The 56,058-nt window shown below is 51.5% G+C and carries 62 protein-coding genes, 4 tRNA genes, 1 rRNA gene and 1 other annotated feature (1 of these 68 only partly in view); of the genes, 37 read left to right on the top strand and 30 right to left on the bottom strand.

Annotated features, from left to right (window positions below; genetic code table 11):
• The 10 genes from cysC to rpoS form a co-directional block, all read left to right on the top strand.
• Window positions 1-159 carry the final stretch of an adenylyl-sulfate kinase gene (cysC, locus tag AACU55_RS24960; RefSeq protein WP_013574010.1) on the top strand. The gene continues 465 nt to the left of window position 1, outside the view, so the window shows 159 of its 624 coding nt (coding positions 466-624); its start codon lies off the left edge, out of view; the stop codon is at window positions 157-159.
• Window positions 160-218: 59 nt separating this feature from the next.
• Window positions 219-599: a DUF3561 family protein gene (locus AACU55_RS24955; RefSeq protein ID WP_013574011.1), complete on the top strand. Its 381-nt coding sequence runs from the start codon at window positions 219-221 to the stop codon at window positions 597-599.
• A 167-nt stretch (window positions 600-766) separates the two neighbouring features.
• Window positions 767-1,087, top strand: coding sequence for a cell division protein FtsB (gene ftsB / locus AACU55_RS24950; protein ID WP_013574012.1), 321 nt, complete (start codon window positions 767-769; stop codon window positions 1,085-1,087).
• Window positions 1,088-1,089: 2 nt separating this feature from the next.
• Window positions 1,090-1,809, top strand: a complete 720-nt coding sequence (gene ispD / locus AACU55_RS24945; RefSeq protein WP_134706345.1) for a 2-C-methyl-D-erythritol 4-phosphate cytidylyltransferase — start codon at window positions 1,090-1,092, stop codon at window positions 1,807-1,809.
• Window positions 1,809-2,282 (top strand): 2-C-methyl-D-erythritol 2,4-cyclodiphosphate synthase, encoded by a 474-nt coding sequence (gene ispF, locus AACU55_RS24940; protein WP_013574014.1) that lies wholly within the window; start codon window positions 1,809-1,811, stop codon window positions 2,280-2,282. Before ispD ends, ispF begins: the two co-directional genes overlap by 1 nt.
• A 22-nt stretch (window positions 2,283-2,304) precedes the next feature.
• Window positions 2,305-3,351 carry a tRNA pseudouridine(13) synthase TruD gene (truD, locus tag AACU55_RS24935; protein ID WP_167686159.1) on the top strand — a complete coding sequence of 349 codons (1,047 nt, stop codon included), beginning with the start codon at window positions 2,305-2,307 and terminating at the stop codon, window positions 3,349-3,351.
• Complete coding sequence (gene surE, locus AACU55_RS24930) at window positions 3,332-4,096, top strand: 5'/3'-nucleotidase SurE (RefSeq protein WP_167686157.1); 765 nt, start codon at window positions 3,332-3,334, stop codon at window positions 4,094-4,096. Before truD ends, surE begins: the two co-directional genes overlap by 20 nt.
• A complete protein-coding gene (locus tag AACU55_RS24925; protein ID WP_037034145.1) occupies window positions 4,086-4,712 on the top strand; it encodes a protein-L-isoaspartate(D-aspartate) O-methyltransferase in 627 nt (208 codons plus the stop codon). Before surE ends, AACU55_RS24925 begins: the two co-directional genes overlap by 11 nt.
• A gap of 242 nt (window positions 4,713-4,954) precedes the next feature.
• On the top strand, window positions 4,955-5,977 hold the full coding sequence (gene nlpD / locus AACU55_RS24920) for a murein hydrolase activator NlpD (RefSeq protein WP_013574018.1): 1,023 nt from the start codon (window positions 4,955-4,957) through the stop codon (window positions 5,975-5,977).
• A 51-nt stretch (window positions 5,978-6,028) separates the two neighbouring features.
• Window positions 6,029-7,015: an RNA polymerase sigma factor RpoS gene (rpoS, locus tag AACU55_RS24915; protein ID WP_013574019.1), complete on the top strand. Its 987-nt coding sequence runs from the start codon at window positions 6,029-6,031 to the stop codon at window positions 7,013-7,015.
• Window positions 7,016-7,113: 98 nt separating this feature from the next.
• Here rpoS and mutS read toward each other — a convergent pair whose 3' ends face one another.
• Window positions 7,114-9,669, bottom strand: coding sequence for a DNA mismatch repair protein MutS (gene mutS / locus AACU55_RS24910; protein ID WP_134706343.1), 2,556 nt, complete (start codon window positions 9,667-9,669; stop codon window positions 7,114-7,116).
• A 422-nt stretch (window positions 9,670-10,091) separates the two neighbouring features.
• Here mutS and AACU55_RS24905 point away from each other — a divergent pair, with 422 nt between their 5' ends.
• The 15 genes from AACU55_RS24905 to luxS all read left to right on the top strand — a co-directional run bounded on the left by AACU55_RS24905 (window position 10,092) and on the right by luxS (window position 24,461).
• On the top strand, window positions 10,092-12,752 hold the full coding sequence (locus AACU55_RS24905) for a hypothetical protein (RefSeq protein ID WP_013574021.1): 2,661 nt from the start codon (window positions 10,092-10,094) through the stop codon (window positions 12,750-12,752).
• A gap of 153 nt (window positions 12,753-12,905) precedes the next feature.
• Complete coding sequence (gene mltB, locus AACU55_RS24900) at window positions 12,906-14,009, top strand: lytic murein transglycosylase B (protein WP_134706342.1); 1,104 nt, start codon at window positions 12,906-12,908, stop codon at window positions 14,007-14,009.
• Between the two features lie 161 nt (window positions 14,010-14,170).
• Window positions 14,171-14,665: a nicotinamide-nucleotide amidase gene (gene pncC, locus AACU55_RS24895; protein WP_013574023.1), complete on the top strand. Its 495-nt coding sequence runs from the start codon at window positions 14,171-14,173 to the stop codon at window positions 14,663-14,665.
• Between the two features lie 107 nt (window positions 14,666-14,772).
• The gene (gene recA, locus AACU55_RS24890; RefSeq protein WP_013574024.1) at window positions 14,773-15,837 is read left to right on the top strand and encodes a recombinase RecA; all 1,065 of its coding nucleotides are present in this window, start codon (window positions 14,773-14,775) and stop codon (window positions 15,835-15,837) included.
• Window positions 15,838-16,089: 252 nt separating this feature from the next.
• A complete protein-coding gene (gene recX, locus AACU55_RS24885) occupies window positions 16,090-16,632 on the top strand; it encodes a recombination regulator RecX (protein WP_371687425.1) in 543 nt (180 codons plus the stop codon).
• Between the two features lie 138 nt (window positions 16,633-16,770).
• A complete protein-coding gene (gene alaS / locus AACU55_RS24880) occupies window positions 16,771-19,398 on the top strand; it encodes an alanine--tRNA ligase (RefSeq protein ID WP_134706339.1) in 2,628 nt (875 codons plus the stop codon).
• A gap of 256 nt (window positions 19,399-19,654) precedes the next feature.
• Window positions 19,655-19,840, top strand: a complete 186-nt coding sequence (csrA, locus tag AACU55_RS24875) for a carbon storage regulator CsrA (RefSeq protein WP_013574027.1) — start codon at window positions 19,655-19,657, stop codon at window positions 19,838-19,840.
• 325 nt (window positions 19,841-20,165) lie between these two features.
• A tRNA-Ser gene (locus AACU55_RS24870) sits at window positions 20,166-20,258 on the top strand.
• An 8-nt stretch (window positions 20,259-20,266) separates the two neighbouring features.
• Window positions 20,267-20,343, top strand: a tRNA-Arg gene (locus tag AACU55_RS24865).
• A gap of 110 nt (window positions 20,344-20,453) precedes the next feature.
• A tRNA-Arg gene (locus AACU55_RS24860) sits at window positions 20,454-20,530 on the top strand.
• A gap of 177 nt (window positions 20,531-20,707) precedes the next feature.
• Window positions 20,708-20,784 (top strand) — tRNA-Arg (locus tag AACU55_RS24855).
• A 355-nt stretch (window positions 20,785-21,139) separates the two neighbouring features.
• On the top strand, window positions 21,140-21,706 hold the full coding sequence (yqaB, locus tag AACU55_RS24850; RefSeq protein WP_037034143.1) for a fructose-1-phosphate/6-phosphogluconate phosphatase: 567 nt from the start codon (window positions 21,140-21,142) through the stop codon (window positions 21,704-21,706).
• Window positions 21,703-22,131, top strand: coding sequence for a YqaA family protein (locus AACU55_RS24845; RefSeq protein ID WP_037034142.1), 429 nt, complete (start codon window positions 21,703-21,705; stop codon window positions 22,129-22,131). The genes yqaB and AACU55_RS24845 overlap by 4 nt, the downstream gene beginning before the upstream one ends.
• A gap of 85 nt (window positions 22,132-22,216) precedes the next feature.
• Window positions 22,217-23,788 carry a glutamate--cysteine ligase gene (gene gshA, locus AACU55_RS24840; RefSeq protein ID WP_037034319.1) on the top strand — a complete coding sequence of 524 codons (1,572 nt, stop codon included), beginning with the start codon at window positions 22,217-22,219 and terminating at the stop codon, window positions 23,786-23,788.
• A 157-nt stretch (window positions 23,789-23,945) separates the two neighbouring features.
• Window positions 23,946-24,461: an S-ribosylhomocysteine lyase gene (gene luxS / locus AACU55_RS24835; protein WP_037034141.1), complete on the top strand. Its 516-nt coding sequence runs from the start codon at window positions 23,946-23,948 to the stop codon at window positions 24,459-24,461.
• Window positions 24,462-24,530: 69 nt separating this feature from the next.
• On the opposite strand, the gene AACU55_RS24830 is transcribed toward luxS, so the two are convergent.
• The gene (locus tag AACU55_RS24830; protein WP_013574032.1) at window positions 24,531-25,820 is read right to left on the bottom strand and encodes an HlyC/CorC family transporter; all 1,290 of its coding nucleotides are present in this window, start codon (window positions 25,818-25,820) and stop codon (window positions 24,531-24,533) included.
• A 16-nt stretch (window positions 25,821-25,836) separates the two neighbouring features.
• Window positions 25,837-26,628 (bottom strand): cytochrome C assembly family protein, encoded by a 792-nt coding sequence (locus AACU55_RS24825; protein WP_013574033.1) that lies wholly within the window; start codon window positions 26,626-26,628, stop codon window positions 25,837-25,839.
• Between the two features lie 164 nt (window positions 26,629-26,792).
• Between AACU55_RS24825 and ffh the strand changes: the two genes are divergently transcribed.
• The 5 genes from ffh (at window position 26,793) to rplS (ending at window position 30,385) form a co-directional block, all read left to right on the top strand.
• Complete coding sequence (gene ffh, locus AACU55_RS24820) at window positions 26,793-28,154, top strand: signal recognition particle protein (RefSeq protein ID WP_134706337.1); 1,362 nt, start codon at window positions 26,793-26,795, stop codon at window positions 28,152-28,154.
• A 178-nt stretch (window positions 28,155-28,332) separates the two neighbouring features.
• Window positions 28,333-28,581, top strand: a complete 249-nt coding sequence (rpsP, locus tag AACU55_RS24815) for a 30S ribosomal protein S16 (RefSeq protein ID WP_015689395.1) — start codon at window positions 28,333-28,335, stop codon at window positions 28,579-28,581.
• An 18-nt stretch (window positions 28,582-28,599) separates the two neighbouring features.
• Window positions 28,600-29,148 carry a ribosome maturation factor RimM gene (rimM, locus tag AACU55_RS24810; RefSeq protein WP_013574036.1) on the top strand — a complete coding sequence of 183 codons (549 nt, stop codon included), beginning with the start codon at window positions 28,600-28,602 and terminating at the stop codon, window positions 29,146-29,148.
• A 67-nt stretch (window positions 29,149-29,215) separates the two neighbouring features.
• Entirely contained in the window at window positions 29,216-29,989 is a 774-nt protein-coding gene (gene trmD, locus AACU55_RS24805) for a tRNA (guanosine(37)-N1)-methyltransferase TrmD (protein WP_015689396.1), read from the top strand.
• A 48-nt stretch (window positions 29,990-30,037) separates the two neighbouring features.
• Window positions 30,038-30,385, top strand: a complete 348-nt coding sequence (gene rplS, locus AACU55_RS24800) for a 50S ribosomal protein L19 (protein WP_013574038.1) — start codon at window positions 30,038-30,040, stop codon at window positions 30,383-30,385.
• Between the two features lie 92 nt (window positions 30,386-30,477).
• Here the strand turns inward: rplS and AACU55_RS24795 are convergent, their stop codons facing one another.
• The 23 genes from AACU55_RS24795 to AACU55_RS24685 all read right to left on the bottom strand — a co-directional run bounded on the left by AACU55_RS24795 (window position 30,478) and on the right by AACU55_RS24685 (window position 44,819).
• A complete protein-coding gene (locus AACU55_RS24795; protein WP_072012267.1) occupies window positions 30,478-30,657 on the bottom strand; it encodes an ogr/Delta-like zinc finger family protein in 180 nt (59 codons plus the stop codon).
• A 64-nt stretch (window positions 30,658-30,721) separates the two neighbouring features.
• Window positions 30,722-31,822 (bottom strand): contractile injection system protein, VgrG/Pvc8 family, encoded by a 1,101-nt coding sequence (locus AACU55_RS24790; protein ID WP_134706336.1) that lies wholly within the window; start codon window positions 31,820-31,822, stop codon window positions 30,722-30,724.
• Window positions 31,823-31,824: 2 nt separating this feature from the next.
• The gene (locus AACU55_RS24785) at window positions 31,825-32,295 is read right to left on the bottom strand and encodes a phage tail protein (RefSeq protein ID WP_015689398.1); all 471 of its coding nucleotides are present in this window, start codon (window positions 32,293-32,295) and stop codon (window positions 31,825-31,827) included.
• Window positions 32,292-33,923: a phage tail tape measure protein gene (locus AACU55_RS24780; protein WP_134706334.1), complete on the bottom strand. Its 1,632-nt coding sequence runs from the start codon at window positions 33,921-33,923 to the stop codon at window positions 32,292-32,294. Before AACU55_RS24780 ends, AACU55_RS24785 begins: the two co-directional genes overlap by 4 nt.
• The gene (locus AACU55_RS24775; protein WP_013574043.1) at window positions 33,916-34,050 is read right to left on the bottom strand and encodes a GpE family phage tail protein; all 135 of its coding nucleotides are present in this window, start codon (window positions 34,048-34,050) and stop codon (window positions 33,916-33,918) included. The genes AACU55_RS24780 and AACU55_RS24775 overlap by 8 nt, the downstream gene beginning before the upstream one ends.
• Window positions 34,051-34,070: 20 nt before the next feature.
• Complete coding sequence (locus AACU55_RS24770) at window positions 34,071-34,358, bottom strand: phage tail assembly protein (protein WP_013574044.1); 288 nt, start codon at window positions 34,356-34,358, stop codon at window positions 34,071-34,073.
• Window positions 34,359-34,417: 59 nt separating this feature from the next.
• Window positions 34,418-34,927 carry a phage major tail tube protein gene (locus AACU55_RS24765; RefSeq protein WP_013574045.1) on the bottom strand — a complete coding sequence of 170 codons (510 nt, stop codon included), beginning with the start codon at window positions 34,925-34,927 and terminating at the stop codon, window positions 34,418-34,420.
• A gap of 14 nt (window positions 34,928-34,941) precedes the next feature.
• Complete coding sequence (locus AACU55_RS24760; protein ID WP_013574046.1) at window positions 34,942-36,111, bottom strand: phage tail sheath protein; 1,170 nt, start codon at window positions 36,109-36,111, stop codon at window positions 34,942-34,944.
• A 170-nt stretch (window positions 36,112-36,281) separates the two neighbouring features.
• Window positions 36,282-37,313, bottom strand: coding sequence for a phage tail-collar fiber domain-containing protein (locus AACU55_RS24755; protein ID WP_134706332.1), 1,032 nt, complete (start codon window positions 37,311-37,313; stop codon window positions 36,282-36,284).
• Window positions 37,303-37,917, bottom strand: a complete 615-nt coding sequence (locus AACU55_RS24750; RefSeq protein WP_129639210.1) for a phage tail protein I — start codon at window positions 37,915-37,917, stop codon at window positions 37,303-37,305. The genes AACU55_RS24755 and AACU55_RS24750 overlap by 11 nt, the downstream gene beginning before the upstream one ends.
• Window positions 37,910-38,818 (bottom strand): baseplate assembly protein, encoded by a 909-nt coding sequence (locus tag AACU55_RS24745; protein WP_134706330.1) that lies wholly within the window; start codon window positions 38,816-38,818, stop codon window positions 37,910-37,912. Before AACU55_RS24745 ends, AACU55_RS24750 begins: the two co-directional genes overlap by 8 nt.
• A 5-nt stretch (window positions 38,819-38,823) precedes the next feature.
• A complete protein-coding gene (locus tag AACU55_RS24740; protein WP_013574050.1) occupies window positions 38,824-39,174 on the bottom strand; it encodes a GPW/gp25 family protein in 351 nt (116 codons plus the stop codon).
• Complete coding sequence (locus AACU55_RS24735) at window positions 39,171-39,812, bottom strand: phage baseplate assembly protein V (protein ID WP_013574051.1); 642 nt, start codon at window positions 39,810-39,812, stop codon at window positions 39,171-39,173. Before AACU55_RS24735 ends, AACU55_RS24740 begins: the two co-directional genes overlap by 4 nt.
• Window positions 39,813-39,893: 81 nt before the next feature.
• Window positions 39,894-40,355, bottom strand: a complete 462-nt coding sequence (locus AACU55_RS24730; RefSeq protein WP_121020125.1) for a phage tail protein — start codon at window positions 40,353-40,355, stop codon at window positions 39,894-39,896.
• Entirely contained in the window at window positions 40,318-40,560 is a 243-nt protein-coding gene (gene lysC, locus AACU55_RS24725; RefSeq protein ID WP_232829710.1) for an Rz1-like lysis system protein LysC, read from the bottom strand. The genes AACU55_RS24730 and lysC overlap by 38 nt, the downstream gene beginning before the upstream one ends.
• A complete protein-coding gene (gene lysB, locus AACU55_RS24720; RefSeq protein WP_037034126.1) occupies window positions 40,448-40,876 on the bottom strand; it encodes an Rz-like lysis system protein LysB in 429 nt (142 codons plus the stop codon). The genes lysC and lysB overlap by 113 nt, the downstream gene beginning before the upstream one ends.
• Entirely contained in the window at window positions 40,877-41,386 is a 510-nt protein-coding gene (locus tag AACU55_RS24715) for a lysozyme (protein WP_013574054.1), read from the bottom strand.
• Window positions 41,367-41,588 carry an HP1 family phage holin gene (locus tag AACU55_RS24710; RefSeq protein WP_013574055.1) on the bottom strand — a complete coding sequence of 74 codons (222 nt, stop codon included), beginning with the start codon at window positions 41,586-41,588 and terminating at the stop codon, window positions 41,367-41,369. The genes AACU55_RS24715 and AACU55_RS24710 overlap by 20 nt, the downstream gene beginning before the upstream one ends.
• Entirely contained in the window at window positions 41,579-41,782 is a 204-nt protein-coding gene (locus AACU55_RS24705; RefSeq protein ID WP_013574056.1) for a tail protein X, read from the bottom strand. Before AACU55_RS24705 ends, AACU55_RS24710 begins: the two co-directional genes overlap by 10 nt.
• Window positions 41,783-41,993: 211 nt before the next feature.
• Window positions 41,994-42,188, bottom strand: coding sequence for a hypothetical protein (locus AACU55_RS24700; protein ID WP_013574057.1), 195 nt, complete (start codon window positions 42,186-42,188; stop codon window positions 41,994-41,996).
• A gap of 148 nt (window positions 42,189-42,336) precedes the next feature.
• Complete coding sequence (locus AACU55_RS24695; protein ID WP_134706328.1) at window positions 42,337-44,229, bottom strand: replication endonuclease; 1,893 nt, start codon at window positions 44,227-44,229, stop codon at window positions 42,337-42,339.
• 93 nt (window positions 44,230-44,322) lie between these two features.
• The gene (locus AACU55_RS24690; RefSeq protein WP_013574059.1) at window positions 44,323-44,544 is read right to left on the bottom strand and encodes a TraR/DksA C4-type zinc finger protein; all 222 of its coding nucleotides are present in this window, start codon (window positions 44,542-44,544) and stop codon (window positions 44,323-44,325) included.
• The gene (locus AACU55_RS24685) at window positions 44,544-44,819 is read right to left on the bottom strand and encodes a DUF5347 family protein (protein WP_013574060.1); all 276 of its coding nucleotides are present in this window, start codon (window positions 44,817-44,819) and stop codon (window positions 44,544-44,546) included. Before AACU55_RS24685 ends, AACU55_RS24690 begins: the two co-directional genes overlap by 1 nt.
• 132 nt (window positions 44,820-44,951) lie before the next feature.
• Here AACU55_RS24685 and AACU55_RS24680 point away from each other — a divergent pair, with 132 nt between their 5' ends.
• The 3 genes from AACU55_RS24680 (at window position 44,952) to tyrA (ending at window position 48,035) form a co-directional block, all read left to right on the top strand.
• Window positions 44,952-45,542, top strand: a complete 591-nt coding sequence (locus AACU55_RS24680) for a helix-turn-helix domain-containing protein (protein ID WP_134706326.1) — start codon at window positions 44,952-44,954, stop codon at window positions 45,540-45,542.
• A gap of 288 nt (window positions 45,543-45,830) precedes the next feature.
• A complete protein-coding gene (locus AACU55_RS24675; RefSeq protein WP_037034120.1) occupies window positions 45,831-46,907 on the top strand; it encodes a 3-deoxy-7-phosphoheptulonate synthase in 1,077 nt (358 codons plus the stop codon).
• 6 nt (window positions 46,908-46,913) lie between these two features.
• On the top strand, window positions 46,914-48,035 hold the full coding sequence (gene tyrA / locus AACU55_RS24670) for a bifunctional chorismate mutase/prephenate dehydrogenase (RefSeq protein ID WP_013574063.1): 1,122 nt from the start codon (window positions 46,914-46,916) through the stop codon (window positions 48,033-48,035).
• Between the two features lie 77 nt (window positions 48,036-48,112).
• On the opposite strand, the gene pheA is transcribed toward tyrA, so the two are convergent.
• From pheA to bamD, 4 genes are all read right to left on the bottom strand, one after another.
• On the bottom strand, window positions 48,113-49,267 hold the full coding sequence (gene pheA / locus AACU55_RS24665) for a bifunctional chorismate mutase/prephenate dehydratase (protein ID WP_013574064.1): 1,155 nt from the start codon (window positions 49,265-49,267) through the stop codon (window positions 48,113-48,115).
• Window positions 49,268-49,320: 53 nt separating this feature from the next.
• Window positions 49,321-49,445: a sequence feature (Phe leader region), on the bottom strand.
• On the bottom strand, window positions 49,397-49,444 hold the full coding sequence (locus AACU55_RS25800) for a hypothetical protein (RefSeq protein ID WP_369794779.1): 48 nt from the start codon (window positions 49,442-49,444) through the stop codon (window positions 49,397-49,399). (Overlaps the previous feature by 48 nt.)
• Window positions 49,446-49,578: 133 nt before the next feature.
• Window positions 49,579-49,923 (bottom strand): ribosome-associated translation inhibitor RaiA, encoded by a 345-nt coding sequence (raiA, locus tag AACU55_RS24660; protein ID WP_013574065.1) that lies wholly within the window; start codon window positions 49,921-49,923, stop codon window positions 49,579-49,581.
• Between the two features lie 281 nt (window positions 49,924-50,204).
• The gene (gene bamD / locus AACU55_RS24655; RefSeq protein WP_013574066.1) at window positions 50,205-50,939 is read right to left on the bottom strand and encodes an outer membrane protein assembly factor BamD; all 735 of its coding nucleotides are present in this window, start codon (window positions 50,937-50,939) and stop codon (window positions 50,205-50,207) included.
• 130 nt (window positions 50,940-51,069) lie between these two features.
• Between bamD and rluD the strand changes: the two genes are divergently transcribed.
• The 4 genes from rluD to AACU55_RS24635 form a co-directional block, all read left to right on the top strand.
• Complete coding sequence (gene rluD, locus AACU55_RS24650) at window positions 51,070-52,047, top strand: 23S rRNA pseudouridine(1911/1915/1917) synthase RluD (protein WP_037034119.1); 978 nt, start codon at window positions 51,070-51,072, stop codon at window positions 52,045-52,047.
• The gene (gene yfiH / locus AACU55_RS24645; protein WP_134706325.1) at window positions 52,047-52,784 is read left to right on the top strand and encodes a purine nucleoside phosphorylase YfiH; all 738 of its coding nucleotides are present in this window, start codon (window positions 52,047-52,049) and stop codon (window positions 52,782-52,784) included. The genes rluD and yfiH overlap by 1 nt, the downstream gene beginning before the upstream one ends.
• Window positions 52,785-52,914: 130 nt before the next feature.
• Entirely contained in the window at window positions 52,915-55,488 is a 2,574-nt protein-coding gene (gene clpB / locus AACU55_RS24640) for an ATP-dependent chaperone ClpB (RefSeq protein ID WP_037034117.1), read from the top strand.
• Between the two features lie 486 nt (window positions 55,489-55,974).
• A 16S ribosomal RNA gene (locus AACU55_RS24635) occupies window positions 55,975-56,058 on the top strand; the annotation flags it as partial.

Here is a 56,058-nt window from a genome sequence, read left to right as displayed (position 1 = left end):
AAAGCCCGTGCGGGTGAACTGAAAAACTTCACCGGTATTGACTCAGAATATCAGCCGCCGGAAACCCCGGATGTGCATCTTGATGGTGAACAATTGGTAACACAATTGGTGCCTCAATTATTAGAAGTGATGCGCCAGCGCGCTATTATCAATCCCTGAATGTTGCCGGCCAAACGTCACAGAGCGTGCCGGTTTACACTGAAATACAGGGATCATCTATGCAGGCGTTATTTAGCAGACTTGTCAGTCGGAACCGCGTGGATCGCACCGGGGAAATTACCCCCCGGACACGCGTGCCGATACCGGAAACCGACAGTGCAGACACCGAAGATCCTTCCTACTCCATGCAGGGCGGATTCATCGGGTTTGTCTTCTACTGGCTGGCGTTCGCGATCCCTTTTCTGGTTTATGGTTCCAACACCCTGTTTTTCCTGCTCTACACCTGGCCGTTCTTCCTGGCGCTGATGCCCGTTTCCGTCCTGATAGGCATTGCGTTCAGCACGTTCTTTGGCGGTGGCTGGTTTAAAACCTCTCTGGCCAGCGCGGTCTGCGTTATCGGCATGTTCTGGACTGTCTTCTCTTTCCTGTCTGGCTGGTGACTTTTCCTGGCAGTTTTCGCTGCAAATTCCCTTCACGATGTAACCCATTGTGTCATTCTCACCCTTAATTGCGTGCGTAAGTCTGATTCTCACCGGCTTTACCACTGCCACAGTGGAGTCAGAGGGAAAGTTGTGGGATGATTGTCCAGCTTTTTTAGGGGGCGGGGATGGGCAAACTAACACTGCTATTACTGATTTTACTTGGCTGGCTACAGTATTCGCTGTGGCTGGGTAAGAATGGTATTCACGATTATGTACGTGTAAACGATGACGTTCAGGTGCAACAAGTTAATAACGGCAAACTGAAATCACGTAATGATCAACTTTTCGCAGAAATCGACGATTTAAACGGCGGTCAGGAAGCGATCGAAGAACGCGCACGCAATGAACTGGGCATGATTAAACCCGGCGAGACTTTTTATCGTCTGGTGCCTGACAACAAACGTGCGCCTGGTAGCACCGTTTCGCAAAACAACCTGAATCAATAGCCATGAGCCATATCGCAGTTTCCCTTCCAGAGGTTATTGCCGTGTTACCGGCTGCCGGCATTGGCAGCCGTATGCAGGCAGAATGCCCCAAGCAATATCTTTCTATTGGCGGTAAGACGCTGATAGAACACTCAATTTGCGCTTTGCTGCAAAGCGGCAAAGTCAGTCAGGTTATCGTGGCATTAAGCCCGCACGATACGCAATTCGAACAACTTCCCATTGCCCGTGATCCGCGTATTCGCGTGGTTGCAGGCGGTGCGGAACGTGCTGAGTCGGTGATGGCCGGGCTGGATGTTGCCGGAGACAGCGGCTGGGTGTTAGTACATGATGCGGCGCGTCCGTGTCTGCATCCTGACGATCTCCATAATCTGCTGGCGATTGCCACCACCAGTAAAGTGGGCGGGATCCTTGCCGCCCCCGTGCGCGACACGATGAAGCGTGGTGAACCGGGCATTACAGCGATTGCGCATACGGTCGATCGTCAGGACCTGTGGCATGCACTGACGCCGCAATTTTTCCCGCTCGAATTACTGAAAACCTGCCTGCGCCGTGCACTCAATGAAGGTGCGGTGATCACAGATGAAGCCTCGGCAATGGAATATTGCGGTTTTCATCCTATGCTGATCCCGGCTCGGGCCGATAATATTAAAGTCACGAGGCCAGAAGATCTGGCCCTGGCTGAATTCTATTTAACCCGCTTATCCCAGGAGGAGAACGCATAATGCGTATCGGTCACGGTTTTGATGTACATAAATTTGGCGGCGAAGGCCCGCTGGTGATCGGTGGTGTGCGTATCCCTTATCCGCAGGGTTTACTGGCGCATTCTGACGGTGATGTTGCCCTGCACGCGGCTACTGACGCACTGCTTGGTGCCGCTGCGCTGGGAGATATCGGTAAACTTTTCCCGGACACTGACCCGGCATTCAAAGGTGCTGACAGCCGCGAACTGCTGCGCGAAGCCTGGCGCCGTATCCGTGCAAAAGGCTACAAGCTGGGCAATCTGGATATCACGATCATCGCACAGGCACCGAAAATGGCTCCGCACATCCCGCAGATGCGCGTGTTTCTGGCAGAAGATCTGCAATGTCATATGGATGACGTCAACGTGAAAGCCACGACAACCGAACAGCTGGGCTTTACCGGCCGTGGCGAAGGTATTGCCTGCGAAGCCGTTGCTCTGCTGATTAAGGAATGATGTTGTGGAAGATTACCGCATGATAGATATGTCCCGTCTCACCTGGTTGCTGGGCGAGCCTGTTGCCACCGGCCTGCTGAAAGCCAATCCCGAAGACTTTATTGTCGAAGAGGATCTGGGTTTTGAGCCGGATGGCGAAGGTGAACATCTGTTGATGCGGATCCGCAAAAATGGCTGTAACACGCAGTTTGTCGCGGAACAACTGGCGCGATTTGCCAAAGTGCATCCGCGCGATGTCAGTTATGCCGGTCTCAAAGACCGCCATGCCGTTACCGAACAATGGTTTTGCCTGCATCTGCCGGGCAAGACTGATCCCGATTTAAGCCAGTTTGATCTCGAAGGCTGCGAAGTTGTCCGCGCCTCACGCCATCGCAAAAAGATGCGTATCGGTACGCTGAAAGGCAACGCGTTTACGCTGGTGCTGCGTCAGGTAAGCGATATGGCTGATGTCGAGGCGCGTCTGGAAAAAATCACCCAACAGGGCGTACCGAACTATTTCGGCACCCAGCGTTTTGGCCGTGGTGGCAATAATCTGGTGCAGGCGAAACGCTGGGCAACCAATGAAGCCCGTCCGAAAGAACGCGCGAAGCGCAGTTTTTATCTTTCCGCCAGCCGCAGCGCGATGTTCAATATCGTCGCCAGCCAGCGTCTTGCCGCGGGGACCGTGCGTCTGCCGATGCTGGGTGATGCCCTGCAACTGAGTGGCCGTGGCAGTTGGTTTGTGGCGAAAGCCGAAGAGTTTGAATCGCTGCTACCGCGCGTTGAAAACGGTGAATTGCTGGTAACCGCACCGTTGCCGGGAGATGGCCCGCTGGGCACACTCGAAGACGCTGAAGCCTATGAGCTGGCCTGTCTGAATGGTCAGGAGGATTTACTGTCGCTGCTTAAACGTGAGAGGGTCGAACCGGCACGTCGTGCCATCATGCTGCAACCTTTGCAGATGCAATGGCAGCGCTGGGATGATGTTACTCTGGAACTCAAATTCTGGTTACCGGCCGGCAGTTATGCCACCAGCGTGGTGCGTGAACTGATGAATCTGGATGAAAGTGATGCGGATATTACTGAGTAACGACGACGGCGTACTGGCTCCGGGCATACAGGCGCTGGCGTCAGCACTGCGTGAATTTGCTGACATAACGCTGGTGGCCCCTGATCGTAACCGTAGCGGCGCATCTAATGCGTTGACGCTGGACGGCCCGTTGCGTATTCAGTCTTACCCTAACGGTGATACCGCCGTAATTAACGGTACGCCGACCGATTGTGTGTATCTTGGCGTGAATACGCTGATGCGCCCTAAGCCAGATATAGTGGTCTCTGGCATCAATGCGGGGCCGAATCTGGGTGACGACGTCATCTATTCCGGTACGGTTGCCGCCGCGATGGAAGGCCGCCATCTGGGCTTTCCCGCGCTGGCGGTCTCACTGGACGGCCATCAGCATTATGACACGGCGGCGATCATCACCTGTCGGATCCTCAGGGCTCTGGCGCGTGAGCCTTTGCGTACTGGCAAAATTCTGAATATTAACGTCCCGGATTTGCCACTTTCGCAGATCAAAGGGATCAAGGTGACGCGTTGCGGTAGCCGTCATCCGGCCGAGCAGGTATTTTGTCAGCAGGACCCGCGTGGTCAGGACTTGTACTGGATTGGCCCGCCGGGGGATAAATTTGATGTCGCACCTGATACTGATTTTGCTGCTGTCGCGCAAGGTTATGTTTCAGTGACGCCACTTCAGGTGGATTTGACCGCCTATGCGGCTCAGGATGTCGTGGTCTCATGGTTGGAAAAGGCCGGGGTGAGCGCGAATGGTGAATAAACCGATGTACAACCTGCTGGAACAACTTCGCCAGCAGGGCATTCATGATGAAAAACTGTTGCATGCCATAGAATCTGTGCCGCGTGAGCGTTTCGTGGATGAGGCATTTCAGCATAAAGCTTACGAAAACACTGCGTTGCCTATTGGCTCCGGTCAGACCATTTCTCAGCCTTATACCGTGGCGAGAATGACCGAGCTGCTGCGCCTTGAGCCCACTTCACGCGTGCTGGAAATTGGCACCGGGTCAGGCTATCAGACTGCGATTCTGGCACATCTGGTTGAACATGTTTTCTCGGTTGAGCGCATCAAAGGGTTGCAGTGGCAGGCCAAAAGACGCCTCAAGCAACTCGATTTGCATAATGTCTCCACCCGTCATGGTGACGGCTGGCAGGGCTGGCCTTCGCGTGGCCCGTTCGATGCCATTATTGTCACTGCTGCACCTCCTGAAATACCTCAAGATCTACTGCAACAACTCGATGATGGCGGCGTATTAATTCTGCCCGTGGGCGAAGAAAATCAAACATTGCAACGGGTCACACGACGTGGTGATGAGTTTGTTGCAGAGACTATCGAAGCCGTTCGTTTTGTCCCGCTGGTGAAAGGCGAGCTCGCCTGAAACCGGTGATAAGCCGATCCCTGCAGGACTAACCTCTTAAAATTTAAATACAACTGTTATATGGTGCTGTACTGGCGATGTTGATAGCATCCACTACAGTTTTTTATGGCACAGCGGCATTTGGGCAAAGGCCTGAATGAGCATGTTGCCTGCCCGCACCGTGTCTGATGACACGAAAAGCGCCAGCTGGCGCGGTGTGCGAGGTTAAAGAGATATTCTGAGATTGCCGTAACGGGGGAAATATGAGCACGGGAAGCCCAATAAAAACACTAAGCCGCATTGTAATGTGTACTTTTATCAGTGCCTGGATGGCGGGATGTACGAACAATTCAACGACATCTGCACCCATCAGCAGCGTTAATGGCGGCGGTGGCAGTGGCAATAGTAGTCAGAATACTCTGAATTCCACTCCGCAAATGGCGCCTGCTGTCGGCCCTGGCGGACACATTGTCTACAACCGCAGCTATAACTCAATCCCTAAGGGAAGTTACAGTGGCAGCACCTATCAGGTGAAGCGTGGCGACACTCTGTTTTATATTGCATGGATCACGGGCAATGACTTCCGCGACCTGGCCGCGCGCAATAATATCCCAGAGCCATACAGCCTCGAAGTTGGCCAGACAATCCAGATAAATAACGTCTCTTCCGCAGCAAGTACCGGGGGTGCGATAGCGGTCACAGATGCCACAAATGGCGGTGTTCCGAAAGTTCCAACCGGGGGCATGCTCACAGGTTCTGTGGTTGCATCTCAACCAACTACCACGTATTCTGATTCTTCTGGTAAACAGAATGTAGGCAAGATGTTGCCTTCATCAGGTGCAGTTACTACCACCACAACACCTGTTGCTGTAGCCAGCACTCCCGTCGCCACATCTACAAATAATGGCGGTCCGGTTTCCTCCTGGAAATGGCCGACTGACGGGAAAATTATCGATAATTTCTCAGCTTCTGAAGGGGGAAATAAGGGGATCGATATTGCTGGTTCGCGTGGACAGTCTGTCGTAGCAACCGCCTCGGGGCGTGTGGTCTACGCCGGTAATGCTCTTCGCGGTTACGGTAATCTAATCATCATCAAACACAATGATGATTACCTGAGCGCCTATGCACATAACGATACAATGCTGGTCCGGGAACAACAAGAAGTGCAGGCGGGTCAAAAAATAGCGACTATGGGTAGCACCGGAACCAGTTCAGTAAGATTGCATTTTGAAATTCGTTACAAGGGGAAATCCGTAAACCCGCTGCGTTATCTTCCGCAGCGATAAATCGGGGCAGAGCATCGATTCTGCCCTCGGGACCACGGGTAGGAGCAGCTTATGAGTCAGAATACGCTGAAAGTTAACGAGTTACATGATGATGTAGATTTCGATGAGAACAGCGCTGAAGCCTTTGACGAGAAAGCAATAGTCGAAGAGACTGCCGACAACGATGCTGAAGAAGAATTGTTGTCGCAGACTGTAAGCCAACGAGTGCTGGATGCCACTCAACTGTACCTCGGTGAAATCGGTTATTCCCCTCTGCTTACCGCAGAAGAGGAAGTTTATTTCGCACGACGCGCGCTGCGGGGAGATGTTCCTTCCCGCCGCCGTATGATTGAAAGTAATCTGCGTTTGGTGGTTAAAATTGCCCGCCGCTACAGTAACCGCGGTCTGGCACTGCTGGATTTGATCGAGGAAGGTAACCTGGGTCTGATCCGTGCGGTTGAAAAATTCGACCCTGAGCGCGGCTTCCGTTTCTCTACTTATGCAACATGGTGGATCCGTCAGACAATCGAACGGGCGATTATGAATCAAACCCGTACTATTCGTCTGCCGATTCATATCGTTAAAGAACTGAACGTTTACCTGCGTACCGCACGTGAACTTGCACATAAACTGGACCATGAACCGAGCGCTGAAGAGATTGCTGAGCAACTCGACAAACCGGTACATGATGTCAGCCGTATGTTGCGCCTGAATGAACGCATCACTTCTGTAGACACCCCATTGGGTGGTGACTCAGAGAAAGCGTTGTTAGATATTCTGGCGGATGAAAAAGACAACGGCCCGGAAGACACCACACAAGACGACGATATGAAACAGAGTATCGTGAAGTGGTTATTCGAGTTGAATGCAAAACAGCGTGAAGTGCTGGCGCGTCGTTTTGGCCTGTTAGGCTATGAAGCGGCAACGCTGGAAGATGTGGGCCGCGAAATCGGTCTGACACGTGAACGTGTTCGTCAGATTCAGGTAGAAGGTTTGCGTCGCCTGCGTGAAATCCTGCAGGGGCAAGGACTGAGTATCGAAGCACTTTTCCGTGAGTAAATAACTCACAGGCAATTGCCACAATATGCAGCATCCAATAAAAACGGTGGGTTAATCCCCACCGTTTTTTTATGCATCCGGTTCAGTTCAGCGGACGTTTACACCATATCTTTCAGACGATAGATCCATTCCAGCGCCTGACGTGGCGATAACGAATCTGCATCCAGTGACTCCAGTGCCTCAACTGCCGGAGATACTTCTTCGGTCAGTAAAGCCAGTTGCGGACCGTCAACTTTGCTGGCGGCAGCGTTGTTCGACAACGTTTCCAGCTCTTTCAGTTTCTGACGGGCGCGCTTAATCACATCACGCGGCACACCAGCCAGTGCGGCAACGGCCAGACCATAACTCTTGCTGGCGGCGCCATCCTGTACGCTGTGCATAAACGCGATGGTATCGCCGTGTTCGATAGCATCCAGATGCACGTTGACGGTGCCTTCCATTTTTTCCGGCAGGGTGGTCAGCTCGAAATAATGGGTGGCGAACAACGTCATGGCTTTAATACGGCTGGCGAGGTTTTCCGCACATGCCCATGCCAGCGACAAACCATCGTACGTTGATGTCCCGCGCCCGATTTCATCCATCAGCACCAGGCTGTTTTCCGTCGCGTTGTGCAGGATATTCGCCGTCTCTGTCATTTCCACCATAAAGGTCGAACGCCCGGAAGCCAGATCGTCCGCTGCACCGACGCGGGTGAAGATGCGATCCACCGGCCCGATGACGGCAGTCTCAGCGGGAACATAGCTGCCGATATGCGCCATCAGAACAATCAGTGCTGCCTGGCGCATATAGGTACTTTTACCGCCCATGTTCGGACCGGTGATAATCAGCATCCGTCGCGCCGGGGACATGTTCAGCGGGTTAGAAATAAACGGTTCACTTAGCACCTGCTCAACCACCGGATGGCGACCGCCGGTAATATTAATGCCTGGTTTTTCACTCATGGTCGGACAGGCGTAATTCAGTGTGTACGCGCGTTCCGCCAGATTACTCAGCACATCCAGTTCGGCCAGTGCACTGGCGCTTTGCTGTAATGCAGACAGGTGCGGCATCAGCAAATCGAACAACTCTTCGTACAGCGCCTTTTCCAGAGACAAGGCTTTACCTTTGGAGGTCAGCACCTTGTCTTCGTACTCTTTCAGCTCAGGAATGATGTAGCGCTCGGCATTTTTCAGCGTCTGGCGACGGACGTAATGAATCGGCACCAGATGGCTCTGCCCACGGCTGACCTGAATGTAATAACCGTGAACGCCGTTGAAACCGACTTTCAGCGTATCCAGCCCCAGCTTTTCACGTTCGCGGATCTCCAGACGATCGAGATAATCCGTCGCGCCGTCTGCCAGCGCACGCCATTCATCCAGCTCAGCGTTGTAACCTGGTGCGATTACGCCACCGTCACGCACCAGAACCGGCGGGCTTTCGATCACAGCGCGTTCAAGCAGTTCCACCAGTTCGGTAAAGTCACCGGTTTGCTCCACCAGCGTTTTCACATGAGCGGCTTCGGTTCCCTGCAAGATCTCGCGGATTTCCGGCAGTTGCTGCATGGCATGACGCATACGGGCCAGATCACGCGGACGTGCGCTGCGCAGTGCCAGACGTGCCAGAATACGTTCAAGGTCGCCGACCTGGCGCAGTACCGGTTGTAAATCCGCCGTGAGATCCTGCAATGCACCGATCGCCTGCTGACGATGCGTCAGCAGTTTGATGTCGCGGCTCGGCATGTGGATCCAGCGCTTGAGCATGCGGCTGCCCATCGGCGTTACGGCCTGATCCAGCACTGCCGCCAGCGTGTTCTCTACACCACCCGCCAGGTTTTGCGTCAGCTCCAGATTACGGCGCGTGGCCGCATCCATAATAATCCCATCCTGCTGGCGCTCCATGGTGACGCCACGGATATGCGGCAGGGCGGTGCGCTGGGTATCTTTTACGTATTGCAGCAGACAACCGGCAGCACGCAGCGCCTGAGCAGCCTGCTCAACGCCGAAGCCGCTCAGATCGCGGGTACCGAATTGCAGATTGAGCTGCTGTTTCGCGGTTTCCAGCTCGAATTCCCACATCGGACGGCGGCGCAGGCCACGGCGGGAGGAAATCAGCGACATGGCTTCAAAGCTTTCCGGGTAGAGTAATTCCGCCGGATTGGTGCGCTGTAATTCGGCTGCCATGGTTTCCAGATCGTCAGGCTGTGCGACGCGGAAACGGCCGGAACTGATATCCAGCGTGGCATAACCAAACCCGCGCCCGTCCTGCCAGATAGCCGCCAGCAGGTTATCATGACGCTCGCTGAGCAACGCTTCGTCACTGACGGTGCCCGGCGTGACGATGCGTACGACTTTGCGTTCAACCGGCCCTTTACTTAGGGCCGGGTCGCCAATTTGTTCAGCAATCGCGACGGATTCCCCTAGCTGGACCAGTTTCGCCAGATAACCTTCTACCGCATGATAAGGCACGCCCGCCATCGGGATCGGCTCACCGGCAGAAGCGCCGCGTTTGGTCAGGGAGATATCCATCAGCTGAGATGCGCGTTTCGCATCGTCATAAAACAGTTCGTAAAAGTCACCCATGCGATAGAACAGCAGAACTTCCGGGTTCTCAGCTTTCAGACGCAGATACTGCTGCATCATCGGGGTGTGGGCATCCAGGTTTACATTATTTGTCATAGACTTAATCTTTTTAATCCATTTTTCGACGCGATGGGTTTAAGGATTTTTTCTGTTGCGTATCTTAGCCCAGCGGGCAAGAAGCTGTCACAACTAAAAATGGAAAGCATCGCGCAAACCAGACATGTAACACCCCCTTCGTTTGCAGAGCGTAAAGGTCAGGGGATTTGAACATGTTGCAACGGGCGTAATAATAGAGTTTTTATTTTTTTGAGAATAATAATAAGGGGGTGATAATAATAAAAAACGTGCCGTTATATTAATGGGTTAGTTGTTCGTAATATTATTAATAATAAGTATATAAAATGAATTAAGTGTGGATATGAATGTTTTACTCCTCTGCTAGGGTGATGGCTGTTCCCGGATGACCTTATTAATACGGGATTTTCCACGCTATTTATCCATCTTTGCGGAGAAGTATTATGCAATTGCAATTTAAATTAAACATGATCAACGATGCCTGGTATCCCACTCTCGATTTGAATGAGATTAAATCAACGTCTGGCGGCGCGGTTGATATTAAAGAAAAGTTAGTGATCGTATTTTCAGCACCCGGAAAAATAACTGCCGGTGATATTAATGTCGAAACCAATCCGTGGAAACCGCTCGGCACGAAAGTGGAATCCACGGAAGTTGGCGGCGGGATTTTTGATGTCAAAGTGACGATTGAGCCGACCGATGGACAGCCTGTGGGCGATGCCATTCAGAAAATTCATATGGGGCTGAACGTCTCCTCTGCGGATTCGCCTGCCTGGTCTGATTTCCGCGAAACCTTTGCGCTGGCCGCTGATGAAGAACCGGGTGTTACCGGTGAATTGTCGGTCAGTTGTCCGCCGTTGCCTGCCGGGCTGACAAATGCCGCACTCGAACTGCGTCTGGTGCGCGGCGATAAAACATTGCGCGTTTTGCCAGAGTTTGGTCACGTCTCTAAATTTTCCGTCAATGCGGGGAATTACAGTGTCTTTGCAGCAGAATTAAGCACGGAAGACGGTACTGTCCGCGTGCCTGTCAATCTCGGACAGACAGAAATCACCATTGATAAAGGCCGTACCACCTCGCTGGCCGTCACTTTCGGCGCTGTGGATCGCAGTACGACCATTGATGTTGCATTGAATTTCTCAGGCATTGCCGGTTTGCGCGATGAAGAGCTGACGCTGATTTGCAGCGAGAACGGCACAGATAAACTGAGCCTGCCGGTACGCTCCGGCCAGCAATATCGTCTGGAACATTTACCTGCTACCGGCCGCTTTGAAATCCGTATTGCCGATTTACGTCTGAACAATATTCATTATCTGTTTGATGATTACGACGGTCAGTTCGACGGCCAGTATCACAGCATTAACTTCACTCAGGCGCAGGTCAGCCAGCGTGGTGATTCACAGCCAAATGCTGCGAAGCTGACGGTCAGTGTGAAAGCGGAAAGCGCGGTCAGTAAATCCATTTCCCTGCGACTGACAGACAATTCCGCCACACCTCGTCAGTACCGCTTCGATGCGATTGCCGCGCAAAATGGCAGCATTGAGCAGCCAGTTCTGGTTGTGCCGGGTTCTTATACCGTGGTCTCGGGAACCTTTATTCACAACGGCATCGTACATTACGTGGATGTCAGCCCTCAGCCGTTACTGGTCAGCGCGAATGCACCGGCACAGCTGAATGTGACGATTGTGAAAGGGGCGAATCTGCACGTGAAAGGTTTCCCAGAGTTCCTCACCTTTGGTGCCTGCGCCAATATGGTGCCGACTAACGTGGATGATTTTGCCGCGGCGCGTGTGTCTTCAATTTTCAAATATTCCGGTGATGACGGCATGGGCGATGCGGGCGATTATCTGTCACCGTCTAAAGAACCGACGCTGCAAATTATTAAAATGGCACGGGACGTCTCCGCCAAACTGAATGAACCCGTGTTGCCGCTGATGGTGTCTTACACCTGTAACTTATCATTGGGTGATGTGCCGAATATTATTGCTGATCCGGTACGCCATAAATTCAGCTTCGCCAACTTTATTCAGTCGTTGCAAATGGCGCAATCCCAGCAGGATGCGGAACATCCGGTACCAGCCGGGTATATTGTGAATCCGGATTATCTCGGCGAATGCCAGAAATACGGTTTCCTGCCAACGTATGAAATTCCGGTTCGTCAGCCTCTGAGCGAAGCACTTGCCCACCACAATGTGAATGTGCAGGTTCCGGCGGGCATCACCAATACCCTGAAAGGCTATATCCGGGCGGTAAACTGGCTGACGCGCGTGGTTGCGCCAGACGTCGTACTCGGCTGGCAGGTCAACCTGTGGGGAGTGGCAGGTTCGCAGTGGATTTATAAAGATTTCGTCTACGATGATGTTTTTGATGCCGCTGACGGGCAACATAAAAAAATGACGGTTGATCCGTTCACTGCGGGCAGACTGACGGCGCAATATGCATTGCTGGTCGGCGTGTTTGATGACATCGAATATATCCGTGCAGACGGTTCTCCTGACGTGGCGAAGGGCGCTGATTTTATGGCCGCTGACCGTTACGAAGCCGATGATTTCACTATCCGTTCATATGCCAATGGTTATTGTTATTCGCCATACGAATGGGAGCGTACGTTCGATTTCTGTGCCTCCTTAAGCCGCCACCTGCGTCAACCGGTTCTGCCATGGCAGATCCCGGCCAGCCATCTGCCAACTTCCGCAGATGAGGTTAATGCTGATTTCAACACCCAGAACTGGGGCAGCGGCGGCAGCTACCTGATGGGGCATTCCGAAATTGGTGCCTCGGTGGATGCCATCCATGAACGCCTTCTGCCGCTGAAATTCGATGCCGCTTATGCCTCAATGATGGGCCACGACACCCGGGAACTGTTCTCCCGGCATTCATGGGATCTTTCCACACCTAAGTATCTGGATTTCCCGTCACGCGGTATTTTCCATGTCCACCTGGGCGGCGGAGCGACGACCGGGGTGATCAGCGGCGTGGGTGATGCCAGCAGCTGGATGCGCAACAAGCTGAAAGCTTATCGTGATAATCCGGTGAAATTTGAGGAAAGCAGTACGCTTAAATCAGGCAGCCAGTGGCGTTCCAAGACGCCGTCGGTGAAATAATTACGCAGTATTTTTAACACGTGCGGGTCCGTTACAACGGGCCCGTCACTTAGAATTTTTGTACCTTGTAAAGACGATGATTTTCAGTTTTTTCGGCTTTAATAATGCTCTACCATATCCGCACCTCTTTTATTGCATGGTTACGGATATCCGATGCGCCACCTGGCAGTCATTCTTCCCCTGGTTCTTACACTTTCTGCATGTAGCAGTAATAAGCCCGCACCTCAACCTGAAGGCCCGCGAAGTCCTTTTTCCGATGGAAGAAATGCCAGCGCGAATACGGTTCCCGCTGGTGGTTTTCTGCTGCAGGCTGAACACACCGGTGCCGTCCAGACCGGTGATTTCGCCTATGATCCGGCCATGAACCAGTTTGTTGACAAAATGGTGCGCGAGCACGGATTTGACCGTCAGCAATTGCATGATGTCCTGTCGCAAACCAAACGTCTGGGATTTGTATTACGACTGATGGATCAGCAGGCGCCATCTGGCCCGCCATCTACCGTGCCGAATGGCGCATGGAACCGCTATCGCAGCAAATTCATTACGCCGGATAACGTGCAAAACGGCGTAGTGTTCTGGAATCAGTATCAGGATGCGTTACAGCGTGCGGAGCAGGTTTACGGCGTGCCGCCGGAAATCATTGTCGGGATTATCGGTGTGGAAACCCGCTGGGGACGCGTAATGGGTAAAACCCGCATAATCGATGCGCTGGCGACCTTATCCTTTGCTTATCCGCGCCGGGCAGAATATTTCTCCGGCGAGCTGGAAACCTTCCTGCTGATGTCCCGCCGTGAAGGCGATGATCCGCTGAGTTTACGTGGTTCCTTTGCGGGCGCGATGGGCTACGGCCAGTTTATGCCATCCTCTTATAAGGACTACGCCGTAGACTTTAACGGTGATGGTCATGCCAACCTGTGGGATCCGATTGATGCCATCGGCAGTGTCGCCAATTATTTCAAGGCACACGGCTGGACGAAAGGCGCACCGATTGCGGTGCCGGCAGCAGGCCAGGCGCCTCTGCTGGAGAATGGCTTCAAAACCAAGTATCCGTTGTATACGCTCAAAGCAGCGGGGCTTAGCCCGCTGGGTTCACTGGGCAATTATCAGGAAGCCAGCTTGCTGCGCCTTGATATGGGCACTAATTACCAGTACTGGTACGGATTGCCGAATTTCTACACCATCACCCGCTACAACCACAGCGTGCATTATGCGATGGCGGTATGGCAACTGGGTGAAGCGGTGAAAGCCGCGCGCTAACGCCGGTGAGTTAATCTTTCATGAGGGCCGCAGATTGTGGCCCTTCTTTTTCTTTTTATTCCAATTCTGAATACATCGCGCAAAACGCTTCGACGGGACTCACAGACCGGAAGAGAAATGCTAACATCGGGTCAGTTTCAGATGACCCGCCAGGAGGGAGTATGAGCGAAAAACGTTTACATGAACTGAGTGTGGAAATCGGGGCGGCGCTGAAAGCGAAGGGATGGTGGGTAACCTGTGCGGAATCCTGTACCGGTGGCCTGATTGCCAAAGCGATTACCGATATTGCCGGAAGCTCCGCCTGGTTTGACCGCGGATTTGTCACTTACAGTAACGCGGCCAAGCATGAATTGCTGGGCGTTTCTGAAAGCACGCTTGAGCAATATGGCGCAGTGAGTGAGCAGGTGGTGCATGAAATGGCACTGGGCGTGTTACATGCGGCGGGTGCTGATGTGGCGGTTTCGGTCAGCGGTATCGCCGGCCCTGACGGAGGTTCTGCAGAAAAACCTGTCGGCACTGTCTGGTTTGGATTTGCCGGAAAAGACGGACGGGTTCTGACCGCGAAACAGCAGTTTTCCGGCGATCGCGAAGCAGTGCGTTTGCAAGCTGCTGTTTTTTCGTTACAAACTGCATTGCGTGAGTTTATTAAAAATTAGGCTTGATACTGTATGAGCATACAGTATAATTACTGCCAATTACCTGTACATAAATTATATTCAGTGATGCAGGCGGGATGTTCCCCTGTATCAGACGAGGAGTAAAAATGGCTATTGATGAGAACAAGCAAAAAGCGTTAGCTGCAGCACTGGGCCAGATTGAAAAGCAATTCGGTAAAGGCTCCATCATGCGTCTGGGTGAAGATCGCTCCATGGACGTCGAAACGATCTCTACCGGCTCTTTGTCTTTGGATATCGCGTTAGGTGCTGGCGGCTTGCCAATGGGCCGTATCGTTGAAATTTATGGTCCGGAATCCTCCGGTAAAACCACGCTGACTCTGCAGGTTATCGCTGCTGCACAGCGTGAAGGCAAAACCTGTGCGTTCATCGATGCAGAACACGCGCTGGACCCTATCTACGCTAAAAAACTGGGCGTCGATATCGATAACCTGCTGTGTTCTCAGCCAGATACCGGTGAACAGGCTCTGGAAATCTGTGATGCGCTGACCCGTTCAGGCGCCGTTGACGTTATCATCGTTGACTCCGTTGCCGCACTGACGCCAAAAGCTGAAATCGAAGGCGAAATTGGTGACTCTCACATGGGCCTCGCAGCTCGTATGATGAGCCAGGCGATGCGTAAGCTTGCGGGTAACCTGAAAAACGCCAATACCCTGCTGATCTTCATCAACCAGATCCGTATGAAAATCGGTGTGATGTTCGGTAACCCGGAAACCACCACCGGCGGTAACGCCCTGAAATTCTATGCCTCTGTACGTCTGGATATCCGTCGTATCGGCGCTATCAAAGAAGGTGATGTGGTTGTCGGTAGTGAAACACGTGTGAAAGTCGTGAAGAACAAAATCGCCGCACCATTTAAACAAGCTGAATTCCAGATCCTGTACGGCGAAGGTATCAACATCAACGGCGAACTGATCGACCTGGGCGTTAAGCACAAACTGATCGAGAAAGCGGGTGCATGGTACAGTTACAACGGCGAGAAGATTGGTCAGGGTAAAGCGAACTCTTGTAACTACCTCAAAGAAAACCCGAAAGTTGCTGCTGAACTGGACAAAAAACTGCGTGATATGCTGCTGAGCGGCACCGGTGAATTGAGCGTTGCGACTACTGCTGAAGACGCTGACGACAACATGGAAACCAGCGAAGAGTTTTAATTTCGCGGTTGTCTGACAAAGACATTTGAAGGGCAGGGGACTTTGTCCGCTACTTTCAACAGTCGTTAAAATGCCAGTCTGGTTTCCAGACTGGCATTTTGCATATCAGGGGGAAATCTTATGCCCGATGAAAAAATCGTCGACCTGAAAAAATTGCTGGAAGACGTTGCGCAAAACAGTGAGTCCACGCTGTTTGAGCCGCAGAAAAAAGACGGTGATGCAGCGAAAATCAACACGCTGATTAACCGCGCTATGCGCCTGCTTTCTCAGCGTGATCACGGCGAAACCGAGTTGCGCCGCAAGTTGCTTATTCCACCGATGCCTTTTGTTAAACCTCAGAATAAGAAAAACAGCTGGTCATCACGTAAAAAAGCGGAGCAAAATGCGTTTGCTGACGAAGAGGTGGCGAGAGCTAAACCTCAGCCGCGGCCAGTGCCAGAAGAAATTGCGGAAGAACATGTGCAGGCGGTAATTGACTACTGCTATCAGCATCACTGGCTCGATGATGCCAAATTTGCCAGCCGTTATATTTCCGGTCGCAGTAACAAAGGTTACGGTGCGCAGCGCATCCGTTCGGAATTACTGCAAAAAGGTGTCGATAAAGAAATCATTACAGTGGCGCTGGGAAACACTGAGGTAGACTGGTGCATTCTGGCACGGGATTTGGCCGTCAGGAAATTTGGTGAAAATTTACCGACTGACTGGAAAGAAAAATCAAAAGTTCTGCGTTATTTGCTCTACCGGGGCTTCTTTCAGGAAGAAATACAGTCTATTTATCGCGATTTTGACGATTGACCGCATACGGTATTTTACTTCCCCGCGCAGAAATTTTATCTTATCCGCACTTTTTCGTTCGTGAGCTGAACAGATTGCTGCCATATGCAGCGTTATCCGGCTCAAGAGCCGTTCTTCCAGCATGATTCCGGGACATTTATGAGCAAGAGCACCGCTGAGATCCGTCAAGCGTTTCTCGATTTCTTCCATAGTAAGGGACACAACATTGTTTCAAGCAGTTCGCTTGTCCCGACAAACGATCCGACACTGTTGTTTACCAATGCCGGGATGAACCAATTTAAAGATGTTTTCCTCGGTCTGGATAAGCGTGATTACAACCGCGCCACCACATCTCAGCGTTGCGTCCGCGCAGGCGGTAAGCACAATGACCTCGAAAACGTCGGTTATACCGCACGTCACCACACCTTCTTCGAAATGCTGGGCAACTTCAGCTTCGGTGATTACTTCAAACACGATGCCATCAATTACGCCTGGGAACTACTGACCGGCGAAAACTGGTTTAATCTGCCGAAAGAGAAGTTGTGGGTCACCGTCTATGAGACTGATGACGAAGCTTTCGAAATCTGGGAAAAAGAAGTCGGCGTTCCAAAAGAACGTATTATCCGCATTGGCGATAATAAAGGCGGCGCATTTGCTTCTGATAACTTCTGGCAGATGGGCGATACCGGCCCTTGCGGCCCTTGTACCGAGATTTTCTATGATCATGGCGATCACATCTGGGGCGGTCCTCCGGGTTCTGCTGAAGAAGATGGCGACCGTTATATCGAGATCTGGAACCTGGTGTTCATGCAGTTCAACCGTCAGGCTGACGGCACCATGCTGCCACTGCCAAAACCATCCGTAGATACCGGGATGGGGCTTGAGCGTATCACTGCGGTTATGCAACATGTGAACTCAAACTACGACATCGACTTGTTCCAGAAACTGATCGCTGCGGTGGCAGAAGTCACTGGCGCGACCGATTTGAGCAACAAATCCCTGCGCGTTATTGCTGACCATATCCGTTCATGCGCATTCCTGATTGCAGATGGCGTTATCCCGTCGAATGAAAACCGTGGCTATGTGCTGCGTCGTATCATTCGCCGTGCTATCCGTCACGGCAACATGCTGGGGGCGCAAGACACGTTCTTCTACAAACTGGTTGCTCCGCTGATTGAAGTGATGGGGCCGGCTGCGACAGAACTGAAAGAACAGCAGGCGATGGTTGAGCAACTGCTGAAAACCGAAGAAGAACAGTTTGCCCGTACTCTGGAGCGCGGACTGGCGTTGCTGGACGAAGAATTGTCCGCTCTGAAAGGCGACACTCTGGACGGCGAAATTGCTTTCCGTCTGTACGACACCTTTGGTTTCCCGCTGGATCTGACTGCTGACGTTTGCCGTGAACGTAATCTGAAAGTGGATGAAGCCGGTTTCGAAAAAGCAATGGATGTTCAACGTCGCCGTGCACGTGAGTCCAGCGGTTTCAGCGCAGACTACAACAGCATGGTGCGTGTTGACGGCGTGACTCAGTTCTCCGGCTACGAACATTTGCAGCGCCATTCCAAAGTCGTGGCGCTGTTTGTCGATGGGCAGCCAGTGAATGATATTCAGGCTGGCGTTAATGCTATCGTGGTTCTGGATGACACGCCGTTCTACGGTGAATCTGGTGGACAGGTTGGCGATAAAGGCATTCTGAAAACGACTACTGGCGTATTCTCTGTTTCTGATACCCAGAAATATGGAAAAGCGATCGGTCATCAGGGCGCACTGAGCTCAGGTAAACTGAGTATCGGCGACAGCGTCGAAGCAGAAGTTGATGTCGCCCGCCGTGACCGCATCCGTCTGAACCACTCGGCAACGCACTTGCTGCATGCCGCGCTGCGTCAGGTGCTGGGAAAGCACGTGGCTCAGAAAGGATCTCTGGTTAACGACAACTATCTGCGTTTCGACTTCTCACATTTTGAAGCAATGAAACCAGAGGAAATTCGCCAGGTAGAAGATCTGGTGAATGCCCAGATTCGTCGCAACTTGCCGATTCAGACCACCATCATGGATCTGGACGAAGCGAAAGAAAAAGGTGCAATGGCGCTGTTTGGTGAGAAATACGAAGACAGCGTTCGTGTGCTGAGCATGGGCGATTTCTCTACCGAATTGTGTGGCGGTACGCACGCCAGTCGTACCGGCGATATCGGCCTGTTCCGTATTCAGAGTGAATCCGGTACTGCAGCAGGTGTTCGTCGTATTGAAGGGATCACCGGTGAAAACGCGATTAATGCCCTGCACCAGCAAAGTGATTTGCTGCAGGATGTCGCGCATCTGGTTAAAGGGGATGTGAACAGCATCACCGATAAAATTCGTTCTTTGATTGAGCGTTCACGTACGCTGGAAAAAGAACTTCAGCAGGTGAAAGGTCAGCAAGCCGCGCAGGAAAGTGCATCACTGTCCAGCCAGGCGAAAGAAGTGAAAGGCGTTAAACTGTTGGTTCGTCAATTGGATAACGTAGAGCCTAAAATGCTGCGTACGATGGTTGATGACCTGAAAAATCAGTTAGGATCAGTGATTATTGTCCTGGCAACCATTGCCGATGACAAAGTCAGCCTGATTGCAGGTGTCACAAAGGATCTGACCGATCGTGTTAAAGCCGGTGAGCTGATTGCTTCTGTGGCACAGCAGGTCGGTGGCAAAGGTGGTGGTCGTCCTGATATGGCGCAGGCTGGCGGCAGCGATGTACAGGCATTGCCTGCCGCGCTGGCGACTGTTGAAGCCTGGGTTGAAGCTAAGCTGTAATAAGAAATAAATAGCTAACCATGAAAACGTCATAATGTATTGTGCTGTATGGCGTTTTCAGTCTTAATGGCAATGTAAGCTTCGCGATTAAAGTCGCGACAATGACGATATCGGCTAAACTTAAAGTACTCATGGCTGAAGTTGCAGGCTGCTTACATTTTATGTAGGGGTCATGGCTTACGTTTTACCCGCTTATGATCGATAATGGCCGGGAAACTGAGAGACCCGACTCTTTTAATTATTCAAGGAGCAAAGAATGCTTATTCTAACTCGCCGAGTTGGTGAAACCCTCATGATTGGCGATGAGGTTACTGTTACCGTATTAGGTGTTAAAGGTAATCAGGTGCGCATTGGTGTGAATGCGCCGAAAGAGGTCTCTGTTCACCGTGAAGAGATTTATCAGCGTATTCAGGCTGAAAAGTCACAGCAGACGAGTTACTGATTTACGAGGCGTCTCGCTAATGGCGAGGCGCTGAACCTCTTTTGTGTGTGTTATCCCTTATTCTTCCCTCGTTTTCCTGCGTTTTAGTTTTTAATTTCTTCCTGTGTCTTATCTCCTGAATTGTCTTTTTCTAAAAATGAAGGCGTTTTTTACGCGTTCGCGGCCTGTTATTGTGTTCAAACTGCTCAGGTTGCGCGTGAAATGTCCAAACGGGTGATTGTTAGGAAAAAAGGGTTTGACTTATAAGGGCCAGAAAGTAATATGTGCGCCACGCAGTGCCGATGAGCTTGAACAAAGTTAGTCAGCACACTCGCAAGAGGCGTATGGTGAGGTGGCCGAGAGGCTGAAGGCGCTCCCCTGCTAAGGGAGTATGCGGTCAAAAGCTGCATCCGGGGTTCGAATCCCCGCCTCACCGCCATTTAAAATGCACCCATAGCTCAGCTGGATAGAGTACTCGGCTACGAACCGAGCGGTCGGAAGTTCGAATCTTCCTGGGTGCACCATACTTTCCTGAACGTATGTTGATTTGCAATCAAATGAGCGTGAAGGGCAAAAGCGAAAGCTGATGCAGTACGGTAAAATGGTCAGGTAAATCTGCAGTAAGAATCAAAATGCACCCATAGCTCAGCTGGATAGAGTACTCGGCTACGAACCGAGCGGTCGGAAGTTCGAATCTTCCTGGGTGCACCATATTTTGTGTGTGTTGAAGCGATGATAAGATTTTATATTGCACTCAACATGCAGATAGCACGAAAGAAGATAACGTTGCTTCAGCAACGGCCCGCAGGGCGAGACGATAGTCGAGTAATCTTCCTGGGTGCACCATTCTTTTAGCAATTTCCGAAATAAAATCTGTAGTAACCCAATGCACCCATAGCTCAGCTGGATAGAGTACTCGGCTACGAACCGAGCGGTCGGAAGTTCGAATCTTCCTGGGTGCACCATATTCTAAACGTGTTTGAGCGACGACTTTCGTATAGGGTCCTCCGGCATGAAGGTAGCAAGAAGGAAGATAACGTTGCTTTAGCAACGGCCCGCAGGGCGAGGCCTAGCCGAGTCATCTTCCTGGGTGCACCATATTTTGTGTATGTTGAAGCGATTTTTGTCTTTCAGCATTAGAAAACCCGCTTCGGCGGGTTTTTTGTTTTCTGGATTTCACGTCTGTATCTCACTCTTCTTTTTCATTTTCCTGATCTTTCTGACGTGTTCTGATGTGCTGTGCGCGTGGACAAAATGCGACTTTCTAAAGACTTTGCGATAAAGTAGTTTTCCTGTTTTTTCGTGATCATGGAGCATCCGATGTACGATCGATACGAAGGGCTAATATTTGATATGGATGGCACCATATTGGATACCGAACCTACGCACCGTAAGGCATGGCATCAGGTCTTGACCAAATACAGCATGCGGTATGATGTCGACTCCATGGTCGCTCTGAATGGCTCTCCAACCTGGCGCATCGCCAAGTTTGTTATAGACAGTAATAATGTTGAGATGGACCCCCATCTTCTTGCTGCTGAGAAAACGGCTGCCGTGCAGGAAATGTTGCTCGATACCGTACGTCCTCTGCCGCTGATTGATGTCGTGAAGGCTTATCATGGCCGGCGTCCAATGGCGGTAGGAACAGGAAGTGAGCACTGGATGGCGGATGCACTCTTACGGCATTTAGGGTTGCGCGATTGCTTTGATGTGATTGTGGGGGCCAATGACGTGAAGAATCACAAACCTGCACCGGACACTTTTTTGCGTTGTGCGGAGCTGATTGGCGTGCCTCCTGAAAAATGTGTCGTCTTTGAAGATGCAGATTTCGGTATTGAGGCAGCAAAACGCGCCAATATGGATTTTGTGGACGTGCGTACGCTGTGAGCAGCTCCCTGGCGCTGGCTTCCTTATTCGGCAGCAGCTTTTTAAGTGCCACATTATTGCCTGGAAATTCAGAAGTCTTATTAGTGGCTTTATTGTCAGCTGGCAGCGCAATGCCAGCGGCACTGGTTTTGTCTGCATCAGTTGGCAATACCTTAGGTGGCATAACCAACGTCATCATCGGACGCTTTTTGCCGCAGCTTAAGCCTCAACGTGGACTCAATGTTGCACAGGGCTGGCTGAAGCGCTTCGGACCTGCGGCGTTATTGCTGAGCTGGTTGCCGGTGATTGGTGATGTGTTATGCGTATTAGCAGGTTGGCTGCGAATGCCGTGGGGTCCTGTCGTCTTTTTCATGTTTATCGGAAAAGCAGTGCGTTACATCCTTTTGACTTTTGTAACGCTGGAGGGGCTCTCATGGTTCGGTTAGATTGGCATCAGCTATCAATTATGGTCACATCTATGCAGATTCAGTATGCTTGCAAATTAATGGTTTCACCAAGCGGGAGGTCAATTTGATCCCGGATGTATCTCAGGCGCTTTCCTGGCTGGAAGCCCACCCTCAGGCATTAAAAGGTATTCGTCGTGGTATCGAGCGTGAAACGCTTCGGGTTAATCCTGACGGTTCATTAGCGACTACGGGCCACCCGGAATCTTTAGGTGCGGCTCTGACGCATCGCTGGATCACCACCGATTTTGCTGAAGCCTTATTAGAATTTATTACGCCCGTCGATGACAATATTGAACATCTGATGGCGTTTCTCCGTGACATTCATCGTCATGTGGCCCGTGAGCTTGGTGACGAGCGTATGTGGCCGTTCAGCATGCCCTGCTTTATCGAATCCGGACAGGATATCGAACTGGCGCAATATGGTTCGTCGAACATCGGGCGTTTAAAGACACTTTATCGCGAAGGCCTGAAAAACCGCTATGGCGCGCTGATGCAGGTAATTTCCGGCATCCATTACAATTTCTCGCTGCCGATGACGTTTTGGCAGGAGCGGTTGGGCGTGACTGATACGGAAAGCGGGAAAGAGGCGATCTCTGCAGGTTATTTCAAACTCATCCGTAACTATTACCGTTTCGGTTGGGTGATCCCGTATCTGTTTGGGGCTTCGCCTGCAATCTGTTCCTCATTCCTCAAAGGACGTGAAACGGATCTGCCTTTCGAATATACCGAAGGGGGATTGTGTTATCTGCCTTATGCGACATCACTGCGTCTGAGTGATTTAGGGTATACCAATAAGTCACAGAGCAATCTGGGCATCACTTTTAATGATCTGAACACCTACGTTCAGGGCGTGAAGAAAGCGATCCGCACACCGTCTGCTGAATATGCGGAAATGGGTGTGAAAAAAGACGGGAACTATCTTCAGCTGAACACCAATGTGTTACAGATTGAGAACGAACTTTATGCGCCAATCCGTCCTAAACGGGTCACCAAATCGGGTGAAACACCTTCGGATGCGCTGATGCGCAGCGGGATCGAATACATTGAAGTCCGCTCGCTGGACGTCAACCCGTTCTCTCCGGTGGGGATTGATGCAACCCAGGCGCGTTTCCTGGATCTGTTTTTGGTATGGTGTGCTTTAGCGGATGCGCCGGAAATGAACAGTGACGAGCTGCTTTGTACGCGTAAAAACTGGAACCGTGTGATCCTCGAAGGACGTAAACCAGGCCAGACGATTGGTATCGGGTGTAACGATGAACGTCAGCCGTTAGCCAGCGTTGGCAATGCGTTGTTTGCTGATTTGAATCGGGTAGCTCAGATCATGGATAACCAAAACGGTGATCATCTCTATCAGGATGTTTGTAAAGAGCTGGTTGCTGCGTTTGATGATCCTGAACTGACTTACTCTGCCCGCATCCTCAAGGATCTGAAACAGCAGGGCGTCGGTAACCTCGGGCTGGAACTGGCAGAAAAATATCGTCAGATGCTGGTGAGTGAACCGCTGGAAGTGTTGGATGAAAGCGCTCTGATGGCTGAACAGGATGGTTCATGGCAGCGTCAGCGCACACTGGAAGCCAGTGATAAGCTAAGCTTTGAAGAATACCTGGCTGCGAATGCAGGCAGTAGCAATGAGTAGAAAAGAAAAAGGCCACAATTAATGTGGCCAAATAAACATCTCTGTTTACAGGGATGATGATAACAAATGCGCGTCTTTCACTAATTAAGACCCGCATGCTGGGAAAAGGTTTCCTGAGTTCGTAAAAAAAATTAATTTATTTAGGAGAGGTGACGATATGCCACTGTTGGATAGCTTTACCGTAGACCATACCCGTATGGCAGCACCTGCTGTTCGCGTCGCAAAAACCATGAAAACCCCGCACGGGGACACGATCACTGTGTTCGATCTGCGTTTCTGCCGCCCGAATATTGAAGTGATGCCGGAACGTGGTATCCACACGCTCGAACACCTGTTCGCGGGTTTCATGCGTAATCATCTGAACGGTAACGGTGTTGAAATCATTGATATTTCTCCGATGGGTTGCCGTACCGGTTTTTACATGAGCCTGATTGGTGTGCCGGAAGAGCAACGGGTTGCTGACTCCTGGAAAGCAGCGATGGCTGACGTTCTGAAAGTGAAAGAGCAGCGCCAGATCCCGGAGCTGAATGAATACCAGTGCGGGACTTACGAAATGCATTCCCTGAAAGAAGCCCAGGAAATTGCACAGCACATTCTCGATCATGATGTTGTTGTGAACCGTAACGATGATCTGGCTCTGCCAAAAGAGAAATTGTCCGAACTGCACATCTAGTTTTTAGTTTGTGCTGATGACAAAAAAGACGCGAAATTCGCGTCTTTTTTATGTCTGAAATTCAGAGGATTAGCGCTGATTCACACTGCTTTGCAACGGTTGTAACGGACGGACCTGCACCTGTTTGATCATGTTGTCCTGAACATCCAGGATCTCAACTTCATAGTCCTCAATGCGCAGATTAGTACCGATTGTCGGGATCTCTTCCAGCACTTCCAGCAGCATGCCGTTGATAGTTCTCGCTTCTTCGGCTGGCAGATGCCAGTTAAAGGCTTTATTCAGTTCCCGCACGTTCGCGCTGCCTTCGATCAGTACTGAACCATCACTTTGCGGCGTGACTTCTTCCGCCAGCGTTGGCGACATCGACGTCGTGAAATCACCGACGATTTCTTCGAGGATATCCTCAACCGTTACCAGCCCCTGAATATCACCGTATTCATCAACCACGATGCCCACTTTCTTTTTATTCCGCTGGAATTTTACCAGCTGAATATTCAGCGGCGTGCCTTCCGGAATGTAGTAAATCTCGTCAGCGGCGCGCAGCAGATTTTCTTTGGTGAACTCTTTTTTCTCGGTCATCAGGCGATAAGCTTCGCGCAAACGTAGCATCCCAATAGCATCGTCGAGTGAGTCTCGGTAAAGCACAATACGGCCATGAGGTGAGTGGGTAAGCTGACGAATAATCGATTTCCAGTCGTCATTGATATCAATACCGACGATTTCATTGCGCGGAACCATGATGTCATCAACAGAGACTTTCTCGAGATCAAGCACGGAAAGCAGCATGTCCTGATTCCGGCGCGAGATATTCGAGCGTGACTCGTTCACGATGGAACGCAGCTCTTCTTTACTGACGGCGTCACTGAGGCTCGTGGTGGTTTTGATACCGAACATTCGCATCAGCAAACGCGAGAGACTGTTAAGGATCCACACCAGCGGCATCATAATGGTTTGCAGCGGACGCAACAAAATGCTGCTCGGAAACGCGATGCGTTCAGGATTCAGGGCGGCAAATGTTTTAGGCAGCACTTCTGCAAACAGCAGTACGACAAATGTCAGTACACCCGTGGCAATCGCTACGCCGGCATCGCCATAAAGACGGATGCCCACAATGGTTGCCAGAGCGGAAGCAAGGATGTTGACCAGGTTGTTACCGATAAGTACCAGACTGATCAGCTGGTCCGGGCGTTTTAACAGCTTTTCGACGCGACGCGCCGCGCGGTTACCCTGTTTAGCCAGGTGACGTAACCGGTAACGGTTGAGTGTCATCATACCGGTTTCGGAGGCTGAAAAATAAGCCGAAACCACCACCATGATGATCAATGTGATGATCAGGGTTGTTGTTGAGACGTGCTCCAACGGGTATTCCTTTTAATTAATGAACCATGATTTGCTGGATCAGGCGACTGCCAAAATAGGCAAGAGTAAGCAGGATGGCGCCCGCCATGCTGAACCATACCACGCGACGGCCACGCCAGCCTTCGTGATAATGGCCCCACAGCAGAACGATATAAACAAACCATGCCAGTATCGATAAGACAGCCTTGTCGATATTCTCTGGGCTGAACAGGTTGTTCAGATAAAGTAATCCGGTGCACAACGTCAGCGTCAGTAAAATAACGCCAATCTGAGTGATGTGAAAAAGTTTGCGTTCAATACTCATTAACGGCGGCATATCAGCCGTAAACGTCAGGCGTTTATTCTTTAGCTGATAATCCAGCCACGCCAGTTGCAACGCGTAAAGGGCGGCAATCATCAGCGTGGCATAAGAGAATAATGCCAGGCCGATATGTACCAGTAAGCCTTTGCTTTCTTCAAGATGCGTGATGAATTCGCCAGGAAGAAACGTCACGAAAGCCAGATTGATCAGCGAAAAGCTGTAAACAATTGGCAAAACAAACCAGCCGCGATTGCGCGAGGCTACGATGGTCATCACCGTTCCGATGATTAAACTGACCACCGAGCCGATATTGACCAGGCTGAGGTTCTGGCCGGTGCTGACGTCGAAAATACGTTGCTGCAATGCGACAGCGTGGCAAACAAGTGCCACCACAACGGAAATCAGTGCTAAACGCCGGTATGCGCTGTTCTTCCGGATGATGCTCGGAATAATCAGTGCAAGGCTGAGCAGATAGGCCAACATGGCGACGAGAGCAAAAACTGACATAGCGTTTCGGTAGCATCGAAAAGTGAATGAGAACCGCAGTATAACGTTACCCGCGTCACGCTCCAACCTATCTGAGATGCCAAAGCAGAGATCGTCCGCGCTTCGTGTTATAATCCCGCAATTACGTCGCAAAAGCGGCCTGTCATTACGTTGAGCAAGAGACGATGTTTGAGAATTTAAGCGATCGATTGTCGCGCACACTGCGCAATATCAGCGGCCGCGGGCGGCTGACCGAAGAAAATATCAAAGAGACATTACGTGAAGTGCGTATGGCCTTACTGGAAGCGGATGTTGCGCTGCCGGTCGTACGTGACTTCATCAACCGGGTGAAGGAAAGCGCTGTTGGCCATGAGGTCAATAAGAGTCTGACGCCGGGGCAGGAATTCGTCAAAATTGTCCAGAAAGAACTGGAAACTGCGATGGGCGAGGCTAACACCGAGCTTAACTTAGCGGCGCAGCCTCCGGCCGTGGTTCTTATGGCGGGTTTACAAGGTGCTGGTAAAACAACCAGCGTCGGTAAACTGGCGAAATTCCTGAAAGAAAAGAAAAAGAAAAAAGTACTGGTGGTGTCCGCCGACGTTTATCGCCCTGCGGCGATCAAACAGCTGGAAACCCTGGCGCAGCAAGTTGAAGTGGATTTCTTCCCGTCTGATGCACAGGAGAAGCCGGTTGATATCGTTAGCCGCGCCCTGCAGCAGGCGAAACTGAAATTCTACGACGTGCTGATTGTCGATACCGCCGGCCGTTTACACGTCGACGAAGCGATGATGGACGAAATCAAACAGGTACATGCCGCGATTAATCCGGTTGAAACCCTGTTTGTGGTCGATGCTATGACCGGTCAGGATGCCGCGAATACCGCGAAAGCGTTTAATGAGGCGCTGCCGCTGACCGGTGTGATCCTGACAAAAGTCGACGGTGATGCCCGCGGCGGTGCTGCGCTGTCGATTCGTCACATCACCGGCAAGCCGATTAAATTCCTGGGTATGGGTGAAAAAACCGATGCGCTGGAGCCGTTTCATCCGGATCGTATTGCCTCCCGTATTCTGGGCATGGGCGACGTTCTCTCTCTTATCGAAGATATTGAGAGCAAAGTTGACCGCGCGCAGGCTGAAAAACTGGCCAGCAAACTCAAGAAAGGCGACGGCTTTGACCTGACCGATTTTCTCGAGCAGCTCAAGCAAATGCGTAATATGGGCGGCATGGCGAGTATGATGAGCAAACTGCCGGGTGTCGGTCAGTTGCCGGATAACGTCAAATCCCAGATGGATGACAAAGTGCTGGTGCGGATGGAAGCGATCATCAACTCGATGACGCTGAAAGAGCGCGCTAAGCCAGAAATTATTAAAGGTTCCCGTAAGCGTCGTATCGCGATGGGTTCCGGCATGCAGGTGCAGGACGTCAACCGCTTACTTAAGCAGTTCGACGATATGCAGCGCATGATGAAGAAAATGAAGAGTGGCGGCATGGCGAAAATGATGCGTGGCATGAAAGGTATGATGCCACCAGGTTTCCCTGGCCGTTAATCGACGTCACTGCCTATATATCAGCCATATAGGTGGCTCATGCAAAATGGTGGCTAAGGTTTCTACGCTTTAGATTGCTTTTTGCGCCAAAATGAGTAAAATTTTCGGGCTTTTTATATTGCAACCAGACCCCGTTCCCCGATGGGGTCTGGTTGTTTTATTAACTAAAGAGGATGTTATGGTAACAATTCGTTTAGCACGTGGCGGCGCAAAAAAGCGTCCGTTTTATCAAGTAGTAGTGACCGACAGCCGCAACGCTCGTGACGGTCGTTTCATCGAACGCGTAGGTTTCTTCAACCCATTGGCTTCTGGCCAGGCTGAAGCACTGCGTATGGATCTGGACCGTGTTGCCCATTGGGTTGGTCTGGGTGCTACCGTTTCTGATCGCGTTTCTGCGCTGATCAAAGACGCTAAGAAAGCAGCTTAATCTGTCGCGGTGGTGGCAATGAGCAAGCAATCCAATCCAGTGGTACCCGCTGAGCCGCTAGTTCTTGGCAAAATGGGTTCAACGTACGGCATTCGTGGTTGGCTCAGAGTGTTTTCATCCACCGAAGACGCTGAAAGCATCTTTGACTACCAGCCCTGGTTTATCCAGCGTGCCGGTAAGTGGCAAGTTGTCGAGCTGGAAGGCTGGAAACGCCACACTCAGGACCTGATTATCAAAGTCAAAGGCGTTGATGATCGGGATGCAGCGAATCTTCTGACTAATTGCGAAATTGTCGTCGATTCAAAGCAACTGCCTCCACTGGAAGACGGTGACTACTACTGGAAAGACCTTTTCGGTTGCCAGGTAGTGACAACTTCCGGTTACGAACTGGGCAAAATCATCGATATGATGGAAACCGGTTCTAACGATGTGATGGTAGTTAAAGCCAACCTGAAAGATGCCTTCGGACTCAAGGAGCGGTTGATTCCGTTCCTCGATGGGCAGGTTATCAAGAAAGTCGATCTCGCTACTCGCACTGTTGAAGTAGATTGGGATCCTGGTTTTTGACCTCCGTAGTGTTTACTGATGTAAACAACGTCTGGTTGAGTGGTCAAACATTTGGAAGGGGTAGGCTATGTGGATTGGTATAATTAGCCTGTTTCCTGAAATGTTCCGCGCAATTACGGATTACGGGGTAACTGGCCGGGCAGTTAAGAATGGCCTGTTGAGCGTAAATTGCTGGAGTCCTCGTGACTTCGCATACGATCGACATCGTACCGTGGATGAGCGCCCTTATGGCGGTGGTCCCGGAATGCTGATGATGGTGCAACCCTTACGGGAAGCTATTCATGCAGCAAAAGCAGCGGCAGGCGAAGGTGTGAAGGTGATTTATCTTTCACCTCAGGGGCGCAAACTGGATCAAACCGGTGTTTGCGAGCTGGCGGCCCATCAGAAAATTATTCTGGTTTGTGGCCGTTATGAAGGGATCGATGAGCGCATAATTAAAACCGAAATTGATGAAGAATGGTCAATTGGCGATTATGTTCTTAGCGGTGGAGAGTTGCCGGCAATGACTCTGATTGATTCAGTTTCCCGCTTTATACCGGGTGTTCTGGGTCGTCAGGCTTCAGCAGAAGAAGATTCTTTCGCTGACGGATTGTTGGATTGTCCCCATTATACCCGCCCTGAAGTGTTGGAAGGCATGGAGGTACCGTCAGTTTTACTGTCGGGCAACCACGCTGATATACGTCGCTGGCGCCTGAAACAGTCGCTGGGTCGAACCTGGCTTAGAAGACCTGAACTTCTGGAAAACCTAGCTCTGACTGACGAGCAAGAGGTGTTGCTGAGAGAGTTCCAAAAGGAACATCGGCTCAGTCAACAAAACTATGAAGGGAACGCCAAAGCATAACGCGAGGCCGTCCCGATATATCAGTTTACCTAGGGTAAGAGACATATTATGAGCAATATCATTAAACAAATCGAACAAGAGCAGATGAAGCAAGACGTACCTGCATTCCGTCCAGGTGATTCTCTGGAAATTAAGGTATGGGTCGTTGAAGGTTCTAAAAAGCGTCTGCAGGCATTCGAGGGCGTGGTTATCGCTATTCGTAACCGCGGTCTGCACTCTGCATTCACTGTTCGCAAAATTTCTAACGGCGAAGGTGTTGAGCGTGTATTCCAGACTCACTCCCCGGTAATCGACAGCATTACTGTTAAACGTCGTGGCGCCGTTCGTAAAGCTAAACTGTACTACCTGCGTGAGCGTACTGGTAAGTCTGCTCGTATTAAAGAGCGTCTTAACTAAGGTATCGCTAACGCGACATCTACTAGTTAATATAGAACAAGGGGTTAGCCATCGGCTAACCCCTTTTTTTGACATCAGTGACTACAAAATGGCTACGCAGAGGCAGGTTGGCTACCCGGTTTTGAGATAACCCGGGCGACCGATTCATGCGTCGCAAAAGTACAACTGCATTTGATATTCTGGCACTGATGATAGCGTTCCTTGGTCGATTCACTCAGATAGCGGCTCGAACGTGTATGGGCTACTTTTCCGCAAAGTGGACAATGCATCATAAAAACCTCCGGCATAACAGGTAAGCGATGAGGTAATTATGAACTCATAACTTGCAAAAGCAAGTTATAATTGCAAAATTGATGACTGATAAGTGATATCTGCAATATAAAGTTTCAGAATCAATTTGGTAGTAAAACCTTTCTCATTAATCTCATGCAGAGCGGAATCAATCACCCAGCGCTGACTGTCGATCACGTCTTTAAACCCTTGCACATTGACCGGAGATTGCGCACTCAAATCAGCACGTCCCAGGGCCAGCCGTATGCTGAATGTTGCGGCATCATTCTGAATCTGATTGAACACTGAATCCGCAGCCCGCTTAGCAGTCTCTTCGTCAGGAAATATTTTGCCCAGTTCAAGAACATTGGTCCCGGATCCCGCGATGTAACTGGCAGGCTGGGTTTCTTTGCCTGTTGTGGGCGAACGCTTGAGAGCAACATTGCTGGTGGTCGCCGTTTTGAGATCATGCCACTGCGCCTTCACGCCATCGTATGCTTTCTTATCGACCATCTGATAGTTGTGGTTATCGCCGTCGCTGCGGACAATGGTTTTCCAGGGGATTGCTTGTCCGGAAGAGGTTCGACCGGTGCCTGCTTTAAAAAATAAAATTGCGCCGTTTTTAACCGTTACCTGCGCACCGTAACGTTGTGCCAGCCGGGTGAGAAAGTAGCTGTCCGTTTCGCTGGTCTGGTCAATATGCGGGATCTTAACGCTATCAAGTTCCTGCGGGATTACTGGCAGATCTAATTTATTCCGGCTTGAAATGATTCTGACAATCGCGCCGAGCGTGTAATCATCGTAAGACTGGCTGATTTTGTTATCAAAGGAACCGCGGAAATCTGCGCTGCGGGCAACCACTCCTATTTTGTCCGGAGAGCCGGAATGAGTGACTGTATCGACCGTGAAATAGCCGCAGTCATAGAGCGCCTGTTTCGACCACCCCAGATGCAGATGTAAAACGGTGCCGCGAACGGGCATTTGCAATTGCCCGTCGCTGTCATCGAAGGTTAAATTCAAGGTGTCTGCGGTAAAACCGCTGTTATCTGTGACAGATAAACTGATGATCCGAGCAGAGATATTTTCTTCCAGCACCTTATTTTTTATCGTCAGCGTGAATGCGGGTGCGATGCGTGCGCCAACGGGTAGCTGCAAATCAGTAAGCATGATCAGACTCCGCTGGCGAAATTGTTGAGTGCCGAACTGGCCTTGTTATATAAGCCCTCGGCCTGAGTCAGCAGATCGCCGAACATGGCGGCCTGCGATTCATCGACGCGCGTCAGATTGAGCGTGAAATTGATGCTTCGCGCCTGGCCGCTGGAAGTAAACTCGGCATTGTCATTGGCTATACTTTTGATAACGAACATGCCGTAAATCGTGCCACTGCCTTCAATGAGCGGCCATGCCCGCCCTGAATCTGCCATGCTCTGCAGTGCCTGCAAATAGCGCATGCCGCCGGTCATTTCAGGCAATAATTGCCCGGTGATTTTTATCGTTTCCTCACCCAGCCCGAGAAACTGAGAGACCGGACGCTGTCCGAAACGCGCGTTCGCCCCCCAGCCATAGTTCACCTGACGGTTCGTATTCTGATAGGGCAGCGTGCTCAACTTAAACACAAATAAACCCAGCGACATCATCATGAGTAAATCCCTCCGTTGTTGTACTGGCTGAGGAGATCGTTGGTATTGTTCCATTCCCGCTGGTTAATGGAATCCTCGATCCAGGCTCTGACCTGGCTATGATCCGTCTCCGGGGTAGCTGTGAAACTTAAATTTACCGTCGTTGCCCGGTTATCCGTCAGGTTGTTGGCCACGCTGCTTTTAGCTGGCTGATACAGGTTCAGCGCACCGCCGGTTGGGGAGATGCCATCTAATGGCGGTGTTGAGATATCCGGGCGTTCAGCGGGTTCACTGTCACCAAAAATGGAGTCCCATCCTTTTTTCGCCCAGCTAAAGACTTCGCCGATTTGAGAGACGGCTTTATTCAGCGTGACGAAAATCTCTGCGATCGCTTCTCCGACCTCTTTGCCGATATCAGTGAAGCCGCTCAGGGTGTCCTGAGTGAAGTGGATTGGCTCAAACAAATCCGTAATCCATCCCAGCGCGGTTCTGAACGGTGTAAACGCGCCACTTATTGGCCCCATTGCCGCAGTAAATCCGTCAATCACTCCGCCGACAAAGGCACTGATCGGTTCCCAAAGTTTCACTACGGCGATACCGATCCCGGCAATCAATGCGATGACGGGCAGAAGTGGCAACCCGATGGCCGTGAACGCTGTGGCAATCATGCCACCGGTACCGGTAAAAATAGTCCCAAGTAAACCGGCTCCCGCCATCAGCATGCTGATGCCGCTGAGCACCGGCGCGATGACCATGCCGAGCGCACCCATTCCGCTGACAATGCCCGTGATGCCTAATGCCAGACCGAGCAGGGAATTCACCAGCATGGGATTATCGGTGATCCAGGTATTGATCGTGCCCAGCCAGCTGGTAGCCGTTTGCGTCAGTTCACGCAGGGCGGCACTTTGTCCGTCAAAAAGATTGATACGGATAGTGTCCCAGGTGGCAAATAACTTAGTGATATCGCCATCCAGATTGTCGCCTTTCACGGTCACCGCCATCTGCGCAGCAGGCGTTGCGCCATTCAGTGCCGCCGGTGTTTGTTCCAGAACCTGATCGGCATTCATTCCGCCTTTCGCTAATGCCTGCTGTCTGGCGACAACCTCCGCCGGCGAATGGCCGGAAGCCGCCATCGAAAGACTTTGCTGACGCAGAGCGGCAACGTGCGGATCGTCATTTTTCAGTCCGAGGACCGACTGCACTTCAGCCAGCCCGGCCTCCAGATCTGCACCCGGTTTGAGAAAAGTTTGCGCCAGCGCCAGTTTCGGTTGTGCAAAGGAAAGGGCTGATGAGCTGATATTTTTTAACTGGCCAATTTTCAGTTCGCGATTTTTAAACTGTTGCCCGATCTCCAGCCCTTTCTGTTCCATTTGCATCGGGCGTTGCTGCCGCAGTTTTTCTGCCGACTGGCTGGTCACCGCCTTTTTCAGGCCGGAAAATGCCTGCGTTTCGGTTTTGCTGTCAGGGGCGAAAAGCGACTTTTCAAACTGAAGGGAAGCATCAGTGATGTCTTCTGAGACGACGCTGAATAATGTCTTCCCGGGCAGCATCAGCAGGTTTTCTCTGACCTTGTCGGTTTCGGCCCTGAAGGCGGCCAGATCCTGATTTATTTTTTCCAGCGTGTGAGGTAACTGTTCGAGATTACTCATCTGTTTTTACTCCGCTGCGTTGCAGTGCCTTATGTCGCCAGTTCAGCAGATCGGTGAGTGACATACCGTCCATCTCGGACGGCGGCCAGTGAAATATCACCGCGATATCTGCCATCAGGTCATCCACGGTGAGGCGGGGCGCAATACTTACGCCACCGGTTTCGGCGATAAAAAACCTATCACCTTACCTGCCAGCGCGATCAGATCGGGAAGCTCCAGGCGTGAGCATTCTTCTTTGGTCAGATTCGGATACGTGATGCGCGGCAAAATAGTGATCAGCGCGTCCACATCGGCGTTCGCCAGCGCCGCGAGGCCGATACCCCGCAGGCTACCGGCTGTGGGTTTAGTCACCTGAACTTCAGTGATTTCCATTTCACCGCGTTTAAGCGGAACATCCAAAATCACGGTGTTGTCGTTGATATCAGTGAGATTCATACGTTTTCCTGCTTAAATCGGAAATCAAGCCGGCAAAAGCTGCCGGCTCAGGGAAGGGATTACAAGCCGAGCGCGGTGCGGTGTTCCGCCAGACGGTCAACGCCGTTGACGACTTCGACCATATTGACGGTGTCGATCTCGATCAGTTCTTTGCCGTCGATGGTCAGTTTGAAATAGGTACACTGGGTGGTGACTTTGGTTTCAGTATCTTCACCCTGTTTGTACTCGCCGAAATCAAACTCTTTGTGACGGCCGCGCATCATCACTTCGACTGCGGAGACATCACCGGTGTCGTCGCGCTGCAATGAACCGGCAAACCGCAGCGGAATGTCTGATGTGCTGCCCCATTGTTGCAGAACCAGCTCATCCAGACCGCCGATGGACCATTCCAGCGTCAGCGCGTCGTCATCCAGCCCGAAGTCCACCGCGACCGAACCGCTCATGCCGCCGCCACGATAGTTTTGCAGTTTACGGGTGAGTTTCGGCAGCGTCAGTGAGGAGACCAGACCGAGGTAGCTATTCCCGTCATTAAACAGGTTCAGGTATTTCAATTTCTTAGGAAGTGCCATGAGTTTTTGTCTCCTTAGCTGTTTACGGACGCGGCAAAGTTCACCAGGTAAGAGTCGGTGATACGCTGGCGCAGGGTCAGATCTTCCAGTGGAGGAACCGGGGTATAGTCGTAATCGATATACAACTTACCGGCCTTCAGAGTTTCAGCGGTGTTCGCGGTTTCGTCATACCAGCAGTCGCCGTCAATGATGTAACCCGCTGATTTCATTTCGCGCATTTTGGCTTTGATGCCGTCAATCATGTCGCGCACCAGTGTCGGGGTCATTGGTTTATCGACCGCCCACATGTGCGCTTCGGCCATTGTATCGGCCAGAACCTGCGCTGTACGGGTGTAGTTTTCGAACAGGAACAGTGTGTCATCGCTGCAGGTCCGGTTGCCCCAGAAACGGAAACCGTCTTTGCGCACCAGTGTTGTCACACAGGCTTCGTTCAGCAGATCCGCGTCGGTACCCGTTGCCTGCAAATCCCAGAAGACACTGGCGGACAGACCGGTAACACCGTTAACGCCGACGTTGGATAAGGTTTTATGCCAGCCAGTGTCCTGGTCAATTTTGGCGCGTAAACCCAGAGCGCGGGCGGTGGCATAAGCGATATCAGACTGGCTGGTGGTGGTATTCCAGTTAACAAAGTCTGGCCAGATCAGCATCAGCTCGCGCTGGCTGAAGTTGTCGCGGTATTTGATCGCATCAGAAATGGTTTTTGCACCGTAAACGCTGACATAACCGAACGCACGCAACTGCTGACAAACACCTGCCAGCGCGGTCGCGACAGCCTGATTATCCAGACCAGGGACACCCAGAATACGAGGCTTCACGCCCAGCTCTGCCTGCGCAGAAAGCAGCGCTTTCATACCGGTGTAACGGCCATTGGCATCAGAACCGCCAATGATGTTGCTGGTGGTTGCGGCTTCATCTTCACCCGTGGCGACACGTACCACGACGGTGACAGGTTTACACTGGTCTGCAATTGCCAGAAGCGCGGCACGCAATGTTCCGCTGGTGCCCGCTTTACCGCTGGCCGCCAGAACGTCAGTGATCAGAACCGGGGTATTCAAAGGGAAAACAGTCGCATCCGCATCTTCTGCGGTACAAACCATGCCGATAATTGCTGTGGAAACGGTGGAAATAACGCGGGTGCCGTCGTTGATTTCGACAACACGCACGCCGTGATGATAATCAGCCATCAGGGTGACTCTCTCTGTTGTGGGTGGTGAAACAAGGATGCCGGTTCGCAACAGAAAGCGCATTTGATCAGGGGCGTGGGGGCGGTGGCACAACAGAGAGGGGAAATAAAAAAGAGATAATAATAATTATCTCTTTGCATAGGTCCGGAAGTTTTTACGTTTTAAGAGGATCAGGCTGCCCGAACAATATAATTAAAAGCGATATTACGAGGACGCATAGTGATCCATACACCAGCAAGATTTGTCAAACCGGAGGATGATTGTACGGCGGTCATGCTGTTGTCCGCCAAGATGGAGCCAAGAGTAGTGTTGGCTGGGCTTTTCGCTCCTGCGGGCTGTAAAGTGCTAGCTGAGTCAGCGGCAACAAACGAAGTGCCTATTGTTGCTCCGGCCGCTGTCTCATCGACTCCGAAGTAATCCAGCGCCGCGGTTCTGATCCCGGTAGCTCCCTGAGCGCCATAGATCACTCGCCCGGTATCAACTCCTCGGCCATCATCCCAACCACGAATAAACTCGCCTCGCAAATCAGGCAACAAACCCAGTGGGTAAACAGCGGCGAGCTTAGGATATTTTGCCTTATCAAATGCCGCGCCATTACATTTTAACCAACCGGCTGGCGGTGTTGCTGTCGGCCAGGGAAGGGGAATGCCAACGGGTATTTCATATTGTGGATGAGGCGAAGCTGCCGCCAGGTGAGCAGCCATCAGGCTATCCGCATACGCCTTAACCTCAATGACTTTATCATCGACATATTTGCGTGTTGCCAGTACCACAGACGGATCAATTTTCAGCGTTACCGCGTCAGTGCTGTTTACCACTAAAATCATACGTACGGTTTGAGTGCGGCCGCTGCCTTCCTGTAACTGGGGTTTATAGGTTTCAGGGCAGTTGGCGATAGCAATCAGCGTATTGTCCTGATCAAATAAGCCAATCTCGCGGATCCAAAATCCCCCCTGATCTTCGGGAATGATCTGTTCGGCGATAATCTGATTAGTATTTGCCGGATCAACACTCAGAGAATTAAGTGCTGCCCGGCGTTTCTCACCAATTAACTGAGTTTGAGCCGGGTCGGGTGTTGGCAAAATACCGCCGCCATCACCGACAGCCATTTGCGTCAGACTTAGTTGTGTACCCAGCGCGGTAGCATTGGCCAGTTTCGCTGCACCCAGATTGGTCAGCAACGCATAATATTTAGCTGTCATAATTAACTCTCAGGTTGTCGATTAAATGAATGGCTGAACCGGTATAGACAGAGCCGGATGCAGTAATGGTTTCAGGGAAATAGGGATAAACCGTCAGTTCTTCGCCGTCGTAAGTCGCTGCGGCGATATAAAAATCACCGGTGACGTCCAGATTGATGGAGAGCCCGATCAGATGACGGCTACAGGGTTTGGCATCGGTGATCAGGCGTTCGAGTTCCTGGTACATTTCTTCCGTAATGCCCGTTTCAAGTACGCCGACATCAAGGCGAAAAGTGCCCGGAACATCGTGGGTCTGCCACCATTCGGTGACGCGAATTAAATATCCCAGCGGTTCAACGACCCGTCGCAATGCGCCGATGGTGCCTTTGTGTTTATGAACGAACCAGGCGGCGAGAACGGCAGAGCGTTTCGCCGGTTCGGTCCAGTTTTCATCCCAGCGATCGACCGAAAATGCCCAGGCAAGATAAGGCAGCAACTCCAGCGGGCAGGTATCAGGATCCCAGAGTTCACGCAGAGGAACGCTGAGATTACCGATTTGCGACAGCGCCTGTGCGGCCGCAACTTCAAGCTGAGTAGAACCCGAGGGTAACAGGCGATCACTCATCCGAGCCTCCCACTGTCAGTGAGTAATCGGTACAAAGTGACGCCTGAGTTTTATCAAGCACGATGTCTGCCAGCGGTGATGACAGTTCGACCCGCTGAACGCCCTCAACGTGCAAAGCGGCATAAATTGCAGAAAGCCGGATATCGCGACCTAACCGGCTTTGCGTGTTGATGTAGGTTTTCAGCTGCGCTTCAGACGCCGTACGGACGGGCTCAATTTCGGGCGTAGGCAAAACATACAGCACGGCATCAATCTGATAAGGCACAATCTCAGCTGCCTGTACTGTGACGCGATCGGCAACCGGTCGGACATCTTCATCGTTCAGGGCTTTCTCCACGGCAATGAGCAAATCACTGGAGGCAACGCCGTCGTTATCACGTGACAAAATAGTGACGGTCACTTCAGCGGGCGACGGGCTGATTGCCGATGCATCCGCAATGCGCCCGTCTGCCGAGCGCGCATGATATTCGTAAGCGCCGGTCGGGCCGGCCACGCTCAACCCTTCGAACGCCTGAGGGATGCGCAGACGTAAATCACTATCGGCTTCCAGAATGGCAGCCGTTGGCGGGATGGTGGTGTTATCCGCTGGCTGTAAAACCAGGCGCTGAACATTAAAATTCGCCGCCAGCTGATCCAGATCGCTTCCCGTCGCATAGGCCACCATCACGGCGCGTGCGGCTTCGTTCACCCGCTGGCGCAGGATCAGTTCGCGGTAGGCATTCTCCTGCAACAGTTTGACCAGCGGTTCGGATTCCAGCGTCAGCGTGCGGCTGATGGCCTCCTGCTGATCGGCGGGATAGAGCGAAATCAGCGTCGTTTTACGTTCTTCAAGCAGGCTTTCATAATCCAGTTCTTCGACCACATCAGGGGGCGGTAACTGGCTCAAATCGATCGTTGCCATAAGTGTCAGCTCACAGGAATATTCAGGGAAAAATCCGTTGCCGTGTCGTTACGGCTTCCGGTCAGTTCCACCACCATCTTGCCGGTGTAATCGGTCTCGAAAGTGATGGCATTCAGTGAAATGCGGGGTTCCCACTGCAACAATGCGGTGTAGCAAATTGCCATCATCTGCAGTTGCAGTGCGCCGTTTTGCGGCTGGTCGATCAGCTCAGAAAGCAGCGAGCCGTAATTGCGGCGCATCACTCTGGAACCGACCGGTGTATTCAAAATGTCGCTCACGGACTGGCGGATATGGTCGAGATCTTCGATAGCCATACCGCTGTTTCTGTTCATCCCCAGGTACTTGGGATTGCTCATTGCGGGCCTCCTGTCTGACCGCCGCCGGTCTGAACACCGCTGTGGCGGTGAGTGTGCACAACGATGCCGTTGGATGTCAGGCTGCCGCCGCTGTGGGTTAAGTTGCCGGTCAGCGTGCCGCCTTGTTTCACCTCGAGAGATCCGGTGGTCAGTTTGCTGGTGCAAACTACTTCCGGCGTGTCGAGCGTGATGCGGGTGCTGGCGGTACAGCGGATTTCGGGTGCGGTCACCTCAACCTTTTGCGCTGCATTAATCACGGCGGTTTTAATTCCCGTCACTTTCAGAGCGCTTTGTGCCGGTTCGTATTCAAAAACTGCGCCGTCCGGGAAGGCCAGATGAAAGGCGTCCGGCGAGGCAGATGGAGCGGGCGAAGCATCAGAAAATACTGCCGGTAACACGAATGCCGTATTAAGCTCGCCGCCCATCGAGAGCAGCAAAACCTGTTCACCGACGGAGGGCGCCCACCAGCTGCGCGTACGTCCGGCGCGATGCGTCATCCACGGCAGCCAGGCTGTCACGTTGCTGCCCGTTTTGACGCGGCAGCGGGCGTTGGCAAGATCCAGTTCGGAGACTTTGCCGATGCGTACCAGATTGCCAATCAGCCGCATTATGTCGTTGAGTTGAAGAGTCGTGTTCATGGGATAAAGGATGCCGTTTCAGAGGGTTGAGCGACAACCGGTGACCGTTCGCCAGCGGCTGACACAACAAGGTTTATCGGGTTACACCGTCCAGCTGCTGATCAGTTCGCCGTTGAGATAAACCTGACGCGGCAGCGCCACATTTTCTGGCAGTGGCGGTTCCGGGAGATGAGTGATGGTGCGCACCTCATCCTTGTCACTTACCTGGACGCGCTCTGTCAGTTGCAGCACCAGAACGAGGCTTCGTTCCTGCTGAGTGAAGGTAAAATCATTTAGCCGATGCAAGGCGTTGCCGAGAATTTCAGGCTGATTAACCTGCAGCCAGTCGAGAACGGTGACTACGGCCAGATCGACCAGCGTTTCGCTGAGCGCGTCGTCAGTGATCTTCACTGTCAGCGGATAGCGGTACTCAAAAGAAAGCGAAGGTGCAGATGTGGCCACCACATTGCCCGGCCCGGTGGCAATCACCAGTTTTTCAGGCGTAGCCGCAAGCAGAGGGATCTGTTCAATCAGCCGTTGTTGCAATTGAATCGGTTTTTGCATGTTGTGCCTCCTGACACTTTTTGATGGCTTCAATTTGTAAGCCGCAATCCATCAGCGCGGACTCCAGCTGAAGAATGTCGGTACTCAGATCTTCATTGGTGGCCGGTTTGCTGGCCGGAATAGGGCATGAGCTGACCGCCGGACAGCCAACGTAAATAATCGCTGGCGGAGCTGAAGGCGGGACGCTGGTGCAACCGGCTGATATCAGCAGGCAGACTGCTGTCAGCCCACTGACGGGTTTGCGGATCATCATGGAGGCTCCTCTGCCTTTGTTGCTCACGGCTTTGCATCACTTGCCGGGCGGTGTTCAGGTCTTCGCGTAACGCCAGTTCAGCTTGCTCGCGCTGGCGCATTTGCTGGTTCAGTGTGGCGATCAACTGCTCGCGTTGTTGTAACTGTGTAATCAGGGCATCGCGTTGCTGACTGGCATTGTTGAGGTCGTGCTGTAATGAGCGATTGGAAAGCAACAGGATGGCGACCAGTAAAACCATCCCCGCCAGAAGTGCTGTTAACAGACGCATTCAGACTCCTTTCAGGCAGAGAGTACGTTCGGCATTTCGCCTGCGTTCCAGACCCCGGTTGCGTTCGCCATTAACGAAAACCCAGCGCGGCAACTGGTCGCAGGCTTGTTGCCACTGCTGCTGGTTGATGAAAAACGCCAGTGTTGATTTACAGGCGGCACCGGTGCCGACGTTAAAACTGAAGGACACCACGGCATCAAAAACCGGTTGCGGCATGATCACCGGCATACATTTTTTTACGGCGCGCTCTGTCTGCTGAATATCCCCCAGCAGGTTTTCAGCGGCCTGATGTTCGGTGACTTCCTGTGCCGGTTTAACGCCGGCCGTATGACCGATGCCGCTGGTCCATACGCCAGCGCTGCATTGATAGGGTTGCAGCTGACAGCCTTCAAAATCGGTGATCAACCGCAGACCCTCTTCTGACACCTGCAAGGAGCTGTAGCCTGGCAGTGCTGCCATCAGCCCCAGGACCACGGCGGCACTACAGCGTTTAAGAGTTGAGGTTTTCATAGTCGTCTTTGCTCAGGCCTTTACGTGCCAGCAACTGATAGCTTTTGCGCCGGTAGTACCAGTTGATCAAAAACGTGCCGACGCCAACTGCTGAGCCGACCAGAAAGGCGACGTCCTGCGATGTCAGACTGGCGAGCCAGGTCAGCGAAGTGGCGATGAAATAGGCGCAGCCTGAACTGATGCGCTCCGTATTCAGTCCCATAATTTGATCGTTTCCTGAACCGGTTGTTCTGCAATGTCGGGCATAAAGACGGCTGTGCCGTGAGGTAATAACGGGCCTAAATCCGCGATGCCAATATTGGCGGCATACACTTTTTCGACGACGAGTGCCGTGCGGTTGTAATAGCGCCAGCAAAGAGAATCGAGGGTATCGCCCTGTTCTGCATAGACTTTCATGAACTTTCTCCACAAGTGAGTGAAATCGTCAGGAGGTGAGTTCAGTCTGCGCAATAGCACGCCGGGCGGCAATCTGAGTGGGATGTGAAACGGCTGGCACAACAGGTAAGCAGACAGCGAAGAGAGGGAAAGGGCGGGGCGCTTAGTCCGGAGGGAAACCGGTCGGGCAAGCGCCAGTAATGTTGGCTACTACCGCCGCAGGATCTGGCAATCAGTGGGTGTCGTCAGTGCTCCCGTTGCAATACACAACGTCCTGGTTCTCGTCAGTCAGCGCCTGGCTGGCCAGCTCTGAGATCAGTGACATCACGACCAGAAATTCTTTTGGATTGCATTGCGCCGTCTGCGAAATGTCTGCGATCAATTGTATCCTGGACAACGTTAACTGTTGTTTAGTCAGGTTTTCCATTTTCTCCCCTCGCCAGATACTGTGTTTATATACAGTATTCTTTAATTGATCTGATACGTCAACAGCCAGAGTATTTTAAAATTTATAATCCATTGAATTTATGTATGAATTTTTATTGGCGCGGTTTTTGTATCAATGACTGACTTTGTCAGGCGGGAGGCGATCCACAGTTATTGACAGAACTCCAAGGTATACGAATCTTCGATATTTCCGTATAAGAAGGCCGGTGGCGGACAATCCGCCACTGTGCAGTGTGTGTCAGAAAAATATGAGAGATGCCCAGATGAGGGGCATAAATGCCGATGACTTTATTGCGGGGCTCGTCGTAGGCATTTTTCTCCTCGCTGAGTTGACGGGCAACGCGAACCGTTTGCGCCTTGCGGGGAATGTGAATACCACCTTGTGCCTGAATATAACGGGCGAAATCACCTTCATCGGCAGCGCTGCGCACGTTTTCAACCCGTGCGTCAAAACGGCTGGTCAGATTCTGGTAGCGGATCCGCCTGCATTCGCGCCAGGCGCCGACCGAGGGGGTACCGATGGCGTGGAATTGTGGGATCCGCCACGTCGAGGCCCAGGAGGTGACCGCAGTGGCGATATCTGTCAGCAAGCGTCCTGAGTCAAAATCGGTTTCGCCATCGAGCGCGTATCCATCGATATTCTTGGCGACGTATTTCGCGATATAGCCGGCTGCGCCACCCCGGTTTAGCGGCTTGCAATTGAAACGTGACTCAGCGGCACCCGGTTCATCCGAATCTTCTTCAAGAGCATAACGGCGCATAACCTCTGTCACTTTTTGCTGCTGATGCTGCGGTGTGAACAACATCATGTGCCAGTGCGGCGTGCCGTCATGATGCGGTTCGACGACGCGCACGCCGTAAACTTTCAGGTTCCGGTCTTTAAAAGTGGTACGGATTTTTGCCCAGACAGCCACCAGATAACGCTGCGCATCTTTGGGGGTAAACGCGTGCTGATCCCATTTCTGGTTAAAAACGGGTGATGAACCGGTGCCAGTCGTTTTTAGCGGATGGTATTTTGACGGCGTGGTCAGCGTGATAAACAGGCCGCAGTCCCGCTGCTGGTCAGCAACATCTTCGACACCGGCGATCAGTGTCATCAGTTCCATACGACGAAGTTTGGGATTGGAAATGCTGGCCAATACGGTATCCAGCAAACTCAGCGTTTCACCGGATTCAACATTTTCGAGCTGGCACTGTTTCAGGTAGTTGATGGCGGATAAGCGGCGTGATACTACGTCACGGATGGCGTTTTTACTGGCATAAGGCGATGTCGCGCGGCTGACATAACCGCAGGCAATCATCAGGGATTCCCGCCACAAACGCTGTTTTGAACGCAGCTGTTTTTCCCACCATTCGCCGCTGACCAGACGTGAAATGCTGGCGACAGCCGAATGCGTTGTCATATGGCCTTTTTGCCATTTCTGCCAGTAAAGAGGTTGTACGCGGCAGGAACGTGCCATCGCGGCGACATGCCCGTAAATTTCCTGCTGTGTGCTGTCGCGCAACAAAATGCCGGGTTCGTCAGGACGGTTTTTCAGCCAGCATTCACAGTGATATTCATAGGCATCCTGCATTTGCACGGCAAGTTTGTTGGCCAGCCTTCTCAGACCGTCATCATTAAGATCGGGCAAGCGGTTAAACATTTCTTCTTCAGTGAGTAGCTTTTGCGAGATTTGACGATTCAGTGTGTTTCGCGCATTTACCAGCTTAATACGCGGCCATACGCGTTGCGTGAAAACTGTCATCAGGAAATGAAACGCCACGCGCACTCCTTTAGTTTCCAGTAAAAATGTATACCGCTGATATAACGGCGTGCGCACGCAACGGGGCAGTGCTGCCAGCTGAGAAAGGGCCGTTTGCTGGCGCTGACAAAAGTCACGGGTCAGTGGTTTTTCCAGCGGGCTGCTGAGCGCTGCGCGGGGGGCATTCCACCACCAGGTACCCGCAAAATATTGCCCTGGTGTCCGGTTAAATGCAGGTGGGGGCGAAGGGATTGTTCTGCCTCTGATATTCTCTGACATACATTTATTCCGAAAAATAAAATAGAAAATCCTCTCCGGAAATAATATTATTTCCAGCGTGATGATTAATTTAAATAATATTAATTAGACTTTTTATACGGGGCGGTAATTCTTTCTTTTAATCTCCTCAATTTCCTGACATTCAATACATCGCTGTACACCGGGGATGATTTTCCTGCGTGGCTCCGCAATCGGAGAATCACAATCCACGCAGAAGAAGGCCGACAGTGCAGGCCGGGTACGGGTTGCCTGCGTAATCTGCGCTTCGAGGATTTTTAACTGATACTCCTGCGATTCATCTATCCAGTCTGCCATCAGTAAAGTTCTCCTTTAAATATCGCCGTGAAGTGGCGAAGTGATAATAATGCCTGCATTATTTTCATTTTTTCCTCATCATTTAATTGTGAATATGTCAGTAAGGTATGATGGCGTTTAAGACCGGCGTGAAAACATAATGTGAGTTTCCATTTTTCAGGAGCCTGATCATAAATAACCTCAACCTGATTCTTACTCTGAACGAAATAAGTTTCTTTCAGATGAGCGATATGGCGCAGGCCGGTCTGGCGCTGCTGCTCTGTTCCTAAAAACATCGCGTCTCCTTATTTCTCCACGACGCTGTAAATTTGGTATCATGGTCGTCTGTCGGTACATTACATAATCAATCTAAACTTGCATTTGCGAGTTGTCAAGGTGATATTTACAGATTCAGGGGTTTTCGCCAGATGCAATTAGATGAACTTGAAGGTGGAAAAGCTGTTCTGACGCGTATGCTTCAGGCTTACGGCTTTAGCATGCAGAAGGAACTGGGGGATCTGTATGGATTATCATCTGGCACGATAAGTACCTGGGTAAGAAGAGATTATTTCCCCGGTGATGTGGTCGTGGCCTGTGCACTGGATACCGGCGTCTCGTTGCGCTGGCTGGCAACGGGCAAAGGCGCGATGCAGGATGCAAGCTCTTCGGCTGCCGTGGCGTTAGGTGAAATCCGTCAGCTTAAAAAATTGAGATTGCGCGGCGGGGAGCTTGAGGAAGAAGGCCTCTGGACGGTTGACCCTTCGCTGCTGGACGATTCGCTGGCGCAGCCTGCGTATATCGTGAAAGGCAATCATTCATGGATTATCGATCTGGGCAGCACACATCCCGGCAATGGTCGCTGGCTGTTGGACATTGATGGTGATCTGGACGTTTATGATGTGGCCCGTATTCCTGGTAACCGTCTGAGCGTGACGCGTCAGGAAAGCCATTTCGAGTGTGGCGTGGATGAAGTGACTGCTTTAGGGCAGGTATTTATTACCCTGGATCGTAATCTGTAAATTTCGTCTCCTCAGCAGCTCCCTGTTGCTGAGGGCATTTCTGACGTTGTTCTCCTTCCCTCCCCTGAAATTCCTTTTTCACCGCTGACAAACCGTGTGTAATATTTACGGTACATCCTTTTCGTCTGATTCGCTTTTTATGTAAAGTTAACTTTCCATTGCTCGCATATCAATGGTGAAATGGTAATGTTAAGTTTACAACTAAGGCTTGCTAAGTTTACGTGCTGTGTTAATGTTGTCCGCAGATGCCGCCGTGGCAGCCCATTTTCCTTATAACGGAACACGATCATGCAAAAAGACGCCCTGAATAATGTTCATATCACTGCTGAACAAATCCTTATCACTCCTGAAGAGCTGAAAAACCGTTTTCCTTTAAGCGTCAGCGACGAAAACAGTATTTCCGAAGCACGTAAAACCATCGCGGATATCGTCCATGGTCGTGATCCTCGTCTTCTGGTGGTGTGTGGCCCTTGCTCAATTCATGATGTGGATGCGGCGCTGGATTACGCGCGTCACCTGAAAACACTGGCGGCCGAACTCAGCGATCGTTTGTACATCGTGATGCGTGTTTACTTTGAAAAACCGCGGACCACTGTCGGCTGGAAAGGGTTAATTAACGATCCGCACATGGACGGCACGTTTGATGTGGAGGCGGGTCTGCACATTGCCCGTGATTTGCTGCTGCAACTGGTCGGCATGGGGTTACCGCTGGCAACAGAAGCGCTGGATCCCAACAGTCCGCAATACTTAGGTGATCTGTTCAGCTGGTCAGCAATCGGTGCGCGTACGACCGAATCTCAGACTCACCGCGAAATGGCGTCTGGTCTGTCAATGCCTGTGGGCTTCAAGAACGGGACTGACGGCAGCCTGGGTACGGCGATCAATGCGATGCGTGCTGCAGAAATGGCGCACCGCTTTGTGGGGATCAATCAGGCCGGTCAGGTTTGCCTGTTGCAGACTCAGGGCAACCCGGACGGGCATGTGATTTTGCGCGGCGGCAAAATGCCAAACTACAGCGAGCAGGACGTTCAGGCCTGTGAAAAACAGATGGCCGATGCGGGACTCCGTCCTTCCTTGATGATAGATTGCAGTCACGGTAACTCAAACAAAGACTATCGTCGCCAGCCTGTCGTGGCTCAGTCTGTCATCGATCAGATTAAAGCCGGTAACCGCTCTATCACGGGGCTGATGCTGGAAAGTCATCTGAACGAAGGCAGCCAGTCTTCTGAACAACCGCGTTCAGAAATGAAATACGGTGTGTCTGTTACGGATGCCTGCATTAACTGGGAAACCACGGAAAACCTGCTGCGCACGATGCATCAGGAACTGGGCGACGCGCTGGCGGCACGAATCGCAGGAGAGTAAGTTTTTATGGTGGCAGAACTTAACGCGTTGCGCGATCAGATCGACGACGTTGATAAAGCGTTGTTAGATCTCTTATCACGGCGTCTTGCGCTGGTGGCAGAAGTCGGGGAAGTCAAAAGTCGTTATGGTTTGCCGATTTATGTCCCTGAACGGGAAGCGGCAATGCTGGCTTCACGCCGTCAGGAAGCGCAGAACCTCGGTGTTCCGCCCGATCTGATTGAAGATGTATTGCGCCGCGTGATGCGTGAGTCCTACTCAAGCGAAAACGATAAAGGCTTCAAAACATTGCATCCGGCATTGCGCCCGGTGGTGATTATTGGCGGAAACGGGCAGATGGGGCGCTTGTTCACTCGTCTGCTTGAACTTTCCGGTTATCAGGTAAAAGTGCTGGAGCAGGAAGACTGGCCGCAGGCAGAAACATTACTGGCGGATGCCGGAATGGTGATTGTCAGCGTACCGATCCATCTGACTGAAGAAGTGATCGCACGTCTGCCAAAACTGCCGGATGACTGTATTCTGGTGGATCTGGCGTCAGTGAAAAATCGTCCGCTGCAGGCGATGCTGGCGGTGCATGAAGGTCCGGTGCTTGGCTTGCATCCTATGTTTGGGCCGGATGTCAGCAGCCTGGCAAAACAGGTTGTGGTGTACTGCGATGGTCGTGAACCTCAGGCCTATCAGTGGTTGCTGGAGCAGTTACAGGTCTGGGGTGCTCGCCTGCATAAAATCAGTGCGGTCGAGCACGACCAGAACATGGCGTTCATTCAGGCGTTACGCCACTTTGCAACGTTTGCTTATGGCATGCATTTATCAGAAGAAAACGTTGAAATCGAACAGTTGCTGGCTCTGTCTTCACCGATCTATCGCCTCGAACTGGCGATGGTTGGTCGCTTGTTTGCACAGGATCCGCAGCTTTACGCTGATATTATTATGTCGTCAGAAAGTAATCTGGCGCTGATCAAACGTTACTATCAGCGTTTTGGCGATGCACTTGCTCTGCTGGAAACGGGTGATAAACAGGCGTTTATCGATAAGTTCAGGCAGGTTGAGCACTGGTTCGGTGATTATGCACCGCGTTTCCTGAAAGAAAGTGGTGCGTTACTCCGTCAGGCCAACGACAACCGCAAGTAAGCTTTTCGGAAATGCTGTCTGTAAATGAAAAGAAGGGCGTTGCAGTTGTATGCAGCGCCCTTTTTGTTTGTGGAAAATTACAGGTCGACGGAAACGACGTTTTCGCTTGGATAACAGCCGAGAACTTTCAGCGAGCGTGTGATTGGAGCCAGATCCTTCAGCGCCTTTTTCATCTCTTCTGAACGCAGGTTTGCCTGCACATCGATATAAAACATCTCTTCCCACGGATTACCGTTGATCGGACGTGATTCCAGCTTGGTCATGATGATGCCCTGATCACGCAGCACCAGAAGCGCGTTCACCAGCGCCCCCGCTTGCTGGCCAGTGGCCATAATCAGCGTGGTTTTAGCCGGAACCTGGTCTGTCACTTCAATGGCTTTGCGCGCCAGAATAATGAAGCGGGTGATGTTTTCCTGCTGGTTCGCTAGGTTGTGTTCGAGCACCTGCAATTTGTACAACGCGCCACCGGCTTCGCTGCCCAGCGCAGCCACGTGCGGAGAGTTGGCTGCCGCCACTTTTTCCATCGCCGCCGCAGTGCTTTCGCAGTATTCAATTTTCCAGTGAGGGAAGCGGTTAATGAACTGGCTGCATTGCTGGAAGGGTTGCGGATGGCTGTAAACCGTCTGAATCTGCGACAAATCCGTGTCTGCCGCCACCAGAACGCAATGATCGATAGGGTTTGTCAGCTCGCCCACAATTGACAAACTGGTGTGTTGCAGCAGGTCATAAACGTCATTGATTGAGCCGGAACTGGTATTTTCAATCGGCAATACCGCGTAATCAGCCTGGCCGGTTTCAACCTGAGAAAAGATATCCTGGAATTTCTGGCAGCCACATTCGATGAACTGGTCGAAATGACGTGCGGCAAACTGACGGGCAGCGAGATGTGAATATGAACCTTTCGGACCGAGGAAAGCGATGCGGGCTGAATCAGAAGAGGTTTTATTCAGATGTTGCTGCAGGAGTGCCTGCTGTGTGAGAACGGAATCTTCAATGATTAGCTGATAAACGCGGGTGATGTAATGGCCGTCCAGCCCCTGTTTTTTCCCTTCCTGAATCAGTGTGTTAATCAGTTCTGCTTCGCGTTCTTTATCGCGGATAGGGCGGTGAGAGTGCATTTTGGATTGCGCGACCTCAATCGCCATCGTACGTCGTTCTGCCAGCAGGGCCAGCAATTTCAGGTCTAATGCGCTGATGCGTTCGCGCAGTGCCAGTAATGAGTTCTCGGTCATGTTATTACCCTTTTAGATGTTCTTTCTTTCAGCAAAATGTGTGAAACGCAGGCATAAAAAAAGCCCCCTTTTCAGGAGGCTTTGTTGTTCGTCTTCGCATTCATTCTTTCGCGACGAAACGCCTCCCAATCAGGGGAAGGTAAAAAAGAATGCGAAGAAAAACAGACGGGTATTCATGTATACGTTGTTTCCATAAGTTTGATCAGAGTCTTAAAGTAACCGCTGGGTTTTCCCTGTGTCAATAAGATTCCTTCAGACACAAAAAACGCGCCCCTCAGAGCGCGTTGTTACTGACATGCCGGATAACCCGGTTATTCCTCTTCTTCCTGCACCGGTTCCAGATTGAGTTCTTTGACGCCGGACTCTGCACGGCGGGCCTCACCTTTATGCTGCGCTTTATTGAGCTGGCGCTCGAGTTTTGTCGTCATTTCGTTAATCGCAGCGTACATATCATCGTGCGTAGCACTGGCAACCAGTTTTCCGTTTGGTGTACTGATGGTCGCATCGGCGACAAATCCCTGAGGTTCTTTCGACAGGATTATGTGTGGGTTAATGAGCTGAGTTTGCCATTTATCCAGTTTTTTCAGACGCCCTTCGATGTGTTCACGAATCGCGGGGGTGATGTCCATTTGTTTACTGGTAATGTTGACTGTCATATAACTTACCTCTCTTCTTTCCGTCTCCGATGAATCCAACATACCAGCCTTTTTTACGAAATGCGTCCCTAAACTCGCGGTTTTTTGTCACTTTTTGTCAATGTTGAAGTTTATGTGACTCAGGGTAATTAATGGCCGGAAAGGCCTTGAGACTTCATTCAGGAGCAGGCATGATTGATGGGATCAGTACGTTATTCTTTCCTGTGTTTCTGCAATTATCCCCTAAAAAGAGCCAAAAAAAACGGCAGCCTGAGCTACCGTTTGTCCACGGACATGTAAAATTATGCTGCGCTGTTGGCGGCAATAATTTTCGCGACTTTATCAGCCTGAGTGTTCAGCTGCAGTTCACGGTAGGCGTTTTCCATCAACGGCAGCGCATCATGCGTTGCTTTCGTATCCGGATAATCTTTCAGCATTTGTTCTACACGGTTAACGACAGCGACGTAAGCACCGCGTTTAGTGTAGTATTGCACCACTGACAGCTCGTATTTCGCCAAACGATCTTTCAGGAATACCAAACGTTTAGTCGCGTCAGTGGCGTACTGGCTGTTTGGATACGTGTGGATCAACTGGCTGAAATCACGGAATGCTGCACGTGCATGCTGTGGATCACGGTCTGAACGATCAACACCGAAAAATCCTTGCAGGGCACTGTCATCCAACGCCATATCCGTTAAACCACGCATATACATGACGTAGTCGATATTCGGATGTGTTGGGTTCAGACGCATAAAGCGATCAATAGAAGCCTGAGCCATAGGCAAGTCAGCAGACTTGTAATAGGCATAAATCAGATCTAACTGAACTTGCTGCGAGTAAGGCCCAAACGGATAGCGGTTATCCAGCGCTTCTAATTGCGCAATAGCGCCTTTAAAGTTACCGTCCTGCAGCTTTTGCTGGGCAGTGGCATAAAGGACGTTAGGCGGGTTATCGGGAACCGTTTCTTTGGAACTGGAGCAACCGACCAGCGCCAGGCTCAACGTGGCTGCTGCCACCAGATATTTCACACGCGTCATGACGTTTTGATTATCCTCAGGTGTTATTCTGGGAGACTGTCCGTTAAGCTCCCGACAAAGACCAGCTACAATAGCACATTATTTTAAACGGCATCGCCGTGAAAACCCAACGTTAACCAAGAAGCTGCATATGGCACAACAAGTACAACTCACCGCAACGGTGGCCGAATCTCAACTCGGTCAACGGTTAGATCAGGCTTTGGCCGAATTGTTCCCTGATTATTCAAGATCTCGCATAAAAGATTGGATCCTTGAAGACAGGGTCACGGTCAATGGCAAAAAAGTGACCAAACCAAAAGAAAAAGTGTTGGGTGGCGAGGCTATCGCAATCGATGCGCAAATTGAAGAAGAAGCGCGTTGGCTGCCACAAGATATCGCTTTAGATATCGTGTATGAAGATACTGATATTTTAGTCATCAATAAACCCCGTGATCTGGTTGTTCATCCGGGCGCCGGGAATCCTGATGGCACGGTACTGAATGCGCTGCTGCATTATTACCCTGCAATTATTGATGTACCGCGCTGCGGCATCGTGCATCGCCTGGATAAAGATACCACCGGTCTGATGGTGGTGGCGAAGTCGGTGCCTGCACAAACGCACCTGGTGACCGCACTTCAGGCCCGCGAAATTACCCGCGAATATGAAGCCGTGGCGATTGGTACAATGACGGCAGGCGGCACAGTGAATGAGCCGATTGCGCGCCATTCCACCAAGCGTACGCATATGGCGGTTCATCCGACTGGCAAACCGGCGACGACACACTATCGCATCATGGAGCATTTCCGTGCTCATACGCGTCTGCGCTTGCGTCTGGAGTCCGGTCGTACACACCAGATCCGCGTGCATATGGCGCACATTAACCATCCTCTGTTAGGCGATCAACTGTATGGTGGCCGTCCACGTCTGCCAAAAGGTGCTTCAGAACCGTTCATTAATATGCTGCGCGGATTCGATCGTCAGGCTCTTCACGCTACCATGCTGCGTCTTTATCATCCGGTCACTGGTATTCAGATGGAATGGCATGCGCCACTTCCGCAGGATATGGTTGACCTGATCAATGCGCTTAAAGCGGATACCGAAGAGTTCAAGGACCAGATGAACTGGTAATGAGCGTGCTTATCCAGCCTCAGTGGCCGCAACCGGCATCGGTGCGGTCATGTGCGACGACCCGCGAAGGAGGTGTCAGTTTGCCTCCTTTCGGTTCGCTTAACCTTGGCGATCATGTCGGAGATTTACCTGAACATGTCGCCTTGAACCGTCAGCGTATAATCGAACTTGGCGGGCTTCCTGCTGCACCACACTGGCTGGAGCAGGTTCATGGGATCGACGTTGTTCGTTTGACGGCGCAAACCCCCCTTATTCCGACACAGATTGCCGATGCGGCCTATACCCGCGAGCCAGGCGTTGTCTGTGCAGCAATGACAGCCGATTGTTTACCGGTTCTGTTTTGCAGTAAAAACGGCGATGAAGTCGCTGCAGCGCATGCGGGCTGGCGTGGTTTGTGTGCAGGCGTGTTGGAAAATACGGTTGCCTGCTTTGAGGCGGCTCCCGCAGAAATCATGGCGTGGATGGGACCGGCAATTGGTCCTGCGCATTTTGAAGTTGGCGGCGAAGTTCGCGAAGCCTTTATGGCTGTTGACTCTGCCGTATCCGTCGCTTTCAGACCTGCAGGTGCCAAATTCATGGCCGACATTTACCAGCTTGCACGGTTTCGCTTGCAAGCTGCGGGTATCACCGCCCTCTACGGCGGTGAATATTGCACTGTGACAGACAGCAACAAATTTTACTCTTACCGGCGCGACGGAATTACCGGACGGCTGGCAAGTTTAATTTGGCTGATATAACCTATCGAATCAAGACGATCCATCACGCATAACAGCTGTCCTCTGAATATACTGCCAAGATAACCTTGAAAACGTGAGGGTTGACCTCATCTAATCTCCAGTAGCAATTTTGTTCAGTATTGGAGGTGTTATGCGTCTGGATCGTCTTACCAGCAAATTCCAGCTTGCCCTCGCGGATGCTCAGTCACTCGCGCTCGGGCGCGACAATCAATTTATCGAACCTGTTCACCTGATGAGTGCTTTGCTTACTCAGGAAGGCGGAACCGTACGTCCTTTATTAACGGCGGCTGGGATAGATACCCAGAAACTGCGCACGGACGTTGATCAGGCTTTGGGGCGTTTGCCGCAAGTTGAAGGTACCGGCGGTGATGTTCAACCATCCCATGAGCTGGTACGTGTTTTAAATCTTTGTGACAAGCTGGCACAACAACGTGCCGATACTTTCATCTCTTCAGAACTGTTTGTTCTGGCCGTGATGAAAGACCGCGGCTCTTTAACGGATCTGTTAAAAGCCAGCGGTGCAACGGCCGAGAAAATCACAGCGGCTATCGATCAAATGCGTGGGGGTGAGAAAGTGGATGACCAGAATGCCGAAGACCAGCGTCAGGCATTAAAAAAATTCACTATCGATCTGACCGAACGTGCCGAGCAGGGCAAACTGGATCCGGTCATCGGTCGTGATGAAGAAATTCGCCGGACTATTCAGGTTCTGCAACGTCGTACCAAAAATAACCCGGTGCTGATTGGTGAGCCAGGTGTCGGTAAAACCGCGATTGCGGAAGGACTGGCACAGCGCATCATTAATGGTGAAGTGCCGGAAGGTCTGAAAAATAAACGTGTGCTTTCATTAGACATGGGTGCATTGGTTGCCGGTGCCAAGTATCGCGGTGAATTTGAAGAACGTCTGAAAGGCGTGCTGAGTGATCTGGCTAAACAGGAAGGCAACGTCATTCTGTTTATCGACGAATTGCATACCATGGTCGGTGCGGGTAAAGCCGATGGCGCAATGGATGCCGGCAATATGCTGAAACCGGCTCTGGCGCGTGGTGAACTTCACTGTGTAGGTGCGACGACATTAAATGAATATCGTCAGTTCATCGAGAAAGATGCGGCGTTAGAGCGTCGTTTCCAGAAAGTGTTTGTTGCCGAGCCTTCTGTTGAAGACACCATCGCTATCTTGCGTGGTCTGAAAGAACGCTATGAGCTGCATCACCATGTACAGATTACTGACCCGGCTATCGTTGCAGCAGCCACATTGTCGCACCGTTATATCTCGGATCGTCAGTTACCGGATAAAGCAATCGACCTTATAGATGAAGCGGCATCCAGCATTCGTATGCAGATGGACTCTAAACCGGAGTCTCTGGACCGTCTCGATCGCCGTATTATCCAGCTCAAACTGGAACAGCAGGCGCTGAAAAAAGAGTCTGATGATGCCAGTGTGAAACGTCTGGAAATGCTGGAAACCGAACTGAGCCAGAAAGAGCGTGAATATTCTGAGCTGGAAGAAGAGTGGAAAGCTGAGAAAGCATCCCTGACCGGCACGCAGAATATTAAAGCCGAGCTGGAGCAGGCAAAGATTACGCTTGAACAGGCTCGCCGCGTGGGCGATCTGGGCCGTATGTCAGAATTGCAGTACGGTAAAATCCCGGAACTGGAAAAACAGCTGGCAGCGGCGACTCAGGCAGACGGTAAAACCATGAAGCTGCTGCGCAACCGTGTGACAGATGTGGAAATTGCCGACGTGCTGGCGCGCTGGACCGGTATTCCGGTTGCCCGGATGCTTGAAAGTGAACGTGAAAAACTGCTGCGTATGGAAGAAGAACTTCATAACCGCGTGATTGGCCAGAACGAGGCGGTAGAAGCAGTATCGAATGCCATTCGTCGTAGCCGCGCAGGATTGTCAGATCCAAACCGTCCGATCGGGTCATTCCTGTTCCTCGGTCCGACCGGTGTGGGTAAAACAGAGCTGTGTAAAGCGCTGGCGACATTCCTCTTTAACAGCGATGACGCGATGGTTCGCATCGATATGTCAGAGTTTATGGAAAAACACTCCGTTTCACGTCTAGTCGGTGCGCCTCCGGGTTATGTCGGTTATGAGGAAGGGGGTTACCTGACCGAAGCGGTTCGTCGTCGTCCTTACTCTGTCATCTTGTTAGATGAAGTTGAGAAGGCGCACCCGGATGTCTTCAACATCTTATTGCAGGTGCTGGATGACGGCCGTTTAACTGACGGGCAGGGGAGAACGGTTGATTTCCGCAACACGGTTGTCATCATGACCTCTAACCTGGGCTCTGACATTATTCAGCAGCACTTCGGTGAGGCCAGCTATGCGCAGATGAAAGCGTCGGTAATGGAAGTGGTCACACACAGCTTCCGTCCGGAATTCATCAACCGTATAGATGAAGTGGTTGTGTTCCATCCGCTGGGTCATGGGCATATCAAGAATATCGCCAAGATCCAGCTGGCACGTTTGTATAAACGCTTAGAAGAACACGGCTACACGGCAACGCTGACCGATGCGGCGCTGGAACTGCTGGGTAACACAGGATTTGACCCGGTTTATGGTGCGCGTCCATTGAAACGTGCCATCCAGCAGGAGATTGAGAACCCGCTGGCTCAGCAAATCTTGTCTGGCAAGCTGATCCCAGGCAAACCAATTACTGTCGATGTGGAAGATGATCACATCATCGCAAGACAGTAAATAGATAAGTAGCGGCCTTATAACGGGCTCCGGAGTCATTCGGAGCCCGTTTTTTATGCATTACTTGTGTATTACTTATTCATTTGATGAATTTATGAACGCTTGGTAAGAAAAGTGAAATTAGCCCTTGCGGCCTGCTGAGAACTCCCTATAATGCCGCTCCATCGACAGGGAACAACGTGAACAACATCACGAAGTAACCGGGTCGGAAAGATTAAAAACAGCGGCAACCGGATAAAATAAACGGTTGACACTGAATGAGGAAAGCGTAATATACGCCACCTCGAGTTAGCAAGCGAAAGCGCGTAACTCACTGCTCTTTAACAATTTATCAGACAATCTGTGTGGGCACTCACAAGGCGATATCAGCCACCTCGGTGGCAAAAAATATCAAGTCTTAGAGTGACCAAGCAGTAATTCATTTAGTTGAATTATTACGAAGCAATCTCTGAGCACCGCTTCACTTGTTGAAGCAAATCGAACTTTTAATTGAAGAGTTTGATCATGGCTCAGATTGAACGCTGGCGGCAGGCCTAACACATGCAAGTCGAGCGGCAGCGGAAAGTAGCT

The organism is Rahnella sp. CJA17(1/100), from assembly GCF_963881615.1.
In the GTDB taxonomy this organism is placed as follows: Bacteria; Pseudomonadota; Gammaproteobacteria; order Enterobacterales; family Enterobacteriaceae; genus Rahnella; species Rahnella aceris.
This window is presented reverse-complemented; position numbering and strand designations above follow the sequence as displayed.

Coding starts and splice junctions, on each gene's coding strand:
- clpB (WP_037034117.1), top strand. CDS start 52,915: ATGCGTCTGGATCGTCTTACCAGCAAATTCCAGCTTGCCCTCGCGGAT.
- rimM (WP_013574036.1), top strand. CDS start 28,600: ATGAGCAAGCAATCCAATCCAGTGGTACCCGCTGAGCCGCTAGTTCTT.
- AACU55_RS24705 (WP_013574056.1), bottom strand. CDS start 41,782: ATGAAAGTCTATGCAGAACAGGGCGATACCCTCGATTCTCTTTGCTGG.
- AACU55_RS24780 (WP_134706334.1), bottom strand. CDS start 33,923: ATGAGTAATCTCGAACAGTTACCTCACACGCTGGAAAAAATAAATCAG.
- AACU55_RS24750 (WP_129639210.1), bottom strand. CDS start 37,917: ATGAGTGATCGCCTGTTACCCTCGGGTTCTACTCAGCTTGAAGTTGCG.
- AACU55_RS24905 (WP_013574021.1), top strand. CDS start 10,092: ATGCAATTGCAATTTAAATTAAACATGATCAACGATGCCTGGTATCCC.
- AACU55_RS24740 (WP_013574050.1), bottom strand. CDS start 39,174: ATGAGCAATCCCAAGTACCTGGGGATGAACAGAAACAGCGGTATGGCT.
- lysB (WP_037034126.1), bottom strand. CDS start 40,876: ATGCGTCTGTTAACAGCACTTCTGGCGGGGATGGTTTTACTGGTCGCC.
- AACU55_RS24715 (WP_013574054.1), bottom strand. CDS start 41,386: ATGAAAACCTCAACTCTTAAACGCTGTAGTGCCGCCGTGGTCCTGGGG.
- AACU55_RS24700 (WP_013574057.1), bottom strand. CDS start 42,188: ATGGAAAACCTGACTAAACAACAGTTAACGTTGTCCAGGATACAATTG.
- rluD (WP_037034119.1), top strand. CDS start 51,070: ATGGCACAACAAGTACAACTCACCGCAACGGTGGCCGAATCTCAACTC.
- AACU55_RS24785 (WP_015689398.1), bottom strand. CDS start 32,295: ATGATGATGTCGCTGGGTTTATTTGTGTTTAAGTTGAGCACGCTGCCC.
- nlpD (WP_013574018.1), top strand. CDS start 4,955: ATGAGCACGGGAAGCCCAATAAAAACACTAAGCCGCATTGTAATGTGT.
- ftsB (WP_013574012.1), top strand. CDS start 767: ATGGGCAAACTAACACTGCTATTACTGATTTTACTTGGCTGGCTACAG.
- surE (WP_167686157.1), top strand. CDS start 3,332: ATGCGGATATTACTGAGTAACGACGACGGCGTACTGGCTCCGGGCATA.
- AACU55_RS24690 (WP_013574059.1), bottom strand. CDS start 44,544: ATGGCAGACTGGATAGATGAATCGCAGGAGTATCAGTTAAAAATCCTC.
- pheA (WP_013574064.1), bottom strand. CDS start 49,267: ATGACCGAGAACTCATTACTGGCACTGCGCGAACGCATCAGCGCATTA.
- ffh (WP_134706337.1), top strand. CDS start 26,793: ATGTTTGAGAATTTAAGCGATCGATTGTCGCGCACACTGCGCAATATC.
- rpoS (WP_013574019.1), top strand. CDS start 6,029: ATGAGTCAGAATACGCTGAAAGTTAACGAGTTACATGATGATGTAGAT.
- AACU55_RS24825 (WP_013574033.1), bottom strand. CDS start 26,628: ATGTCAGTTTTTGCTCTCGTCGCCATGTTGGCCTATCTGCTCAGCCTT.
- AACU55_RS24735 (WP_013574051.1), bottom strand. CDS start 39,812: ATGAACACGACTCTTCAACTCAACGACATAATGCGGCTGATTGGCAAT.
- AACU55_RS24675 (WP_037034120.1), top strand. CDS start 45,831: ATGCAAAAAGACGCCCTGAATAATGTTCATATCACTGCTGAACAAATC.
- AACU55_RS24755 (WP_134706332.1), bottom strand. CDS start 37,313: ATGACAGCTAAATATTATGCGTTGCTGACCAATCTGGGTGCAGCGAAA.
- pncC (WP_013574023.1), top strand. CDS start 14,171: ATGAGCGAAAAACGTTTACATGAACTGAGTGTGGAAATCGGGGCGGCG.
- recA (WP_013574024.1), top strand. CDS start 14,773: ATGGCTATTGATGAGAACAAGCAAAAAGCGTTAGCTGCAGCACTGGGC.
- luxS (WP_037034141.1), top strand. CDS start 23,946: ATGCCACTGTTGGATAGCTTTACCGTAGACCATACCCGTATGGCAGCA.
- mutS (WP_134706343.1), bottom strand. CDS start 9,669: ATGACAAATAATGTAAACCTGGATGCCCACACCCCGATGATGCAGCAG.
- trmD (WP_015689396.1), top strand. CDS start 29,216: ATGTGGATTGGTATAATTAGCCTGTTTCCTGAAATGTTCCGCGCAATT.
- csrA (WP_013574027.1), top strand. CDS start 19,655: ATGCTTATTCTAACTCGCCGAGTTGGTGAAACCCTCATGATTGGCGAT.
- rpsP (WP_015689395.1), top strand. CDS start 28,333: ATGGTAACAATTCGTTTAGCACGTGGCGGCGCAAAAAAGCGTCCGTTT.
- AACU55_RS24795 (WP_072012267.1), bottom strand. CDS start 30,657: ATGATGCATTGTCCACTTTGCGGAAAAGTAGCCCATACACGTTCGAGC.
- yfiH (WP_134706325.1), top strand. CDS start 52,047: ATGAGCGTGCTTATCCAGCCTCAGTGGCCGCAACCGGCATCGGTGCGG.
- rplS (WP_013574038.1), top strand. CDS start 30,038: ATGAGCAATATCATTAAACAAATCGAACAAGAGCAGATGAAGCAAGAC.
- recX (WP_371687425.1), top strand. CDS start 16,090: ATGCGCCTGCTTTCTCAGCGTGATCACGGCGAAACCGAGTTGCGCCGC.
- alaS (WP_134706339.1), top strand. CDS start 16,771: ATGAGCAAGAGCACCGCTGAGATCCGTCAAGCGTTTCTCGATTTCTTC.
- AACU55_RS24695 (WP_134706328.1), bottom strand. CDS start 44,229: ATGTCAGAGAATATCAGAGGCAGAACAATCCCTTCGCCCCCACCTGCA.
- AACU55_RS24925 (WP_037034145.1), top strand. CDS start 4,086: ATGGTGAATAAACCGATGTACAACCTGCTGGAACAACTTCGCCAGCAG.
- AACU55_RS24730 (WP_121020125.1), bottom strand. CDS start 40,355: ATGCAAAAACCGATTCAATTGCAACAACGGCTGATTGAACAGATCCCT.
- yqaB (WP_037034143.1), top strand. CDS start 21,140: ATGTACGATCGATACGAAGGGCTAATATTTGATATGGATGGCACCATA.
- ispD (WP_134706345.1), top strand. CDS start 1,090: ATGAGCCATATCGCAGTTTCCCTTCCAGAGGTTATTGCCGTGTTACCG.
- raiA (WP_013574065.1), bottom strand. CDS start 49,923: ATGACAGTCAACATTACCAGTAAACAAATGGACATCACCCCCGCGATT.
- tyrA (WP_013574063.1), top strand. CDS start 46,914: ATGGTGGCAGAACTTAACGCGTTGCGCGATCAGATCGACGACGTTGAT.
- AACU55_RS24790 (WP_134706336.1), bottom strand. CDS start 31,822: ATGCTTACTGATTTGCAGCTACCCGTTGGCGCACGCATCGCACCCGCA.
- bamD (WP_013574066.1), bottom strand. CDS start 50,939: ATGACGCGTGTGAAATATCTGGTGGCAGCAGCCACGTTGAGCCTGGCG.
- AACU55_RS24760 (WP_013574046.1), bottom strand. CDS start 36,111: ATGGCTGATTATCATCACGGCGTGCGTGTTGTCGAAATCAACGACGGC.
- AACU55_RS24685 (WP_013574060.1), bottom strand. CDS start 44,819: ATGTTTTTAGGAACAGAGCAGCAGCGCCAGACCGGCCTGCGCCATATC.
- AACU55_RS24745 (WP_134706330.1), bottom strand. CDS start 38,818: ATGGCAACGATCGATTTGAGCCAGTTACCGCCCCCTGATGTGGTCGAA.
- AACU55_RS24710 (WP_013574055.1), bottom strand. CDS start 41,588: ATGGGACTGAATACGGAGCGCATCAGTTCAGGCTGCGCCTATTTCATC.
- ispF (WP_013574014.1), top strand. CDS start 1,809: ATGCGTATCGGTCACGGTTTTGATGTACATAAATTTGGCGGCGAAGGC.
- mltB (WP_134706342.1), top strand. CDS start 12,906: ATGCGCCACCTGGCAGTCATTCTTCCCCTGGTTCTTACACTTTCTGCA.
- AACU55_RS24770 (WP_013574044.1), bottom strand. CDS start 34,358: ATGAATCTCACTGATATCAACGACAACACCGTGATTTTGGATGTTCCG.
- AACU55_RS24680 (WP_134706326.1), top strand. CDS start 44,952: ATGCAATTAGATGAACTTGAAGGTGGAAAAGCTGTTCTGACGCGTATG.
- AACU55_RS24955 (WP_013574011.1), top strand. CDS start 219: ATGCAGGCGTTATTTAGCAGACTTGTCAGTCGGAACCGCGTGGATCGC.
- AACU55_RS24765 (WP_013574045.1), bottom strand. CDS start 34,927: ATGGCACTTCCTAAGAAATTGAAATACCTGAACCTGTTTAATGACGGG.